Raw genomic sequence first — 56,415 nt, 5'->3', positions numbered from 1 at the left:
GGTGTGGATCGGGCGCCGCCGGGGCAGCACGACCATCGCACTCGACGCCACGCTCGTCCTGACCAGCGTGTGGGCGCTCGGATCCGTCGTGGGGGCGGTCGTGTACGTCGTGAAGGCCTTCACCGTCGACTGGGCTGAACTCGACGGCGCGACCACCGTGTACCTGGACTGGCCCGACGGCATCCCCTGCTCGGTGTACGGCGATGCCGCGACGACCATGCTCACGTGCGGTTCGGAGTCGCTGACCTCGTTCGTCGTGGGCCACGCCTCGCTCGGGCTGCGCCTGCTCGCCGCCACCTCGCACGTCACGGGCCTCGTCTTCCAGACGACGCCGGTCGTCGTGCTGGCCGTCATCTGCTTCAACACGCTGCGCGGACGTGCATTCACTCGGACCCTCACACGTGCCCTCGTCGGCGGAGCCATCGCGATGCTCGTCTTCGGCATCGCATCCGACCTGCTCAGCGGCATCGCCGCCACGGCGGGATTGCGCGAGGCGCTCCCCACCGACAGCGAGTGGTACCCGTGGGGATATCAGGTCACCGTGACGCCCCTGCCGTTCTACGGAGCGCTCCTCCTCGCCGCTCTCGCCGGCGTCTTCCGGCAGGGGATGAAGGTGCAGCAAGAGCGCGATGCGCTGCGGCGCGAGAACGAGACGCTCGCCGACGACACCCGGGGCCTCGTATGAGCCCGGCCGAGAGCGACGACGAGCTCACCGGCATCCACTGCCGTCTGGACGAGCTGCTGGCCGAGCGCGGCATGACACTGACCGAACTGAGCACGCGCGTCGGCGTGAGCATCGTGAACCTGTCGGTCCTGAAGAACGACAGGGCCAGGGCGATCCGGTACTCGACGCTGCGGGCGATCTGCGACGTGCTGCAGTGCGAGGTCGGCGACCTGCTCGTGCTGGCCTGAGACTCGAGTGCTGTGCGAATGTCGATCCGAGAAATCGGTCCAGGCAGATGTCTGCGGTAGGGCGTATGCTGGTCTGTATGCGGACCACGTTGAACCTGTCTGAGGCCCTAGCGGCGGAGGCGAAACGTCGCGCGGCGAGCGAGGGACGAACCCTCACCAGCTTGATCGAGGAGGCGCTGCGAGATCGTCTCGCGCGAAGTGAGACGCCCGCAGCAGCTCAGCCGCTTCCGACCTTCGGCGACCCGAGCACCTCGCGTTTCCTCGTCGACATCGATGACCGCGATGCCCTGTGGGAGGCGCTCGACGAGGGTCACGGCCGGTGATCGTTCCCGACGTGAACATCCTCGTCTACGCGTTCCGCGCGGATGCGGACGAGCATCACATCTACGCGCCATGGCTCAACGAGACACTGGCGCGGGAGCCTCTCGGCGTCTCCGACACGATCCTCAGCGGATTCCTCCGGATCGTGACCCATCCGCGCATCACCACGTCACCCGCGCCCATCGCGGCGGCGATGGCATTCACCCGCAGCCTGATCGCAGGTCCCCGCACGCAGTGGCTCACCGCCGGAGCGCCGGCGTGGGAGCGGCTCGATGCGTTGACTTCGACGGATGCCGGCATCCGCGGCAACCTCGTCCCCGATGCGTACATCGCCGCGCTGTGTCTCGCGAACGGCGCCCGCCTCGCGACCCGGGATCGCGGTTTCGGGCGCTTCCCGCAGCTGAAGTGGTTCGATCCGGCGACCGACGCCTGAGGTTCAGGCGACGGGCGGCTGTGGTGGCTGCGGCGCGGGCGGCGTGAGGGGTTCGACGACGACGGCGGTGCCGTAGGCGCAGATCTCGGTGAAGTTCGCGATCGATCCCGCGTCGAACCGCATGGCGACGATCGCGTTGCCGCCGCGCTGCTGCGCCTCGGTCCACATGCGCCCCATCACCACCTGGCGGGCCTCGTACATGACCTGCGTGTACTCGGGGATCTCGCCGCCGCCGAGGGAGCGGAACCCCGCGGCGAACCCCTGCCCGAAGTCGGTCGAGCGCACTGTGAGGCCCATGACCTCGCCGAGCACCTGGGTGATGCGGTAGCCGGGGATATCGTTCGTCGTCACCATGAACATGACGCCATGGTGACAGAGCGCGAAGTGCGGGAACAGATCATGGCGTGGTGATTTCTCCCCATGCAACCCCCTCTATGAATTCGCTGTGCACCAATATTCTGATGAGCATGAAGCTCAACGACCGGAACCTGCGCCCCGCCACCCGCCTCCTCATGGCCCTGCCCGTCGCGGCACTCGCCTTCTCGCTCGCCGCCTGCGGCGGCCCCTCCCGCCCGTCCGCTGACGACGTCGCCGACGGCATCCAGAAGGTCTACACCGACATGGGCATGGGAGACGCGATGACGGATGACGTCGCGCAGTGCTTCGCCGAGAAGCTCGTCGACTCCGACCTGAGCAACGAGACCCTGAACTACATCGCCAACGGCGAGGACAAGCAGTCCAGCGAGGAGGACAAGGATCTGACCACGAAGATCCTCACCGACAACATCCAGGAGTGCGCGGCCTGACCCTCGCGAGTTCTCTTCGAAGGATGACGGATGCTCGGCATCCGTCATCCTTCGTCATATCGGCCCGGGGAATGTCAGCGCACTCCTAGCGTTGAGCGATATGGCGTGCATTCGCGCGCATCGTTCTGTTCTCGCGCGCACCCCAGGCGCGCATCGATCCTGGAGTTCCCCACCCCATGAGCACCACTGCGCGCACCACAGCGCCTGACACTCGCGGGCCGGTCCGGAAGCTGCTGACCTCGTTCGGCTTCCAGATCCTCGCCGCCCTCGTCCTCGGCATCGCCGCGGGCCTCATCGCCCGCCAGCTCGGCGCGACCGCCACCGAGCCGAACGGCCTCTCCGCCACGCTCGACACGATCGGCAGCTCGTACGTGACGCTGCTGCGCGCCGCCGTCGTGCCGCTCATCTTCACCGCGATCGTCGCCAGCATCTCGAACCTGCGTCGTGTGCAGAACGCCGCCCGCCTCGCCGGACAGACCCTGCTCTGGTTCGCGATCACCGCCTTCATCGCGGTGACCATCGGCATCGTCCTCGGCCTCGTCATCCAGCCCGGCTCGCGCGCCGGCGACGGACTCGAGCCCAGCGACCCGTACACGGTCGGCACCTGGTGGAACTTCCTCCTCGGACTGATCCCGCAGAACTTCCTCGGTCTCGGCGTGAGCACGAACCAGGGCGCCACCGACGGCACCTTCACCTCGAGCGTGAACTTCAACATCCTGCAGGTCATCGTCGTCGCCGTCGCCGTGGGCATCGCCGCGCTGAAGGCCGGTAAGAAGGCCGAGCCGTTCCTCGCGTTCACCGAGTCGCTGCTCAAGGTCATCCAGCGCGTGCTGTGGTGGATCATCCGCATCGCCCCGATCGGCACGTTCGGCCTGATCGGCGCCGCCGTCGTCAAGTACGGCTGGGAGAAGCTCGCCGCACTCGGCTGGTTCGCGATCGCCGTGTACATCGGCCTCGCGATCGTGCTGTTCGTCGTCTACCCCGTGCTCGTGAAGACGCACGGCCTGTCGATCAAGCAGTACTTCTCGGGCGTGTGGCCCGCCGTGCAGCTCGGCTTCGTCAGCCGCTCGTCGATCGGCACGCTGCCCCTCACCGAGCGCGTGACCGAGCGCAACCTCGGCGTGCCCCGCTCGTACGCGTCGTTCGCCGTGCCGTTCGGCGCGACCACGAAGATGGACGGCTGCGCCGCGATCTACCCCGCCATCGCCGCGATCTTCGTCGCCCAGTTCTTCGGCATCGAGCTGAACGTCGTGCAGTACCTGCTGATCGTGCTCGTCTCGGTCGTCGGATCCGCCGCCACGGCCGGCACCACCGGGGCGACCGTCATGCTCACGCTCACGCTGTCGACCCTGGGGCTGCCGCTCGAGGGCGTCGGCCTGCTGCTCGCGATCGACCCGATCCTCGACATGGGCCGCACCGCGGTGAACGTCGCCGGGCAGGCGCTCGTCCCGGCGATCGTCGCCAAGCGCGAGGGCATCCTGAACGAGGAGCTCTACAACGCGCCGCGCGAGGGCCTTCCCTTCGCCGACGACAGCGACGACGACGCGGACGAGGCGGATGCCGCGGCATCCACCACCGCGCCTGCCGGAGCCCGCTGACCCGCGGTCCGCTGCTCGAAGCGCCTCGCCCCTCCGGGGCGGGGCGCTTCTGCGTGCGCTTCCCCTCTCTCGCGCCCGTCCGGGCGCCGAGCCCCATCACCCGCGCCGGAACCCATCCCCGGCGACGTCTCGCGAGGTGGGTATCGACGCCCGTGGTGGGTTTCGGCGTACGGCGGGGACGGGGAGGATGCCGCGGGGCGGGGTCAGGCGCGACCCTGCTGCCGTGTGGCGCCGCGGGTGTCGAGCGCCAGCTCCTCGGCATCCATCGCGGCGAGCAGCTCGCGCATGACCTCCTCGTCGAGGTTGCCGGCGTCGCGCTCCTCCAGCAGGATCTCCCGCCGCACCTGCAGCCACCCCCGCGAGAGCGCGGCGAGGTCGTCGAACGAGGGGCGGCGCTGCACGGCATCCTCCACCTCCTGCGCCTCGTCGGTGTCGCGCTCGACCCGCGTCATGCGGCGTGTGAAGGCGTCGAACATCTCCAGATCGACGTGGCCGTGCGTGGCCTCCCATTCGGCGCGCTTCTCGGCGAGATACTTCTTGCCCGCCTCGCGGCTCTTCGCCTTGACGGCCTCGAGCGCCCTCTCGTCGTCCTGCTCGTCGACGTCGCTCGCGATGCCGAGTCCGCGGATCAACACCGGCAGCGTCAGCCCCTGCAACAGCAGCGTGCCGACCGTCACGATGAACGCCACGACGACGATCGCGTGCGAGGGCTCGGTGCCGAGCGTCGCGAGGTCGGCCGCGGCGAGCGCGGTCGCCAGGGTGACGACGCCGCGCATGCCGGCCCACGAGATGATGGCGTTGTGCTTCCAGGTGAGCTGCAGCCCGGCCATGCGGTCGCGCACGATCTTCGACCGCATCTCCTCGGGGTCGTACTCGCGCCAGCGCTTCGACTCCCGGCGCCTGCCGTCGAACGCCCCCGATTCGACCGCGCGATCCCACCGGGCGAGACGTCGCCGGTCCTGGACGTTCGCCCACGCGTTCGTCGGGTACACGTACAGCGGGCGCACCACGAGCACCACGAGCAGGACGACTCCGGAGAGCAGCAGGATGCGGCCGACCTCCTCGCCGCCCAGGTCGCGCAGCACCCGCGGGAACTGCAATCCGATGTACGCGAACACGAAGCTCTCGAGCAGCAGGTCGGCCGACAGCCACAGGGGCTTCTCCTGCTGTCGGGTCGTGTAGTCGGTGCGCGGCGAGTTGTAGCCGACGAAGAGCCCCATCGCGACGACCGCCAGCACACCGGACCCGAGCAGGTGCTCGGCGATCGCGTAGGCGCCGAACGGGGCGAGCAGACCGAACGTGCCGATCACCACGGCATCGTTGATGCGCATGCGCAGCTGGTGCAGCACCGCGCCGAAGACGAGTCCCACCGCGACGCCCACGCCCACCGCGAGGAGGAACTGCCAGATGCCGTCCCACACCGTGAGCGTCGCGCCCGCGAGGATGGCCGCGAACACCCGGTACAGCGTCAGCGAGGTCGCGTCGTTGATGAGGCTCTCGCCCGACAGCACCGTCATGATGCGGCGAGGCAGCCCGAGCTTGCGGCCGATCGCCGCGGCGGACACGGCATCGGGCGGGGCGACGATCGCACCGAGCAGCAGCGCGCCGGGGAGGGTGAGCGACGGAAGGATCCACCACGCCACGAAACCCACCGCGAGCGCCGTCAGCAGCACGAGGCTCACGCCCAGACGCCGGATCTGCGGGAGGCTGCGCTTGAACCCCACGAACGACACGTCGAGAGCGGCCGAGTACAGCAACGGCGGCAGCACGAGATTCAGCAGCAGGTGCCCGTCGATCTCGACGTCGGGCACGAACGGGAGGAAGGATGCCGCGAGCGCGACGACCGTCACCAGCAGCGGCGCAGGCCACCCCCGCCATCGGGCGATCGCCGCCACGACGACCGCCCCGACGAGCACGTAGAAGATCTCGGCATCCATGCCCTTAAGGTACTGCGCCGACTCGGCGGGCCGTACGCTCCTCAGTCCGTGGTCGCGGCCTGGCGCAGGGCGGCGCGGAGTCCGACGTTCTCGTCCTGCAGCGCGAGCACGCGCGCGATGCCGACGATGTTGAGGCCGTCCTCGCGCAGTTCCGCGGCCCGACGCAGGCGGTCGATGTCGTCGTCGCTGTAGCGGCGGGTCCCGCCGTCGCTGCGGGCGGGAGTCAGCAGACCCTTGCTCTCGAAGAGCCGGAGCGTGGCCTCGGGAAGATCGACGAGCTGCGCGGCGACGGCGATGCCGTACAGGGGTGTGCGGGGGTCGCGCTGGGCCATTCTGAGAGTTCCCTCGGATCGACTTGCGAACTGTGCTACAGGTGTTCTATAACAAATCTACAGCAAAAGATGCAGATTACCTGCATCGACTCATCGCCCTCTGGGCCGCACGAAAGGAGAACCTCATGGCACTGACCTTCGACCCCTTCAGCCAGCTCGATCGCTTCGCCGCGAGCGTGCTGGACTCCGTTCGCGCACCCCGGCTGATGCCGGTGGACCTCTATCGCGACGGCGACCGCTACATCCTGCACGCCGACCTGCCGGGGGCCGACCCCGGCTCGATCGATGTCGATCTCGACGGCGGACAGCTCACGATCCGCGCCCAGCGCACCGCAGACACCCGCGAGGGCGTGCGCTGGCTGGCCCGTGAGCGCGGCGCCGGATCGTTCCTGCGCCAGTTCACGCTCGGCGACGGCGTCGACCTCGACGGCATCAGCGCGTCGTACGAGAGCGGCGTGCTGTCTGTCATCATCCCGGTGAGCGAGCGCGCCAAGCCGCGCAAGATCACGGTCGAGTCGACGGAGCAGCGTCAGGCGATCGACGCCTGATCGACCGGTGCGGGGTGGGACGGCGGCGTCCCGCCCCGCACCGCGCCGCGCCGCGCCTGCTTCGGCATCCGCTTGCTCGGGAATGCCTGCGCCCGGCTCGGCGTTGGGGTCGGGGTGACTGCTCTCTCCGTTCTCGACCTCGTCCCGGTGCGCACCGGGCAGACCAGCGCCGAGGCCATCGCGGCCTCCCTGTCCCTCGCCGAGACGGCCGACCGGCTGGGTTATCGCCGGTTCTGGTTCGCCGAGCACCACAACATGCCCGCCGTGGCGTCGACGACTCCCCCGGTGCTGATCGCCGCCGCCGCGACGCGCACCTCGACCATCCGCCTCGGATCGGGCGGAGTCATGCTGCCGAACCACGCGCCGCTCATCGTGGCGGAGCAGTTCGCCGCGCTCGAGGCCATCGCCCCCGGCCGTATCGATCTGGGTCTCGGCCGCGCACCGGGCAGCGACCCCGTGATCACGCAGCTGCTCCGCGAATCGGGCACGACCAGCGACGTCGAACAGTTCCCCCGCCACGTGCAGGACATCGGCGCGCTCGTCTCGGGCGACGGCGCGACCGTGCGATTCACATCGGGTGGCGAGTACACCGTGCGAGCCACCCCTGCCGCGACCGGCGCCCCCGAGGTGTGGCTGCTCGGGTCGAGCGACTACTCCGCACAGCTCGCCGCCGCGCACGGCCTGCCCTACGTGTTCGCGAACCACTTCTCCGGACAGGGCCTCGAACGGGCGCTCGACCTCTACCGCAGCGGCTACCAGCCCAGCGAGGAGCACCCCGAACCGCGCACGTTCCTCACCGTGAACGCGGTCGCGTCGCCCACGCAGGAAGAAGCAGAGGCTCGCGCCCTGCCGCAGCTGCGCATGATGGCGCGGCTGCGGTTGAACAAGCCGCTCGTCGCCCTCGAAACCGTGGAGGAGGCGCTCGCCGCCGAGACGGACGCCGCGACCGACCAGGTCGTCGAGGCCGCGCGTTCCCGGTGGTTCGTCGGCACCGGTGAGTCTGTGGCCGCCGAGGTGCGCTCGTTCGCGTCGACGTACGGCGTCGACGAGGTCATGCTGTCGCCCGTCGCCGGCGCGTACGAGGCCGAGCCGCGCGACAGCGCAGCCGGTCGCGCGCAGACGCTCGAGCTCGTCGCCGCGGCGATGCGCTAGCGCACGGCATCCTGCGACACCCGGCAAGGGCTGGTTTTCGCCCGCGGCAGGGCGTAGCGTCGGCCGCAACGGAAGGGGTTCGACGATGAGCACCAAGACTCTGGCACTCTGGGTGGCCTACGGGACGAACGGCGTGGTCGGCAGCATCCGCCATGACGACGAGGGATACACCGTCGTGATGGCGGGTTCGGATGCCGCGGCCGGCACCTTCCCGAGCCTCGCCTCCGCGAAGGGGGCTCTGCACTCGAAGATGCGGCCGGGCAGCGCTTGGCCGATGTTCGTCGAGCACTGAGCCGCGCCGGGACGCGGGAACGGACGGCCGCAGCGGTCGCTACGCCTCCGGCTCGCCGGAGAGGATGCCGCGCAGCCAGTCCCGCGCCTCGACGAACACGTCGTCGGCGTAGCGGTCGGGGTACTGCACGATCTGGCGGTCGGCGCGCGGGTACGACCCGAGGAACACGACGCGGGGACTGAACCGGCGGATGCCGAGCAGCGCGTCGGCCATGCGCTCGTGCGAGATGTGCCCGTCGGCATCGATGACGAATCGGTAGCGTCCCAGCTCGTCGCCGATCGGCCGCGACTCGATGAGCGACAGGTTGATGCCGCGGGTCGAGAATTGCTCCAGCATCTCGAGCAGCGAACCGGGGTGGTCGTGCGGCAGCTCGACGATGAGCGAGGTCTTGTCGGCGCCGGTGGGCGCGGGAGCGGTGGTCGTCCGCGTGACGAGCACGAACCGGGTGACGGCCTGCGCGTTGTCGCCGATGCCCTCCGCGAGCACGTCGACGTCGAGGTGCTTCACGATGCCGGGCGCGGCGATCGCCGCCTGCGCGGGCAGCGATCCGTCGAGCACGCCGATCGCCGACGCGACGTTGCTCGCCGCCGGCACGTGCGAGTGCGACGGCACGTTCGCGCCGAGCCAGCCGTGGCACTGCGCGTAGGCGACGGGATGCGCGGCGATCACCTGCACATCCGACAGCGTCGTGCCTCGCGGTGCGACGAGCACGAAGTTCACCGGCACGAGGTACTCGCCGATGATGCGGAGCCCGGGGAGCGTCGCAAGGGCATCCTGCGTCGTGGAGACACCGCCCTCGATCGAGTTCTCGATCGCGATCATCGCTGCGTAGCTGCGACCCTCGAGGACGTCGGCGAGCGCCTCGCCGACGTTGTGCACGGCACGCCAGTCCTGACCCCGCGCCTCGGCGACCTGGTCGAGCGCCGCCTCCGTGAACGTTCCGGCAGGGCCCAGATAGCTGTAGGTGCGGCGTTCAGTCACGCGTTTCACCTTAGCCCGCGGCAGACCGGGTCGAGAATCGCTTTCGAATCGCGCGAATGGCTGCTTTCGAAGCGGAAAAGCGACCACGTGCGCGATTCGAAGATCGAGACGTGGTCGCACCGGGTCGACGGGCGTGTCAACGGGGATGCACTCCGGCCGAGTTGAGGGCAGACTGTCTGCATGACGAGCCGTGCCGGCCTCCCCGCGGAGGACACTGACCTGATCGACGTCGACGAGCTGATCGCCGCTTACTACGATCGGACGCCGAATCCCGATGTCACCGCCGAGCGGGTGGTCTTCGGCACGAGCGGTCACCGCGGCTCCTCCCTGTCGAACAGCTTCAACGAGAACCACATCCTCGCGACCACGCAGGCGATCGTCGACTACCGCGCCGCACAGGGCATCACCGGCCCCCTGTTCCTCGGCCGCGACACGCACGCCCTGTCGCTCCCGGCCGAGCGCAGCGCCATCGAGGTGCTCGTCGCGAACGGCGTCGACGTGCGCGTCGACGCCCGCGACTCCTGGGTGCCGACGCCCGCACTCAGCCACGCCATCCTCACCTACAACCGCGACCTGGCACCGGATGCCGCGGGTCGCGCAGACGGCATCGTCGTCACCCCCTCGCACAACCCTCCGCGCGACGGCGGCTTCAAGTACAACCCGCCGCACGGCGGACCCGCCGACACCGACGCGACCGGGTGGATCGCCGATCGAGCGAACGAGCTCATCGCCAACGGCCTCGACGGAGTGAAGCGCGAGAGCTTCGCCGACATCGACTGGGATGCCCTGCCGAGCTACGACTTCCGCGACGTGTACGTGCGCGATCTCGCGTCGATCATCGACGTCGACGCGATCCGCCGCGCGGGTGTGCGGATCGGCGCCGACCCCCTCGGCGGCGCGTCGGTCGACTACTGGGCGCACATCAAGGAGGTCCACGACCTCGACCTCACCGTCGTGAACCCCGAGGTCGACCCGACGTGGCGCTTCATGACGCTCGACTGGGACGAGAAGATCCGCATGGATCCGTCTTCTCCCTCGGCCATGGCCTCGCTCGTCGCCAAGAAAGGCGACTTCGACGTGCTCACCGGCAACGACGCGGATGCCGATCGCCACGGCATCGTGACCCCCGACGCGGGGCTCATGAACCCCAACCACTACCTCGCGGTCGCGATCGACTACCTGTTCTCGCACCGCGCCGAGTGGCCCCGCGACGCCGCGGTCGGCAAGACGCTCGTGTCGTCGATGATCATCGACCGCGTCGCGGAGTCGCTCGGCCGCCGCCTGCTCGAGGTGCCGGTGGGCTTCAAGTGGTTCGTCCCCGGCCTGCTCGACGGCACCGTCGCGTTCGGCGGTGAGGAGTCCGCCGGCGCGTCGTTCCTCCGCAAGGACGGCAGCGTCTGGTCGACCGACAAGGACGGCATCCTGCTCTGCCTGCTCGCCGCCGAGATCATCGCCGTCACGGGCAAGACGCCCTCGGAGCGGTACCGCGAGCTCGAAGAGGCCTTCGGCTCGTCGGCGTACCAGCGGGTCGACGCCCCGGCCACCCCCGAGCAGAAGGCGACGCTCGGCAGGCTCGCACCGGATGCCGTCGCCGCCACGACCCTCGCGGGTGAGGAGATCACGGCCAGGCTGTCGCACGCGCCGGGCAACGGCGCCGCCATCGGCGGGCTCAAGGTGCAGACCGAGCACGCGTGGTTCGCGGCCCGCCCGTCGGGCACCGAGGACGTCTACAAGCTGTACGCGGAGAGCCTGCGCGGCCCCGAGCACCTCGCCGAGGTGCAGGAGGAGGCACGAGCCGTCGTCTCCGCCGCGCTCGGAGGCTGAGTCGGCGCGTTTCGTCTCGCTCCGCTCGCTCAACGACCGAAAGGGGCCCCTCGCTCAGCGCGAGCGGGCGAGGAGTGCGCCGGCCTCGCGCAGCCAGTGCGCGGGCTCGGCGAGCGCGGCAGCCGACGATCCGGCGAGCGCGGTGAGCGAGACGGACGCCGTGAACAGCGTCGTGTCGGAGTCGTCGGTGATGCGACCGGCGGCGAGCAGTGCGGTCGATCCGGCGGATGCTGCGAGCCCGGCGATGAAGGACGGGACCTTGCCGTCCCCCGACTGCCCGTCGTAGGAGCCCTCCCCCGTGATGACGACGTCCGCTCCGCGGATCGCCGACTCGATTCCGACCAGGTCAGCGACCTCGGCGGCCCCGGGCGCGAGAGCGGCGCCCCAGGCGACGAGCGCCGCACCGGTCCCGCCGGCCGCGCCGCTGCCCGGCAGCGAGGAGTCGAGGCAGAGCAGGCCCGCGAGTCGCGCGAGCGCGGCATCCACCCGCTCGATGTCGTCAGGCAGCAGCCCCTTCTGTGGACCGAAGACCGCCGCGGCGCCCCGCGGGCCGACGAGCGGATTGGTCACGTCGGTGAGCACGCGCACCTCGGGCGCCACGCGCAGCCCGTCGAGGTCGACGGACGCGAGGTCGAGCAGTCCGCGGGCTCCCCGGGCGACGGGTGCCCCGGCGGCATCGAGGAACCGCGCGCCGAGGGCGGTCAGCATCCCCGTCCCGCCGTCCGTCGACGCACTCGATCCGATGCCGACGATGACGCGCGAGACGCCGTGGTCGAGCGCCGCGGCGATCGCCTGACCGAATCCGGTCGTGTCGGCGTCTGCAGGGCGCAGCTCGTCGAGCAGTTCGATCCCCGAGGTCGAGGCGAGGTCGACGACGGCGGTGCCGCCGGGTGTCTCCGCGTCGGCCGGGAGCAGCAGCCACGCGGTGTCGATCGGTGCTCCCGCGGGGCCGTCGACCGTGACGGGCATGCGCTCCGCGCCGGGCACCGCCGCCGCGAACGCCGCCACCGTGCCCTCGCCGCCGTCGGCCATGGGCCGGTGCACGAACTCGGCATCCGGTTCGACGGTCGCCCACCCGTCGGCGAGCGCCGCCACCGCATCCGCCGCCGTGATCGTGCCCTTGAAACTGTCGGGAGCCAGCACCACCCTGGTCATGCGCCCACCCCCGGGGTGCTCGCCCGCACGATGACCTCGAGCGGCAGCGGCGTCTGCTGCCAGTCGGCGTCGACCGTCGCACGGAAGGCCTGATATCCGATATCGCTGAGCGGCATGCGCACGGTCGTGAGCGCAGGGGTGACGTCGTTGCTCGACGGCACGTCGTCGAAGCCGCAGACCGCGATGTCGGCCCCGACCTCGCGTCCGGCGGCGCGGATCGCCGACATCGCCCCGATCGCGATCACGTCGCTCATGCCGAACACGAGGGTTCCCGGCTCGACACCCTCGGCCAGCGCCGCCGCCATCGCCTCGGCACCGGACTCGCGCTGGAAGTCTCCGCGGAGCACGCGATCGACGTGTCCGCCTGCCCTCTCGAACCCGCCCCTGAAGCCGGCGACGCGTTCGTCGGAGGTGAGCACGCCCGGTGCCGCGCCGACGACGATCGCCGACCGGTACCCGAGGGCGCCCATCCGCAGGCCCAGCTCTTCGGCGCCCGCGCGGTTGTCGATCTCGACGTGGCGGTTGTCGCCGACACGGGCGCCGAACGTGACGACCCTGCTGCCGAAGCCTCCGAACCCGTCGAGCTCGGCCTCGGTCGCGGAGTAGTCCTCGCCGCTCGTGCGCGAGGCCGCGATGATGAGCCCCTGCGGGCGCTGTCCGCGAAGGGCTCGCACGATGCGGGCCTCGCGGGCCGGGTCGCGCTCCGTGATCGAGATCGTGACGACGAGGCCGTGCTCGTCCGCGCCCTTCGCGACGCCCGCGGCGATGAGTCCGAAGTAGGGGTCGGCGATATCGGCGACGAGCAGCGCGATCACGGGCGACGTGCCTCGCGCGGTGGCCTGCGCCGAGACGTTGGCCGTGTAGCCGAGGGCCGCGGCCGCCTGTTCGACGCGTTCGCGGAACGACTCGGCGACCTTGCGCTCCGAGCCGTTCAGCACCCGGGATGCCGTGGCCAACGACACCCCTGCCTCCCGCGCCACGTCGTGCAGCGTCGGGGCCGCGCCTCGCGGCGTGCGCGGCTGGCGCACGCGGGAAGGGCTTTCCGGCAGGGTCATGCCCCGAGCCTAGTGGTCGGTGCGGCCGTGACGTCCGGCCCGTTCGGCTGACGTGTCCCCGGATGGCGGGCCGGGCCGCTCGGCCGCCGCCCGGTCACGGCAGGTGCGGCGACACCGCGGCCCCGAATGCCTCCGCCGTGCGCCGCACGACTCGCGCGGGGTCGTCGGCCCACACGTCGGCGTGAAAGATCTCGACCTCGATGTCGCGGTCGTACCCGGTCTCGACGACCGCGCGCGTGAGCGACCCGAAGTCGATGACGCCGTCGCCGGGGTAGTGCCGCGACAGCAGTACGTCGGCCGGCAGCGGCGTCTTCCAGTCGCACACCTGATATGTCGCGATGCGACCCTCGCGTCCGGCGCGAGCGATCTGATCGAGCACCTGCGGGTCCCACCAGATGTGGAACGTGTCGACCGCGGCCCCGACGACGTGGGGTGCGAAGTCGGCGGCGAGGTCGAGCGCCTGGCCGAGGGTCGAGACGACCGCACGGTCGGCCGCGTACATCGGATGCAGCGGCTCGATCGCCAGCGTGACACCGGCCGCCTCGGCATCCGGCGCCAGCGCGTCCAGGGCGTCGCGCACGCGCTCGCGGGCCCCGACGAGGTCTCGGGAATCGGCCGGTAGGCCTCCCGCGACGAGCACGAGCACGGCCGTCGACCCGTCGGCGCCCGCCGCCGCGAGCGTCGCGGTCTCCTCGATCGCGCGCCGGTTGTCGTCGAGGGCCGCGATCCGCTCCGGTCCATCGGGGAGCGTGAAGAACCCGCCGCGGCAGTGCGTCGTGAAGCGCAGCCCGGAGTCGGCGAGCATGCGCGCGGCGACGTCGAGGCCGACGTCGTTCACGGGCTCGCGCCAGAGGCCGATGGCCTCGATGCCGGCTTCCGCCGTCACGCGCAGGGCCGTCGCGAGGTCGGCGTGCTTGATGGTCGCCTGGTTGATGCTGAGGCGCGGGTCGACGCTCATGCGTGCGCCTTCCCGAGGTCGAGGCCGTTCAGGCGCAGCATCCCGTGCCAGCGCGCCCGCGCGAGCTCCGGGTCCTCCAGGGCGAGCGAGGCGTTGGCGAGCTCGACGATGCGGCTGAGGTGCGGGAGGCTGCGCGCGGAGTGCAGGCCGCCGACCATCTGGAACGCCGACTGGTGTCCGTTCAACCAGGCGAGGAACGCGACGCCGGTCTTGTAGTAGAACGTCGGAGCGGCGAACACCTGGCGGCTGAGCTCCTCGGTCGGGCCGAGGATGTCGAGGTAGCGCTGCGGGTCTCCGGCATCGAGCGCCTGGATCGCGGCCGACGCGACCGGGGTGATCGCGGCGAACGCACCGAGCAGGGCGTCGGAGTGCGTGCGTGTCGCCTCGCTCGGCGCGCTCGACGACGAATGGCCGCCGATGAGGCCGACGTAGTTGAAGTCGTCGCCCGTGAACATGCGCACGCCCTCCGGCAGGCGCTCGCGCACCGAGATCTCGGATTCGGCGTTCAGCAGGCTCATCTTCACCCCCGCGACCCTGTCGGGGTGCTCGCCGATGATGTCGAGCAGCACGGAGGATGCCGTCTGCCAGTCGCTCGCGCCGAAGTAGCCGTCGAGCTCCGGGTCGAAGGCCGGACCGAGCCAGTGCAGCACGACCGGAACGGTCGCGCTCGCCAGCACCTCGCGGTACACGCGGCGGTAGTCGTCGGCATCCGTGGCCGCGCGTGCGAGATGACGGGACGCCATGAGCACAGGACCCGCCCCCTGCTCCTCGGTGAAGTGGAGCTGCTCCTTGTACGCGTCGATCACCTGGTCGAGGGGGATGCGCTGCTCGTCGACGTGATCCGTGTTGACCCCCACGACGACCGACGCCCCGTCCTCGCGGGCGACCTCGGCGCTGCGGGCGATGAGTTCGCGCACGGCGGCGGGGTCGAGACCCATGTTGCGCTGCGCGGTGTCCATGGCGTCGGCGACCCCGAGCCCCCACGAGTACACGTTGCGGCGGAACGCGAGCGTGGCGTCCCAGTCGATGTCGGCCGGGCGGCCCGGCGTGTTGTCGGCGTGCACCTTCGGGACGACGTGGGCCGCGGCGTAGGCGACGCGGCTCCGCAGCGGAGCGGTGGGTCGTGCGTAGCCGGCGCCGTCCTGCAGCGGGGTGTCGGACAGCGACCCGTCCGACGCGAGCAGTCGGAGCGCGCTCATCGCAGCGTCAGCGGCTCGAGCGGCACCTTGCGCCCCTCGGCGGAGGAGGTGAGGCCGGCCTCGGCGAACTGCACGCCGCGCGCGCCGGAGAGCAGGTCGAACGGGTACGGCGTCCCCTCGACGTACGAGACGAGGTACTCCTGCCATTGCTGGCGGAATCCGTTGAGGAACACGTCGTTGGTCGGCACCTGCTGCCAGTCGGCGTCGTAGTCGTGGCCGTCTTCGAGGTCGGGGTTCCACACCGGCTTGGGCGTGGCGTTGCGGGGCTGGATCTTCGCGCCGAACAGTCCGACGACGGCGGAGCCGAGCGTGCCGTCGACCTGGAACTCGACGAGCTCGTCGCGGTTGACCCGCACGGTCCAGCTCGAGTTGATCTCGGCGATGATGCCGCCCTCGATCTCGAAGATGCCGTACGCCGCGTCCTCGGCGGTCGCGGTGTAGTGCTCGCCTTTCTCGTCCCAGCGGTCGGAGATGTGCACGGCGGCCTGCGCGTACACGCTCGTGACCTCGCCGAACAGGTTCTCCAGCACATAGTTCCAGTGCGGGAACATGTCGACGATGATGCCGCCGCCGTCTTCCGTGCGGTAGTTCCAGCTCGGACGCTGGGCCGGCTGCCAGTCGCCCTCGAAAACCCAGTACCCGAACTCGCCGCGCACCGAGAGGATGCGACCGAAGAACCCCGAGTCGATGAGGCGCTTGAGCTTCTGCAGACCGGGCAAGTACAGCTTGTCGTGCACGACGCCGGTCTTCACCCCGGCCTCGTCGGCGAGACGAGCGAGCTCGATGGCCTCGTCGAGCGATTCGGCGGTGGGCTTCTCGGTGTAAATGGCCTTGCCGGCCGCGATCGCCTTGCGCAGCGCCGACGCCCGGGCCTTGGTCACGAGGAAGTCGGCGTAGATCTCCCACTGCGGGTCGGCCAGCGCTGCGTCCAGATCGGTCGTGTAGTCGTCGATGCCGTGCTTCGCGGCGAGCTCGGCGAGCTTCGCCTCGTTGCGGCCGACGAGCAGCGGCTTGACCGTGACGCGGGAGCCGTCGGGCAACTCGATGCCGCCCTCCTCACGGATCGCGAGGATCGACCGCACGAGGTGCTGCCGATAGCCCATGCGCCCCGAGACGCCGTTCATGATGATCCCGATCTCGCGGGTCGTGGCCTGTGCCATGCTGGTCCGTCCTGTCGATGCCGTCGCGACCTCGGCCGCGGTGGGTAAACGCTTTCCGACAGCATGGCATGCGACCGCGGCTCGGGGCAAGGGATCGCGGAAAACGCTCTCCGCCAATTCTGCGCGCTCTCGTCAGCGCGCGGTCGATGGCCCGAGCGTCAGCGCGCGCTGGCCCGCTCGACGAGGGAGGCGGGGACCACGGATGCCGCAGCCACGGCCGATCCCTCGATCTCGCCGACGAGCAGCTCGACCGCCCGCTGCGCGAGCGCCTCGAAGTCCTGCCGGATCGTCGTGAGCGGAGGGCGGTAGTTCGCGGCATCCGGTACGTCGTCGAAGCCGATCACCGCGACGTCGTCCGGCACGCGGCGGCCCGCATCGGCGAGTGCCCGCAGCAGCCCCAGCGCCATCTGGTCGTTGGCGCAGAAGACGGCGGATGCCCCGGCCAGCGCCGCACCCGCCGCATGCCCCGCCTCGGACGACCAGTCCCCTCGCACGACGGCGGGCTGCTCGGCATCCGCCGCGCGCAGCGTCTCGCGCCACCCGCGCTCGCGCTCGGCGGCGGCGAACGACTCGGCGGGGCCGGCGAGGTGGTGCACCGTACGGTGACCGAGGTCGAGCAGGCGCCGCGTGGCGGCAGCCGCTCCCCCGGCGTGGTCGCTGTGCACGACGACGAGGCCGGCTTCCGCCGGAGCGTCGACCACGACCAGTCGCAGCCCGAGGGGGCGCTGCGCCGCGGGCACGAGCGCCGAGGCCTCGTTGAGCACGATGGCGCCGTCGACGCCTTGCTCGGCGAGGCGCTCGAAGGCATCGGCCACACCCGCGGCGGCGGTCACGAGGGTGAGGGCGTAGCCGCGCTCGGCTGCCGCTTCGGCCGTGGCCTGCAGCATGCGGGAGTTGCCGACGGTCGCGAGCGTGGTCACGACGAGGCCGATGGTCTGCGAGCGCCCGGTTCGCAGCGCGCGGGCGGCGCGGTGCGGGCGGTAGCCGAGCTCGGCCATCGCCCGCTCGACGCGCTCCCGCGTCGCCGGGTCGACGCGCGGACTGCCGTTCACGACCCGCGACACCGTCTGGCCGGAGACGCCGGCGCGGCCGGCGACGGCGGCCATCGACACACGGTCGCCCGATGTCCCGCGATGCGGGCGGGCGGGATCGGTCTGCTCGCTCATCGTCCGCCCTCCGTGCTCATCCCGGTCGATCCATGTTGACGTTATCACGGGCGCGACCTACCATGTTGACGTGAACACGCACGATGCCTCCGCGCTGCCGGCCGAGACCCTGACCGCCGGCGTCGTGAAGCGCACGACCACTCTGGCCGACGGTCGCGAGCTGCTCTACTTCGACGATCCGGGCACGACCCTCGGAGCCGAGCGCGCGGTCGACGCGAGGGCCCTCGACCCCCGCGGCGAGACCGCCACCATGCGCCTCGACGTGCTCACCGGCGACTGGATCACCGTCGCGGCGAACCGCCAGAACCGCGTCATGATGCCGAGTGCCGACGCCGACCCTCTCGCCCCGCAGTCGCCGACCAACCCGTCCGAGGTCCCCTCGCGCTACGACGTCGCGGTGTTCGAGAACCGCTCCCCCGCCTTCGGCCCCGCCCTCGCCGAAGCGACCGGCACGGCCCCCGGCGCGAACAACGCACCGCGCGGCCTCGACGACCTGGCCGCCCTCGGTCTCGGCCGCACGCGCACCTCGGTGGGGCGCTGCGAGGTCGTGTGCTTCAGCCCCGAGCACACCGGATCGTTCGGCACGCAGACCGTCACCCGAGCCCGCACCGTGATCGAGGCGTGGGCCGACCGCACCGCGGCGCTGTCGCAGCTGCCGGGCGTCGAGCAGGTGTTCCCCTTCGAGAACCGCGGCGAGGCGATCGGCGTCACCCTGCCGCATCCGCACGGACAGATCTACGCCTACCCCTACGTGACGCCGCGCACCACGCGACTGCTCGACTCCATCGACCGCACCGCGCCCGACCTCTTCCAGCGGATCCTCGACTCGGAGCGCGAGTCCGACCGCGTCGTGCTGCAGGGCGAGCACTGGACCGCGTTCGTGCCGTTCGCCGCACGATGGCCCCTCGAGGTGCACCTCGTGCCGCACGAGCAGGTCGCCGACTTCGCCGCCACGACCGCCGCGCAGCGCGACGAGCTGGCGCCGCTGTACCTGCGGCTGCTGCGCGGCGTCGACGCACTGTACGACACCCCGACGCCGTACATCGCCGCGTGGCACCAGGCCCCCGTGCACGTGGGCCGCGACAGCGTGCGGCTGCACCTGCAGCTCACGAGCCCGCGGCGCGCCGCCGACAAGCTGAAGTTCCTCGCCGGCTCCGAGGCGGCGATGTGGGCCTGGGCCGCCGAGATCACGCCGGAGCAGGGCGCCGCCCGACTGCGCGACGCGGTCGAGAGCGTCGGCGAGGTCACCGCATGAGCACCGCGCTCGAGCAGGCCACGAGGCTGCTGGCTGAACTGACCGACGCGGCGGCGGAGGGCGTCTGGTCGGCGCCGGGTCGCGTCAACCTCATCGGCGAGCACACCGACTACAACGAGGGCTTCGTCCTGCCGTTCGCGATCCCGCACCGCACGGTGGCCGCCGTCGCACGACGCCGCGACGACCGCGTCCGCGTCGCCTCGACCTTCGCCGAGGAGCCGGTCGAGGTCGCGCTCGCCGAGCTCGACGAGCTGTTCCCCACGGCGCCCGGCTCCGCGCCGCGGGTTGCCGAGTGGGCCGCCTACCCCCTCGGCGTCGCATGGGCTCTGCGCCAGGCCGGCATCGAGAGCTCGGGCATCGACATCGCGATCGCCTCCGACGTCCCGGTGGGCGCCGGACTCTCGTCATCCGCCGCGATCGAGGGGGCCACGGCGTCCGCTCTGAACGAGCTGTGGGGCGCGGGGCTCGACCGCACCGCACTCGCCCGCATCGGCCGTCGCGCCGAGAACGAGGCCGTCGGCGCTCCGACCGGGATCATGGACCAGATGGCCGCGATGCTCGGCGAATCCGACGCCGCGATCTTCCTCGACTGCCGCTCGCTGGATGCGGTGACGGTGCCGGTCGGACTCGCCGACGCCGGGCTCGAGATCCTCGTGATCGACACCCGGGTCTCGCACGCCCACTCGACCGGCGGGTTCCGCGAACGGCGGGCGTCGTGCGAACGGGGCGCGGCGCTGCTCGACGTGCGCAGCCTGCGCGACGTCTCGACCTCCGACCTGGCCCGTGCCGGGCGGGTCCTCGACGACGTGACCTTCCGCCGCGTGCGTCACATCGTGACCGAGAACCAGCGGGTGCTCGACACCGTGCGGACCCTCCGCGAGCACGGACCGCGCGCGATCGGCGACCTGCTGATCGCCTCGCACGCGTCGATGCGCGACGACTTCGAGATCTCGGTCCCCGAGCTCGACACCGCCGTCGAGGCGGCCGTCGAGGCGGGGGCGATCGGCGCGCGCATGACGGGCGGCGGCTTCGGCGGGGCGGCCATCGCGCTGATCGAGCGCGACGCCGAGCGGGCGGTGACGGATGCCGTGCGCGCCGCGTTCGCGGCATCCGGGTTCGCGGAGCCGACCGTGTTCACCGTCGTGCCCTCGGCGGGTGCCGGCCGCGACACCTGACCCTTTCGAGTAGCGCGAACGGCAATCCTCAGCCCCTGAGAACTGCAATTCACGCGATTCGAAAGCGCCTGAGAAGATGGGTCGAGCCGCGGACGACGCGGCAGGAGGAGGATCATGTCCTGGATCGTCACCGGCGGAGCCGGCTACATCGGCGCCCACGTCGTCCGAGCACTCGCCGAGGCGGGGCTCTCCCCCGTCATCATCGACGACCTCTCCAGCGGTGTCGCATCGTTCGCACCGGAGGGCGTTCCGTTCGTGCGGGGCACGATCCTCGACCGGGAGCTCGTGGAGCAGACGCTGCGCGAGCACCACGCCGAGGGCGTCATCCACGTGGCAGGGTACAAGTACGCCGGTGTCTCGGTGCAGCGCCCGCTGCACACCTACGCGCAGAACGTCGAGGGCACGAGGGTGATCCTCGAGGCCATGCAGGCGACCGGCGTGCAGAACATCGTGTTCTCGTCATCGGCCGCCGTGTTCGGCACCCCCGACGTCGCGCTCGTCGTCGAGAGCACCGAGAAGAAGCCGGCCAGCCCCTACGGCGAGTCCAAGCTCATCGGCGAGTGGCTGCTGCGCGACCAGGCGGTCGCGACCGCCGACTCCGATGCGCCGCTGCGGCACACCTCGCTGCGCTACTTCAACGTCGTCGGATCGGCCGACCCGACCGTGTACGACGTGAGCCCGCACAACCTCTTCCCCATCGTGTTCGAGAAGCTCATCGCGGGTGAGACGCCGCGCATCAACGGCGACGACTACGACACCCCCGACGGCACGAACGTGCGCGACTACGTGCACGTCGGAGACATCGCCGCCGCGCACGTCGCCGCGGCCCAGCGGCTGGCCGCGGGAGAGTCGATCGAACCGGCGTACAACCTCGGATCCGGTGACGGCCTCAGCGTGAAGCAGATCATGGATGCCGTCGCCCGCGTCACCGGAATCGACTTCACGCCGGAGATCGGTCCCCGCCGCCCCGGCGACCCCGACCGCATCGTCGCCACCGGAGAGCTCGCCGCGCGCGACCTCGACTGGAAGATGCGCTACTCGGTCGACGACATGGTGCGCACGGGCTGGGAGGCGCGCCGCCGGGCGAGCTGAGCGCCCCGCACCCAGCCACCCCTCTGGGCCCGAGCCACCCCGGTGCACACGCGGCACAGAGGGGTGGGTCGGGGAGAGAGGGGTGGGTCGGGGCACGAGCTGACGGCGCGACCCGCTCGGGTCAGACGTCGCGCGTGCGGATCGGATACAGCCAGAAGCACACCCACGCGAGCGCCGTGAACACGAGCGGCACGACGGCGACCATGAGCCGGATGCCGCCGTCCACCGTCTCGGGCTGCGCATCGCCGAGCGAGGCGTCGAAGCCCGACGACGTGAGCACGACCGCCGCGACGACCGCCTGCAACACGACCGAGCCGCGCACGACGAAGCCGTTCACCCCGAAGTAGGCCCCCTCGCGGCGGTGGCCGGTGCGCACGGCATCCTCGTCGATGATCTGCGACAGCACGACCTCGAGCAGCTGCAGCAGGCCGCCGACGCCGACGCCGACGGCGACGCCGATCAGCGCGGCGGCGAGAACGCTCGTCGGCAGCAGGTAGCCGAGCACGGCGACGCCGAACACCGCGACGCTCCACAGCAGGGCCCTGCGCGGCGAGGTGCGGCGCACGACAGCGCTCCACAGCACGATCGACGGGATCGCCGTGACGAAGATCGCGCCGAGCAGCAGGCTCCCATCTCCCTCGGCGGCGCCCAGCGAGTACCGCACGTAGAAGGGGATCGCGGCGAGGATGACGGCGATCGAGGTCTGCACGAACAGCGAGCCGAGCACGTAGGGCACGAAGGCGCGGTTCGCGAACGTGTAGCGCAGCTGCGCACCCCAGCGCATGGCCGCGGACGCCGCTTCAGGAACGCGGCGCTCGACCATCCCGCCCGCGAAGGACCACGCCAGCATCACGAGGCAGACGCCTGCGAGCACGATCGCCATGCCGGCCCAGCCGATCCACCCGTAGAGGGCGGGGGCGCCCGCCGTGCCCAGCACCATGCCCAGGATCGCGAAGATCTGCCGGGGCACGTTCCCCCGCGCGCGCTCCTCCGTCGTGCGGAAGATCTCGGGGAACAGCGCCGAGATGTTCAGCACGACGACCACGAACGCGATGTCGTAGACGGCGACGACGACGAGGAACCAGACGATGAGCCCCGGCACCGGAAGCTCCGGCGGCATCCACACGAGGGCGAATGCGACCACGAGCGGCACGATCCCGAGCCCGATCCACGGGATGCGCCTCCCCCACGGCGTGCGGATGCGGTCGGAGAGCGCCCCCACCACCGGGTTCAGCACGGCGTTGAGCATCCCGTGCGCGATCATCGCGGCGGCCACCCACTCCGGCGGGACGCCGAGGTGCGTGACGTAGAAGTAGACGACGAACGCCGAGAACGTCTGCGTCATCAACTGGGTCGGGAAACCCGACGCTCCGAACGCGATGGTCTGCGCCCTCGTCGGAGCGGCGTCGAGCCTCCGGTCGCGCAGCCGGGTCGTCAGCGAGGTCATGCCCGTCCCTTCCGCTGCAGATCGCGCAGGGCGCGCCAGCCGATCCGCACGAGCCCCTCCTCGACGATCGCCCGATGCACCGCGGGGTCCGACAGCAGCCGCAGCTCGTGTCCGCGCTTCTCGGCCGCGAAGTCCACAGCGGATCGCAGCTCGACGTCGTCGACCATGGGATGCAGGTAGATCTCCGTCACACCCGCGGGGATGGCGCGCAGCAGGGAGATGAAGTCGTCGCGCACCTGCTCGTACGTCTCGCCAGGGGCCTGCTCGAACGGATGCGTCCACAGCCGGTCGACGATCTCGACGCCCCGCGCATCGGCGGCCGCGGCCGTCTCGGCGAGCTTCGCCTGCATCATCGCGTCGTCGTCGGAGCCGGCCATCTCCCGCGGCAGTCGGAACGGCAGCCCGTGCCGCGCGGCCAGGTCGAACACGGGACCGAGGAAGTCGCGCCCCGTGAGCAGCCCGTAGACCGAGCCCATGTGGTTGTCGAGATGCGTGACGTCGACCCCGGCATCCAGCGCGGTCTGCAGCTGCGCCGCGAGCTCGGCGTCGACATCGGCCTCGGCGGCGTGCTGCTCGACCGCCAGCACATCGGCCGGGAAGAACCCCGCCTCATCGACCAGCGTCGTGCCGGTGCCCGTGAGCGGGCGCCAGCGGTACCGCGTCCACTCGCTCGTGAGCACGAGGTGCACGCCCACGTCGAGGTCACGACGGGATGCCGCGAACGCCAGCGCCTCCGGCGCCCACGCGCACGGCACCATCACGGTCGCCGAGTCGATCGCGCCGTCGCCGAGCAGCCGCATGATCGCGGTGTTCGCGGCATGGCACATGCCGAAGTCGTCGGCGTTGAGGATGACGGCTCTCGCCCCCGGCGGGAGGCCCAGGCGGTCGGCGAGGTCGGAGCTCATCTCCCGGCCTTCTCGGCCGAGGGTACGAGACGCGAGAAGACCGTGGCGCGCAGCGCGGCGGCCGACTCCTGCACGGCACCCACGAGGGGCGCCTCGGGGCCGAACGACGAGACGATGAAGCGCATCGGCAGCTGGGCGGCGAACTCGTCGGCGACCAGGGCGACCGCGTCGACGAGCACGGGGTGCGCTGCGGTGCCGCCGAGGATGAACGCCTCGGGGTCGAGGATCAGCGCGACGCTGCCCGCGGCGATCGTGAGGCGGCGCCCCATCTCGGCGGCCATGGCGATCGCGGCCTCGTCACCCGCGGCTGCGGCCTCGAGGTGCTGATCGATCGTCTCGTCCGGGTCGCGGCCGTGCGTCAGAGCGAGATCGCGCACGACGGCATCGCCGAGCACGGGAGCGCCGATCGGCAGCGGCGTCTGCGGCAGGTACATCACCTCGCCTGCGACGCCTGAGAAGCCCCGATGCAGCCGCCCGTCGATGACGATGCCGCCGCCGAGACCGCCGTCGAGCAGGAGCAGGGCGAAGCTCGCGAGCTCAGCGCCGCGGCCGTCGCTGAGCTCGGCGAGCGCGGCGAGGTTCACGTCGTTCTCCACCCGCACGGGGCAGCCGAGTCTCGACGAGAGCGCCGCGCGGAACGCCCCGCCGTCCGGCCCCTGGTCGTCGCGGATCCCGCCGTCGGCCGTCACGATCCCCGGCACCCCGACGACCGCCACGTGCAGCCGACCGTCGACCGACGCGAGGCAGGCGTCGATCAGCTCGGCGATGTGCTCGACCCGGTCGCCCTTGAGCGGGAAGGGGGCGTGGTTCTCGACGCGCACGGCGCCTGTCGCATCGACGAGCGCGATGTGCGCGGCGACCGTGTCGACGTGCACGGCGGCGGCGAAGCCGAGGGTCGGATGCAGTGCGACTCGGCCCGCCGCCGGTCCCCGCGTCTCCCGGTCGACGCCGGCCGGGGCGACGGCATCCGTGCCCTCCAGCATCCGGAGCACCTGGGTCACCGCGGTGCGCGAGAGTCCCGTCTCGGTCATGAGCTCCGCCCGCGTGAGCGGTCCGCGACGGGCGAGCGTCTCGAGGATGGCGCGTCCGTTGAGGGTGCGCAGCAGGGTCTGCGGACCGGCGAGCGGTCGTGCCATGAGGATCCCCCCGGAGTCGACGTGCGACCCAGCATAGACACATCGCGTCCCACCGGTCGAGCGGTCATTCCAGTGCTGTCATCACATGCTTCAGGCGGGTGTAGTCGTCGAAGCCGTACTGTGAGAGATCCTTGCCGTAGCCCGAGTGCTTGAAGCCGCCGTGCGGCATGTCCGACACGAACGGGATGTGGGTGTTGATCCACACGCACCCGAAGTCGAGGTCGCGCGAGAACCGCATCGCCCGCGTGTGGTCGCGCGTCCACACTGAGGAGGCCAGCGCGTACGGCACGTCGTTGGCCATCGCGAGCGCCTCCTCCTCTGTGTCGAAGGCCTGCACGGTGAGCACCGGGCCGAAGATCTCGCTCTGCACGGCCTCGTCGTCCTGGTGCACACCCGTCACGATCGTCGCCTCGTAGAAGTAGCCGCGGTCGCCCTGGCGGCGCCCGCCCGTGGCGATCGTCGCGTGCGCGGGAAGACGGTCGACGATGCCGGACACCTGCGCGAGCTGCGCGGCGCTGCTGAGCGGCCCGTAGAGCACGCCCTCCTCGTGCGGACCGCCCGTGCGGGCGTCCGTCCTCGCCTTCTCCACGAGCGAGGCGACGAACTCGTCGTGCACAGAGGAGTGCACGAGCACGCGGGTGGCGGCCGTGCAGTCCTGCCCGGCGTTGAAGAACGCGCCGGTGACGATGCCCGAGGCCGCCCTGTCGAGGTCGGCGTCGGGGAAGACGATGGCCGGCGCCTTGCCGCCGAGTTCGAGGTGCACGCGCTTCACGTCGGCGGCGGCCGAGCGGGCCACCGCCATGCCCGCCCGCACCGACCCGGTGATCGCGACCATCTGCGGCGTCGGATGCTCGACGAGCGCCACCCCGGTGTCGCGGTCGCCGAGCACGACGTTCAGAGTGCCGGCGGGCGTGTGCACGGCCACGATCTCGGCGAGCAGCAGCGTGGTCAGCGGGGTCGATTCGGCGGGCTTCAGCACCACGGTGTTGCCGGCGGCGAGCGCTGGCGCGATCTTCCACACCGCCATGTTGAGCGGGTAGTTCCACGGCGTGACCTGGCCGATCACGCCGATCGGCTCGCGGCGCACGAACGAGGTGTGACCGGCGAGGTACTCGGCGGCGGCGCGACCCTCGAGGCTGCGGGCGGCGCCGGCGAAGAACCGCAGCTGGTCGATGGACTGCAGGATCTCGTCGGCGACGAGGCTGGCCCGCGGCTTGCCGGTGTCCTTGGACTCCAGGTCGGCGAACTCCTCGGCGCGGGCCTGCATCTCGTCGGCGATGCGGAACAGCGCGAGCTGCCGGTCGGCCGGGGTCGTGTCGCGCCAGATCGGGAACGCGGCAGCGGCCGCCGCGTACGCGGCGTCGACGTCGATCGTGTCGGATACGGGCAGCTCGCCGTAGGTCTCCTCCGTCGCCGGGTCGATCAGCGGCATCCGCCCTGCGCCGTTCACGGGAACGCGTCGACCGCCGATGAAGTTCTGCAGGGGTTCTGTGGCCATGCCCGCCATGCTAGCGAGAGCGTCACGAATACAGAAGGGCAACCTGAGAATGACGATGGAATCAGTTGCCAATCGCCGAGCCTCCTGTCAATATCGACACATGAGCGGTCCTTCCAAGCACCCGATGCTCGATGACATCTCGAAGCGCATCGTCGAACTCCTGCAGGAGGACGGACGCCGGCCCTACGCCGAGATCGGCCGCGAGGTCGGTCTCAGCGAGGCCGCCGCCCGCCAGCGCGTGCAGCGGATGACCGAGGCCGGCATCATCCAGATCGTCGCGGTCACCGACCCGATGCAGCTCGGATTCCACCGGATGTCGATGATCGGCATCCGCGTCACCGGCGACCCGCGCGCGGTCGCGGAGCAGCTGACCGAGATCACCGAACTCGCGTACGTCGTCGTGACCCTCGGCACCTTCGACATCCTCGTCGAGGCCGTGTGCGAGAGCGATGCCGACCTGCTCGACCTCATCGCCACGCGCATCCGCACCATCCCCGGCGTCATCCACACCGAGAGCCTGCTCTACGCCGGGCTCTACAAAGACCTCTACAACTGGGGCACGCGCTGACCGCGCGTCCCTCCCCGCCGTCCGCCCGTCCGTCCGCCAGCCGATCCGCACCGGAGTGATCATGGGAATCACCGTCTTCGAACGCCAGCGCCCCTCGGATGCCGTCATCGACGCGTCCCTGCGGGGCACCGCGCTGAGCGTGTTCTGGCTCGACGACGTCGAGCGCCCCGCGCACCCGCGCCTCACCGGGACCATCGCCGCCGACCTCGTGATCGTCGGCGGCGGGTACGCCGGACTGTGGACCGCGGTGCGCGCCAAGGAGCGCGACCCGCAGCGTCGGGTCGTGCTGCTCGAGGCGTCGCGCATCGCGTGGGCGGCCTCCGGACGCAACGGCGGCTTCTGCGAGGCCAGCCTCACGCACGGCCACGAGAACGGGGCGACCCGGTGGCCGCACGAGATCGACCGGCTCGAAGAGCTCGGCCTCGAGAACCTCGACGGGATCGCCCGGACCGTGGAGCGGTACGGGATGGATGCCGACTTCGAGAGCACCGGCGCGATCACGCTCGCCGTCGAGCCGCACCAGGTCGACTGGCTCCGCGAGGAGGACGGTTTCCTCGATCGCGAGGCCGTGCAGGCCGAAGTGCATTCGCCGACCTTCCTCGCCGGCGCGTGGGACCGCGATGCCACCGCGCTCGTGCATCCCGCGAAGCTCGGCCTCGAGCTCGCGCGCGTCGCCGCCGACCTCGGCGTCGAGATCTTCGAGCGTTCGCTCGTGCGAGGGATCGAGGGCGACGGCACGGGACCGATGACCGTCGTCACCCGCGACGGCGGACGCGTGATCGCCGACGACGTCGCGCTCGCCACGAACGTCTTCCCGTCGCTCCTCAGGCGCAACCGGCTCATGACCGTCCCCGTGTACGACTACGTGCTGATGACCGAACCGCTGAGCGACGAACAGCTCACGTCGATCGGCTGGTCGAACCGCCAGGGCCTCGCCGACAGCGCCAACCAGTTCCACTACTACCGCCTCACCGCCGACAACCGGATCCTCTTCGGCGGCTACGACGCCGTGTACCACTTCGGCGGCAAGGTGCGCCCCGAGTACGAGGACCGGATGGAGAGCCACCGCAGACTCGCCTCCCATTTCTTCACGACGTTCCCGCAGCTCGAAGGGCTGCGCTTCACGCACCGCTGGGCGGGCGCCATCGACTCATCGAGCCGGTTCTGCGCTTTCTTCGGCACCGCCCGCCGGGGCCGGGTCGCCTACGCGACCGGCTTCACGGGGCTCGGCGTCGGCGCCGCCCGGTTCGCCGCCGACGTCATGCTCGACGAACTCTCAGGCGGGAAGACCGAACGCACGGAGCTGGCGATGGTGCGTGAGAAGCCCATCCCGTTCCCGCCGGAGCCCGCCGCCGCGATCGGCATCAACCTCGTGCGCGCCGCGATGGACCGCGCCGATCACAACGAGGGAAAGCGCAACCTGTTCCTGAAGACCCTGGACGCCGTCGGCATGGGATTCGACTCGTGACCGCGCTTTCGGCGGGAACGGGAGTGGATGCCGCGGCGCTGCCGCTCGCGCACGCGCCGCTGCCGGCATCCGATGTCGCGTCGGGGTCTCCGACGACCGCGACCGTCGCCCTCGGGGAGATCCGCGGCGTGGAGATCGGCGTCTGGGCGATGACGCCGGGCACGGTATCCGACACCGAGGCCGACGAGGTCTTCGTCGTTCTGTCGGGCCACGCCCGCATCGCGTTCCTCGACCCGGCCCTGCCTGCGATCGAGGTCGGACCGGGGTCAGTCGTGCGTCTCGCCGAGGGCATGCGCACGGAGTGGACGGTCACCAAGACCCTGCGCAAGATCTACGTCGCCTGACCCGCGAATTCACTGTCCCGGGGTTCGCTCCGCCGACCACCCTTCGTCGGAACGAAGTCGATCTTCGTTCGCGCGAACGAACAGGTCGTCTCGGGGTCGACCGACCGGATCAGCCGCCCGCAGTGGCCGGACGGTCGCGTAGGCGTCGGCGACGTCGCGGGTCTCGCTGTCGTAGACGCGCACGATCCCGGCATCCCCCTCGTGTCGCGGCCAGCCGGGATCGCCGCCGGCGATGAACGAGACGGCCGCCGCGTGCACCTCGTCGGCCAGCCGCTGCGGCGGGTTCGGCCCGGCGAGATTGTCGATGCGCGGGCCGTCGAGGCAGTCGAAGAAGAACGGCACGTCGAGGCAGTGCTCCGCGAAGCCGAAGCGTCCGGACGACCACGAGAACCGGTACACCCAGGTCGGAGCGTCGCCGCGGTCGGACGAGACGCGCAGCACGCCGACTCGGAACATCCGGTCCGTGAGCACTCGACCGGCGAGCCGCGGCTTGCCGAGCCGCACGATGTCGTCGTTCGCGGCCAGGTACTCGGCCCGCACCGCGCGCGGCAGACCGAGCCGATCGAGCACGACGTTCCGGGGCACCCAGCGCAGAGCCTTCGCCACCGCTCCGCCGAACACCATCGTGAACTCGTCGTCGGTCGCGCCGAGTACGAGCGGCTTGTCGGCCCCGACACCGGCGCGCAGCGATTCGCGCGTCGGCCGCGTGATGAGGTCGCCATCGACGGCCGGTCCGAGCGGCAGCCCCTGGTCGACGAGGCTCGCGATCTCGCGGGGGTTCAGGTGCGTGGCCCGCTTCTGCAGCGTCAGCAGGCGCAGCTCGTCGACACCCGACAGCCCCGCGACCGTGGGATCGACGCCGGCCGAGGCGGCGAGCGCCCGGCCGAACGTCTCGGACCGGGACGCCGCGACATCCGTCAGCGCGGCCGACACCGCGTACACGCGCTGGAACAGGTGCTGCGCGCTCTCCATGCCGAGCAGGGTGAGCACGGCCCCGCCGCCCGCCGACTGCCCGGCGATGGTGACGCGCGCGGGGTCTCCGCCGAACGCGGCGATGTTCTGCTGCACCCACTCAAGCGCGAGCAGCCAGTCGCGCACCCCGCGGTTCGACGGGGCGTCCTCGATCCAGCCGAACCCTTCGAAGCCGAGGCGGTACGAGATCGTGACCGTGACGACGCCGTCGCGGTTGAAGTTGCGTCCGTCGTACCACGCGCTCGCGGGGGATCCTGTGGTGAAGCCGCCGCCGTGGATCCACATGAGCACGGGGAGCCCCGCGGCATCCGGGTCGGGAGTGAAGACGTTCACGTTGAGAGTGGAGTCGCCCGCGACGCTGGGCTCGGGGATGAGCGTGTCGCCCTGGTCGCCGCGCTGAGCGGTGGCCCCGAACTCCAGCGCGTCGCGCACGCCCTCCCAGGACGCGTGCGGCACGGGGGCGGCGAAGCGCAGCGACCCGGTCGGCGGCTCGGCGAACGGGATGCCGAGGAACGCGGCGGACCGCGGCTCCCCTCGCCCTCCCGTGGTGGGGCGCCAGCGCCCGCGCACACGACCGGCAGCGGTGTCGACCTCGACGAATTCACTCATCCCCGCAGTCTGCCGGATGCGGCGGCGTCAGCCGTGCACGACGTCGGCGTGCGGCATCCGCTCGGTCATGACGCGCACGGCCTCGGGATTGTCGTCGACGAGCACGGCGTCGCGCCCCAGTGCCGACGCGACGGCGCCGGTCGTGCCGCTTCCGGCGAAGAGATCGAGCACCCGATCTCCCGGCCGGCTCGACGCCCGCACGATGCGCCGCAGGATGCCCTCGGGCTTCTGCGTCGGGTACCCCGTCTTCTCCCGTCCGGTCGTCGGCACGATCGTGTGCCACCAGACATCCGTGGGCAGCTTGCCCCTGGCGGCCTTCTCGGCCGTGACGAGTCCGGGGGCCATGTACGGCTCACGGTCGACGTCGTCGGAGTTGAACACGTACTCGCGCGGGTTCTTCACGTACACGAGGATCGTGTCGTGCTTGGTCGGCCAGCGCCGCCGCGACTTGGCGCCGTAGTCGTACGCCCAGATGAGCTCGTTGAGGAAGCAGTCGCGGCCGAACACGGCATCCAGCATCACCTTGGCGTAGTGCGCCTCGCGGTAGTCGAGATGCAGGTACAGCGTGCCGTCGTCGGCGAGCAGCCGCCACGCCTCTGCGAGGCGCGGCATGAGGAACGCGCCGTAGTCGTCGAAGCGATCGTCGTACGTGCGCAGCATCCCGCGCACGCGCTCGTAGCGGTGGCCGTGGAATCCGTGTCGCACCTCGGTCGGCGAGGCCGGCTCGGCATCCCCGGCATCTCCGGCATCCGCTTCCTGCTCCGCATCCGACGCCGTGCGGCGCGCGGTGACGATCTGCCGCTCCTGCGTCCGGCCCGTGTTGAAGGGCGGGTCGAGGTAGACGAGCGTGAAGGACGCCGAGGGCAGCGTCGCGGCGACGGCGAGGTTGTCGCCCTGGATGACGGTGACGGCGCCGAGCGCGGGCGGCTGCCCGTCGGTCACGGAACCCGGTGCAGCCACGCGTCGGTCGCGAACTTCGACTCGACCAGCGCCTCGGCGTCGGCGTACTCGTCGGCGGTGATCCCACCGTCCTCCGCACCCGTCACGGCACGGAACGTGTCGGTGAAGCGCTCGATGATCTCGGCGCGCGAGAGTCCGGTCTGGCTGCGCAGCGGGTCGACGCGCTTCGCGGCCGAGGTGGTGCCCTTGTCGCTGAGCTTCTCGCGACCGATGCGCAGCACCTCGGTCATGGTCTGTCCGTCGATGTCGTACGACAGCGTTGCGTGGTGCAGCACTCCGCCGTTGGCGAGGCGCTTCTGCGCGGCGCCGCCGATCTTGCCCGAGGAGCTGGCGATGTCGTTGAGCGGCTGGTAGACGGCGTCGATCCCGAGCGAGCGCAGCGCCTGCAGCACCCAGTCGTCGAGGAAGGCGTAGGAGTCGGCGAACGTCATGCCCTGCACGAGGGATGCCGGCACGTACAGCGAGTACGTGATGATCTGTCCTGCGGCCATGAGCATGGCACCGCCGCCGGAGATGCGGCGCACGACGTCGAAGCCGTGGCGCTCCGCGCCCTCCGGGTCGACCTCGTTGCGGTACGACTGGAAGGAGCCGATCACGACGGCCGACTGGTCCCACTCCCAGATGCGCAGGGTCGGGCGGCGTCGTCCTTCTCCGACGCGCGAGGTGAGCACCTCGTCGAGCGCCAGGTTCATGCGGGGCGACACGGCCTTCTCGTGCACGATCTCCCAGTCGAAGTCGCGCCAGCCCGGGGCGGTGACGAGGGCGCGGCGCACGGCCGTGCCGACGGCCTCGGGGGTGAAGCCGAGCAGCTGGGCGCCCTCGGGGAGCGCGGCGCGCACGGCGGCGGCGATGGCCGTGGCGTCGGACTCGACCGGCAGTCCGGTGACGGCGGCGTCGATGTCGGCGAGAGCGGTGTCCGGCTCGAGGAAGAAGTCCCCGGCGAGGCGGAACCGGGCGATCCGGCCGTCCTCCACCTCGAGGTCGACGACGACGAGCTTTCCCCCTGGGACCTTGTATTCACCGTGCACGGTTCCAGCTTAAGGCGCTGGTCGGCCGCTGTCCCGGTTCAGGAGTTCAGCGCCCCAGGACGACGGCGCGCTCGCCCGCGCGGATCGGCAAAGACCAGCGGTTGGCAGCGGGCGGCTGCGGGCACACGTACTGGTCGGAGAACGCACACGGCGGGAGGTAGGCGCGGTTGAAGTCGATCAGGGCCGCGCCGTCGGCATCCGGCTCCTCGATCGGCAGGAAGCGGAACCGGTACGTCTCGGTGCCGTTCGTCCCGTCGGCGAAGACGGCGGTGAGACCACCCTGCGGCGCTCGTGTGGCCGACAGGGTGAGCGGGATGCCGTCGAGCTCGAAGTGCAGCCGGCCGGCGAGCTCCTGCTCGTGCGTGGCGCCGTCGATCGCCGTGATCGAGACGGTCTCGCCGGGCGTCTCCTCGAACCGCGCCGCGACCCGCCAGCCCTCCCGTGGCGGGTACGCGTCGATGCCGCTGAAGCGCTCGCGCTCGGGCCGCCGCGGATTGAACACCCGCAGAGCGAGGATTCCACGACGGTCGAACACCCGCAGCTCGCGGCGCCCGATGCGCAGCGTCTGCGGGCCGTGCAGGGTCACGGTCGACCCGGCCGTGCCGAGGTCGCTGCCGCGGATCCCGCCGTCTCCCGTGAGCGCCCATAGCCCGGGGACTCCCTCCACGGCAGCCGGCTCGGTGATGAGCCAGTTCGTCGACTCCAGCGCGGCAGGACCGTATTCGGCACCGGCATACCGCTCTCGCGACTCATGCCAGCCGCGCCACTCCTCCTCGAAGCCCACCGCGCTCCCTCCTCGCCGATCGACGCCCCTCTCGTCGCGAATCTATGCGGAGGAACGGATGCCTGGCGCGCAAGGCGTCACGCGGATTCACCCGCTGTCACACGGGGTCACGCGGGGTCACGCGGAGACATCTCCCGCGGCATCCCACTCGCCGCCGCGTCCGCATCCGGGCTCAGCACGCGGGGATGCGGGCGTCGAGCCAGGCCAGCACGTCGGCGCGGACCTCGGCCTGGTTCAGCTCGGCGAAGATCTCGTGCCGCGCATCGGGGTAGACGAGGGTGGTGACGTCGGTGAGGCCGGACCTGGTGCGGTACTCCTCGGCGAGCCGGTGCACGCTGCGGGGTCCGCCGACCGGGTCGTCGCGGCCGACGAGCAGCAGCAGCGGGATGTCGTGGCCGAGGTCCCTCCGCGGTCGACCGTAGAGCCGCGCGGCCTCGATCGGGCCGAACAGCTTCAGCAGCGGCACGTCCGTCGTGAGCGGGTCGTCGTGGAAGGCCGCCCATACCTCGGGGTCGCGGCTCAGCCACTCGAGTCCCGTCGCCTCCGGTCCGGCCCAGCGCGCGTTCAGCGGCGCCGCGTTGAGCGAGCCGGGCATGCGCAGCGCCGACCCCGACAGGATCACGGCGGTCCAGGCCTCGGGGTGGTCGTTCACGAGCATCTGGGCGAGGAAGGATCCCCACGAGTGCCCCAGCAGCACGAGCGGCAGGTCGGGGTGCTCGTCGGTGATGATGCCGGTGAGCTGCCAGACCGCGGCGACCGCGGCCCGCAGACCGCCCTTGCCGAGACGGCCGAGCTTCGCCGGCCCCTCGTGCTGACGGATGCCGGTGCGACCGTGGCCTCGATGGTCGTCGGCGTACACGTGGAAGCCGGCCTCGGTGAGCGCCGTGATCAGCGCTCCGTATCGCCCGGCGTGCTCGCCGACGCCGTGCAGCAGCTGCACGACGCCCCGAGCCTCGCCGACAGCCTCGTGCACGTCGTAGACGATGGCGATGCCGTGGGCGTCGGTGAACTCGCGTGTATCCGTCACGCCCCCACCCTACTGACCGCTGCTCAGCGTGACGAGGCGAGCGCTGCGACGACCCCGCGGGCCGTGTCGAGGTCGGTGACCTCGTAGCCGCCGACGCCGTCCGCCGCCGAGCCCATGCGCACACCGCCCTCCTCGCGCACGGTGCGCTTGGCGGAGAAGTGCAGGGCGTCGACGCCGGTTCCGGCGAGGGCGGCCGCGCTCGCGGCATCCACTCCGCTCCCGGCCATGACCTCGATACCGCCGGCTGCCTCCGTGACCATCGCGCGGAGCGTCTCGATCCCGTCGATCGCCGCCGACGCGCCCCCCGAGGTGAGCACCCGGCGGAGTCCGAGAGCGCGCGCCGCGGCGAGGGTCGCGACGGGGTCGGCTGTCACATCGATCGCACGGTGGAGGGTCACGGATGCCGCGCCTGCGGCGTCGCGCAGTCTGGCCATCGCGACGAGGTCGAGGGCGCCTGCGGCATCCAGCGCTCCGACGACGACGCCGTCGGCGCCCGCGTCGACCGCTCGGCGCACGTCGCGCTCGGTGACCGCGATCTCGTCGGCGTCGTAGTGGAACCCGCCGGGACGCGGACGCACGAGCACATGCACCTCGACGCCGAGGTCGCGGGCGGTCTCGATCGCGAGCTCCAGGGTCGCGGGCGACGGCGTGAGTCCGCCGAGCGGGAGGGCCTGGGCGAGCTCGATCCGCGTCGCCCCGACGGCACCAGCGACCCGCACTCCCGCGGTGTCCTGGACGGCGATCTCGACGGCGATGCCGGCAGCCGGATCGGTCGTGCCGACGGAGGGGGCTGAGGTCATCCGTCCATTCTGCCCGAGCGTCGTCAGCGCGCGGGCAGTGTGCGGATCTCGAGCATCGCGGCGAACCGGGCGTCGGCGTCGTCGAGGTCGAGGCGTCCGACCTCGGCGACCCGTCGGAGCCGGTAGCGGAAGGTGTTGGCGTGCACGAAGCATGCGGCGGCGGCCGCGGTGACGTCGCCGAAGTGGTCGAGCCAGGCCCTGAGGGTGTCGACGAGGTGCGCGTCGTGGCGCGTGTCGTAGTCGATGAGCCGAGCGAGCGGACCCGAGGCGAGGTCGCCGCGCGCGCTGCGCAGGTCCCGGAGGTCGAGCAGCAGCGAGTCGGTCTCGACGTCGGCGATGCGGGCGAGGCTGCGCTGCCGAGGGGCGCGCTCGATCACCACGCGCAGCGCGCGGTGGGCCTCGGCGCGGGAGCGCGCAATCTCGGCGACGGTCGCCGCGGGGCGGCCGATGCCGATCACGGCGGGGATGCGGTCGCCGACCCGCTGCAGGAAGTCCTCCGCGAGGCGGACGGAGCGATCCTCGGCCGCGGCGTCCGCGACGGGCAGGATGCCGTAGACGGTGTCGCCGACGAGGGCGACGGCCGCCCCCTGCTGCACGGCGGAGAGGTGCAGCGCGAGGGCGTCGGTGAGGCGCTCGCGCTCGGCGATGGAGTCGTGCTCGGTGCCGTCCTCGCCGGGTGGCGCGAGCGCCGTCGCCATCACCCAGACGCGGCGGCCGGCGAGGCCGAGGCGTCCGAGCGCGTCCTGCGCATCGGGTCCGCCCTCGAGGGCGCGGCTGACGAGCTCGGCGCGCAGACTGCGCTGCGCGTCGGCTCCCGCGCGGATCCGCAGCAGGTGCAGGGCCACGAGCTTGGTCGCGTCCCGCAGGGTCGCCGAGCGCTCCTCGGTGAGCGGCCCGTCCATGGCGGCCCAGATCGAGCCGAGCACCTCGTCGCCCGCCCGCACGGCGATCGCGATGCGCTGGGTCGAGACGCCCTCGCCGAGGCGGACGGGGTCGACGACCACCGGGGCGTCGCCGCGGTACAGGTCGCGGAAGACGCCCATCTCGGTGAGCACGCGCGCATAGCGGTCGGGCACCTGTCGGCCGATGATGGTCTCGACGCGCGAGGGGTCGGCCGCCTCCTGCCCGCCGGAGAACGCGAGCACCCGCGACGAGCGGTCCTCGATCGTCACGGGGGCATCGAGCAGCGCGGCGATCGCGTTCGCCACGGCGAAGAGGTCTCCGGACGACACCCCGCCCAGCGATTCCGCGGGCGTCTGCCCCACGTCGTCCTCCGCGAGCAGCGAGCGCAGGAGGGCGGCCAGCTGGGTCCACGTCGCGCCGCGGGCGAGGCCGAGGATCGCGATGCGTGCATCGTCGGCGGCATCCCGCACGACCTGCGGCAGCTCGGTCGAGGCGCGGACGACCACGGCCACCGCTCCCCGCTCCCCCGCCTCGCGCACGAGTGCCGCGAGCTCGTCGGCGTCGCGCAGCGCGACCGCGAGCACGACGGCGCCCTGCGGATAGACCGGCTCGTCGAGCGGATCATGGATGACGATGCCGCCGATCTGCCGGTCGACGTCGATGCGGCCGTACGCCACGTCGAGCAGCGTCACGCCGAGATCGTCGATCACGCGACCCCAGCTCGACCGTGACAGCGCGCTCATATCGGCGAGCATAACCTCACATCGGAAGCCACTCGGTCCAGGTCGTGAGCTCGTCGAGGATCTCCGGGATCGGGGTCACTCCGAGCCCCGGACCCTGCGGCACCGAGAGGCTCCCGTCGCGCATCACGAACGGTTCGGTGAGGTCGACGCGGTAGAAGCGGTCGCTCGCGGAGACGTCGCCGGGCAGCACGAATCCGGGCAGGGCGGCGAGTGCGACGTTCGCCGCCCTGCCGATGCCGCTCTCGACCATGCCGCCGCACCAGACCGGCACGCCTTGGGCGACCGCGAGGTCGTGGATGCGGCGCGCTTCGAGGTATCCGCCGACACGGCCCGGCTTGATGTTGATGACGCTCGTGGCGCCGAGGCGGATCGCGGCGGCAGCGGTCTGCGCCGAGGTGATCGACTCGTCCAGGCAGATCGGCGTCTTCAGCATCCGCGCGAGATCGGCGTGCCCCACGATGTCCTCCTCCTCAAGCGGCTGCTCGATCAGGAGGAGGCCGAAGTCGTCGAGGCGGGCGAGGTGCTGCGCGTCCCGCAGGGTGTAGGCGGTGTTCGCGTCGACCTGCAGCAGCACGTCGTCGCCGAAGCGCTCTCGCACCGCGCGGACGACGTCGACGTCCCACCCCGGCTCGATCTTGAGCTTGATGCGCACGTATCCCTCGGCGAGATACCCGTCGACCGCGTCGAGCAGCCGCGGGATCTCGTCCATGATGCCCACCGATACGCCGCACGGCACGGTGTCGTGCACAGCGCCCAGCTCGCGGGCGAACGACCGCCCCTCGGAGCGCAGCTCGGCGTCGAGCACGGCGGTCTCGACGGCGGCCTTCGCCATCCGGTGGCCCTTGAAGGGCGCGAGCCGCTCGCCGATCATGTGCGCGCCCGAGATCTCGGCTCCGGTCAGCGCCGGCACGATGTAGCGGCGGATCATGTCGACCGCGCCCTCCGTGTACTCGGGCGAGTAGACGGGGTCGGGCAGCGTCACGCACTCGCCCCACCCGTCGACGCCGTCCACGACGGCCCGCACGAGCAGGATGTCCTTCGCTGTCTGCGTGCCGAACGATGTGCGGAACGGGGAGACGAGCGGCATCGCCACCCGTCGCAGCTCGATCCCGTCGATCCTCATGCCGTGATCCTCTCCGGTCGGATGATGTACCCCTCGATGCGGTCGAATCCGACGATCCGTCCGCCGGCGTCCAGCGCGCGGGTGAGCTGCTCGCGCACGCGCAGACGCCAGACCTGCGCCTCCGCCCTGTCCTCCCGCCGTGTCCGTTCGATGTCGGGCGGCACCGCGACGGTGCGGTCGCCAGGCATCCGCGACTCCGGCTGCGGGGAGCTGCCGTGCGCGCGCAGCGCGACGCCCGCGTCGCGGAGCTCCCACCGCATGAGCAGCCGGTCGGTCTCGTCGTCGCTGTTGACGCCGTCGGTCATCGCGCCGTAGAAGTCCGAGAGGTACTCCTGCGGCCTCGCGCCGAGCTTGGTGATGTTGAAGTGGGCGTTGCGGGCGACGAGCGGGTCGAACGTCCACTCGATCGCGTCGATGCCGCGGCCGAGGGCCCAGGCGCGCTGGTGCTGCTTGAGCGCGAATCCGATCGAACGCCCGGCGCTCTCCGCGGAGATCCCGGCGATGTGGCTGTACAGCGCGTGGCGCTCCGGGTCGGCGTGGAAGGCGATCGCGACCCCGACGAGGCGGTCGTCGGCGAACGCGCCGCCGATGTAGTTGCCCGCCTTGCTCAGCGCCCGCATGAGCTCGGGCGGCACGACGGGGTTCTCGGGCGAGCGCCGCCAGATGCGTGACAGCAGGGCGATGGCCTCGGCATGCTCGCCGACCGCCCCGAGCTCTCTGATCGAGACGCCGGATGCTGCGGCGGCGCGATCCGCATCGCGCTGCGCGGACGACACGACCGCGTCGTCGTGCATCAGTTCTGCCATGATCCGTCCGTTCTCGAGATCTCTGCGACCATGTCGGCCAGCAGTCGCGTTCGGGGCAGGATCTCCGCCACGATCGCGTGTTCGTCATCGGCGTGCGCACCGCCCCCGACGGCCCCCATGCCGTCGAGGGTCGGCACCCCCGCACCCGCGGTGAAGTTGCCGTCGCTGCCGCCGCCGACGGCGACCGCCCGCACCTCACCCAGTCCGTGCGCCGGGCCGAGCCTCGCCGCGAGGTCGGCGAGCGCCTGCGACAGCTCCCGCGCGAGCGGCGGGCGGTTGATGCCGCCGTGCACGGTGATCGACGCGCCAGGGACGGGCGAGGCGTAAGCGCGGAGCGCCGCATCCACCCGCTCGAGTTCGGCCGCCGACCACGCCCGCACATCGATGCGCAGCAGCGCCTCGGCGGGGACGGTGTTGCCCGTCGTCCCCGAATCAGCGCGGGTGGGCGTCACCGTCGTCCCGGCATCCGCGTCGGCGAGGTCACCGACCGCCAGCACCAGGTGCGCGAGTACGACCGTCGCGTTGACGCCCTTATCCGGCTCGAGTCCCGCGTGCGCAGCCCTGCCCCGCACGGCGATCTCGTACATCCCGACGCCCTTGCGGGCGCCCTTCCAGTCGCCGTTCTCCGAGGCCTCGGTGACGAGCACCGCTGCGGCGCCGCGCGCCGTGTCCTCGATGAGCGCGCGCGAGCGCACCGATCCCGTCTCCTCGTCGCCCGTGACGAGCACGGTCACGCCGTCGCGGTCGTCGAGCGCGGCGACCGCGTGCAGCACCATGGCGAGCCCCGTCTTCATGTCGAAGGATCCCGGCCCCCGCAGCACTCCGTCGACGATGCCGAACGGCATCCGGTCGAGGGTGCCGTGCGGCCACACGGTGTCGTGGTGGGTCAGCAGCAGCACCCGCGTCGCGGCGCCGAAGCGCCACCGCAGGTGCGTGCAGCCGTCGATCACGAGGCGCTCGGGCTCGACGCCCAGCAGCTCGGTGCCGACCTGGGCGACGACGTCGGCCGACCGAGCGACGGCCGCGTCGTCGCCGGAGGGCGACTCGCACTCGATCAACCGGCGGATCGAGGAGACGAGGGCCGCCTCCGTGAGTGCGCCGGTGACGAGCGGGGACGGGATGCTCATGCGCCGCTCGACACCTTCGGGGTCGCCCGCGCGCCGAAGTGCAGGTACTCCTCGCCCGTCGGCAGCGTGTAGAACGTCGCCGTCATCCACGTCTGCGTCCCGGGGGCGCGGAGCGCGAAGACGCCGTCGCTGTACGGCGTGAGCGCGTACTCGTCCACCGGGTCGGGCTCGAGCTCGGCGAGCGGTCCCAGAACGGTGGTGCGGAGCATCGGTCCGTCGTCGCCGACGAACACCTCCGCCCGCACCGAGGCGCGCTCGTACGTGCCGACGAACGGCGCGATGTCGACCTCGACCGGCTCGGCGGGCGGCTGGACGGTGGCCTGCATCGTCACGCCGGAGAGCTCGGCGAAGATCTCGCGGTAGAGGTCCTCGTAGAGGTCACGCGTATGGCCGCCGTTCGTCAGCAGCGTCACGGCGACACCCGACTCGGCGTGCACGCGCAGGAACGCGGCCTGGCCGATCGTGTTGCCGTCGTGCCCGTACAGGCGCTCGCCGTTCCAGTCGAAGCGGATCCAGCCGAGACCCCACGAGTCGCCGAGGATGTGCTTGTCCGGCACCTCGGCCTGGAACGCCTGCATCTCGGCGACCGTCGACTCCTCGAGCAGACGGGCGCCGTCCGCCGCGACGCCGCCGGCCAGGTGCAGCCGCGCGAACGCGAGCACGTCGGCCGCCCGCGCGGTGATGAGTCCGGCCGGGCCGAGCGAGCGCGGCAGCGCCCACACCGGTGCGATGACGGGGTTCTCCCCGCTCTCGACGTGTCCGACGGCGGCGGAGTGCAGGATCGCCTCCTCGGGCAGAGTCACGGTGTGCGTGAGCCCGAGCGGCGTGAAGAGCAGGTCGCGCATCGCGGCATCCCACACGCTGCCCGTTGCGCTCTCGATCACGCGCCCCAGCAGCGAGAAGCCCGAGTTGCAGTACGACCAGGTCGCGCCGAGCGGGTGGTTCACGCCGATCTCGGGGAACAGCTCCGTGTACTTCTCCAGGCAGTCGTCGCCCCGGCCGGTGTCGGTGAACACGTCGCCGTCGATGCCACTCGTGTGGGTGAGCAGGTGACGCACCGTGACACCCCTGGTGAACTCCTCGGTCGCGAGCTGCAGGTCGGGCACGATCTCGACCACCGGGGTGTCGAGCGTGAAGGCCCCCTGCTCGATCAGCCGCATCACGGCCGTGGCCGTCCACACCTTCGAGATCGAGCCGATCTGGAAGACCGAGTCGGGCAGCACGGTCGCCGACGCCGGGGGCAGGTCGGCGTTGAGCGTGCCGGTGGCCGCCGTCACGACCTCGTCACGCCCCTCGGGGTCGTAGCGCAGGATGCCGAGCTGCGCACCCGGCACGTCGTGCAGCCGCGCGAGCTCGTCGAGCCGGTGCTGCCAGTGCGCGGCGTCGATCGCCGCCGGGCGCGCACCGCGGGTGCTCCCGGCGAAGCGCTCGACCCAGTCGACGATGCGGCGCGCGTAGTCGACCCGGTGGCTCGGTGCGCCGAGCAGAGGGAAGGCGTGACTGCCGCCCGGGTAGATGACGAGCTCGGTGGGGACCCCGCGCTCGCGCAGCGCGTAGTGCCACTGCTGCGCCTGGTGCACGGGGCACCGCAGGTCCTTCTCTCCGTGCAGGACGAGCGTCGGCGTCGTCACGTTCTCGACGGCCGAGTACGGCGACATCGCGGTGAGCGCGTCGCGGTCGGCGGAGGCCCAGGGCATGACGCCCAGCTCGAGCACGCTGAGCATGTGGGCGTCGTCGCTCGTGCCGCCCATGCTGAACAGGTCGGCGACGATGCCTCCGGCGACCGCAGCGGCGAACCGGTCGTCGTGACCCGTGAGGTAGGCCGTCATGTAACCGCCGTAGCTGTAACCGGCGACCGCGAGGCGAGCGGCATCCGCCGTCCCCTCCGCGACGAGCTCGTCGATCGGCTCGAGGAAGTCCTTGGCGTCGGAGACGCCCCAGGCGCCGTTCACGCCGCGCCAGAAGTCCTCGCCGTACCCGTCGCTGCCGCGCGGGTTGATCATGAGGATCGTCCATCCGTCCGCCGCGAGCTGCTGGTGGTAGAGGTGCATCTCGTCGACGGCGCCGTTCCAGGCGTTGTGCGGCCCGCCGTGGATGTCGACGAGCAGCGACGTCGCGCCCGTGACGGCGGGGTCGCGCACGATCCAGCCCTGCACGACGGTGCCGTCGCTGATCGTGAACTCACGGCTCTCGCGCACGAACAGCTCGGCGCCGTCCGGCGCGTCGCCGTGCGCGGTGAGCACGGTGCTCGTGCCCGCCGCGAGGTCGAGGCGCAGGATCTCGCCGAACGACGTCGGCGTCGTGAGCGCGATCGCCGCGGTGTCGCCCGCGACCGACAGACCGCTCACGACCTCGTCGGTGCCGCCGTGCACGAGTCGGGGCGCACCGCCCGCGACGGGCACGGCGTAGAGGTGCGTCGCGCCGCGGTCGCGGATCGCGAAGAGGATGTCGCCGGAGGCCGTGACCTGCGGGAGCGCGCCGGGGTAGGCGGGGGCGCCGGGCATGACATTGCGGTCGAGGTCGCCGGCCGCGTCGACGACGTCGCCGGATCCGAGGTCGACGACGAAGAGCCCGGCGTGCCCCTCCGGCTCGCCATTCCAGCCGATGACGACGAGGCGGCCGCCGTCGGGCGTGAACGAGACTGTGCCCGCGCAGCCGTCGGCGAACGCGAGGGTGCGGGGGCGGGCGGCGGGGTCCGCGGGGTCGACCGCCTGCACCGACGAGCGGAAGGCGAGGTCGTCGGCACCGTCGGGACGCGCGACGTAGGCGAGGACGCTGCCGTCGGGCGACCATGCGGGACTCCCGACGCCGGAGACGCCGTCGGTGAGGCGTCGCACGCGGCCCTCGGCCACGTCGAGCACGTGCAGCTGGTCGGTCACGCCGCGCGTGAACCACGCGCCGTCGACGAGGTAGTCGATCCCGCTCGTGACGATCGGGGCCTTCTCGCGCTCCGCGCGCTGCTCGTCGCTCTCCCCGGCATCGGGGGCGGAGCGCGGCACGACCGCCGCCGTGAAGGCGATGCGCGTGCTGTCGGGGCTCCACACGGGCACACCGGCGCCGAGCGGGAGGGTCGTGCGCTGCTGGGGCTCACCGCCGCCGAGCGGCAGGGTCCACAGCTGGCCGTCGCGGAGGAAGGCGACGTGGGCGCCGTCGGGCGAGAAGACCGGGCTCGAGTCGGAGGGACCGCGCGTGAGCGCCCTGGTGCCGCTCTCGTCGGCGATCCACAGCGAACTCGTGCTGCGGTCCTCGTCGACGTCTGTCGCGCCGAGCACGTACACGACGCGGTCTCCGGCGGGCGACAGCGTCGGCTGACTCGGCACGGTCAGAGCGAGAGCGTCGTCGATACTCATTCTGCGGGTCACGGGGACTCCTTCGGTTGCGGCGCTCGTGGCACCGGCTGGCGTGTGGGTCTGGCGGTCAGGGGGTGTACTGGATCGGTCGGGGGATCGCGGCGAGCAGCTGCCGCGTGTACGCGTCGTGTGGATCATCGAGCACGGCGGCCGTCGGCCCCTGCTCCACCACGCGGCCGTCGCGCATGACGGCCATGTGCGAGGCGACGTACCGCACGACCGCGAGGTTGTGCGAGATGAAGAGCATCGAGAACCCGAGCTCGTCCTGCAGCTCCCGGAGCAGGTTGAGGATCGCGCCCTGGATGAGCACGTCGAGCGCGGACGTGATCTCATCGGCGATGAGCACGCGCGGCCTGCCGGCCAGCGCACGGGCGATCGCGATGCGCTGCCGCTGACCGCCCGAGAACCGCGAGGGACGCGCATCGGCCTTGTCGGGGTCGAGCTGCACGAGCTCGAGCAGTCGCGCGGCCTCGGCGGCCCGCTCCCGTCTGGTCATGCCGGACGGCATCATCTCGGCGATGCTCGCCCCGACCGGCATCCGCGGGTCGAGCGAGGAGTACGGGTCCTGGAAGACCATCTGCAGCGGGCGAGGCCCTCGCCTCGGGATCGGTGCGCCGTCGAGCAGGATGTGCCCCGAGTGCAGGGGCACGAGCCCGACGGCCGCCCTGGCCAGGGTCGACTTGCCCGACCCCGACTCGCCGACGACGCCGGTCACGCCGCCCTCGGGCACCGTGAGCGAGACACGGTCCACCGCGGTCATGGCGCCGCGGCCGACGCCGTAGCGCACCGAGACCTGATCGAACACGAGCTCGCTCATCGGGTGCCCACCTCCTCGTGATCGCCGCCGACGGCATCCACCGGTTCCGGCCCGCCCGTGGCATCCGCCGCTGCGTCCGCCGTGCTGTCGACGTCCGCCGCCCGCCCCTCCTCCGCCGCGAGCGTCGCGAGGGTCGCGAGCGGGCGGCCGAGGTCGGTCGCCATGTGCGGCACGGCGGCGAGCAGCGCCCGCGTGTAGGGGTGCCGCGCCGACGACAGGTCGGTCGCGGGCAGCGACTCGACGATCTCTCCGGAGCGCATCACGAGCACGCGGTCGCACAGCTCGGCCACCACGGAGATGTCGTGGCTGATGAAGAGGATCGACGCGCCGTCCTCGTCGCGGATCGCGCGCAGCAGATCGAGCACCTGGCTCTGCACCGTCACGTCGAGGGCCGTCGTCGGCTCGTCCGCGATGATGAGGCGCGGCGACACCATGAGGCCCATACCGATCATCGCGCGCTGTCGCATGCCGCCGGAGAACTCGTACGGGTACTGCCGCACGCGGCGCTTCGGCGCGGTGATGCGCACGGCGGCGAGCCGGTCGGCCGCCCGATCGAGCGCCTCCCGTCGGCTCAGGCCGGCGTGCTCGGTGGCGACCTCGGCGAGCTGGGCGCCCATCCGCATGGTCGGGTTGAACGACGACATGGGGTCCTGGAACACCATCGCCATCGAGGTGCCGAGCAGTCGGCGCAGAGCCGGACCCTCGGCCGCCTGCAGATCGACGCCGAGGAAGCGCAGAGAGGATGCCGTGACCCGTCCCGGCGGGTTCACGAGCCGCGCGACGGCGAGCGCGGTCATCGACTTGCCCGACCCGGACTCGCCGACGATCCCGACGATCTCCCCGGCGCCGACCCGGAAGTCGATCCCCCGCACGGCGTTCACCACGGTGCCGTCGGCGGCCTCGAAGTCGACGCGCAGGTCCTCGACCTCCAGCACCGCCCCGTCCTCCGCCGCGGGCGCCACGGCCTGCGCGGCGGAGCGGCCGAAGGGCGTGCGGCGGCGGATGCGGGTCGCGGTGCGCAGCAGCGCGTCGTCGGCGAGGCCGAGGCTGCGGGCGGCCGACTCGCCGGTGAGGTTGAAGGCGAGTCCGGCGATCACGACCGCCAGACCGGGGGCGAGCGCGGCGAGCGGATTCGCGTAGATGCCGCGCAGGCCGTCCATCATCAGGCGTCCCCAGTCGTACTCCGGGGGCTGCACGCCGAGACCGAGGAACGACAGTCCGGCGAACGCGAGCAGGGTGCCGCCGGCGCCGATGGTCGAGTTGACGATGAGCGGCTCGCCGATGTTCGGGAGGATGTGCCGGAACAGCACGCGCACGCGGCCGATTCCGCCGACGCGGGCGGCCGCCACGAAGTCGCGCGCCTCGATGCCGGCGATGAGGTTCTGGCAGAGGCGGGCGAACGACGGGGCGCCGGCGAGCCCGAGTGCGAAGACCGCGGCCGTGGCCGTGCTGCCGAAGATCGCCGCGAAGAACAGGGCGAGCAGCAGTCCGGGGAACGCGACCGCGATTCCCGTGAACCAGGTCATCGCGCGGCCGAGCACCGGCCCGAGCAGCAGCGGGGCCACTCCGAGGATGAGGCCGGCGACGACGGCGACGAGCGTCGCGAGCAGCGCGAGCACGATCGACAGACGCGTCGCCACGATCGTGCGGAGCAGCAGGTCCCTGCCCAGGTTGTCGGTGCCGATGAGGTGCTCGGCCGAGGGGCCGGCCAGCAGGTCGCCGGTGTCGGTGACATCGGCCTGCTCGCCCCAGATGAGCGGGGCGACGACGGCGGTGAGCACGACGATCGCGAGCAGCGCCAGCGCCAGCGCCCCGAGCGGGGTGCGCATCATGTTCGCGAGTGTGCGCCTCATGCCTCGGCCGCCGTCGACTGGGGGTCGAGCACCGCGAGCGCGGCGTCGACGAGGGTGTTCACGAGCAGCACGCCCACGCCGTAGACGAGCACGGTGCCCTGCACGAGCGGGTAGTCCTTGGTCTGGATCGAGCTGACGATCGTGCTGCCGAGCCCCGGCCACGCGAACACCGTCTCGACGAGCACGGTGCCGGCGACGAGGCCGCTCAGCAGCAGCCCGCCGAGCGTGAGCGTCGCGGTCACGGCGTTCGGCAGCACGTGTCGCAGGGTGATGCGCGGCGCCCGCAGCCGCTTGGCGTGCGCGGTGCGCACGAAGTCGGCATCGAGCACGGAGAGCGCCTCGATGCGGAGGATGCGGGCGAGGATCGCCGCCGGCCCCAGCGCGAGCGCGAGCACGGGGAGGATGTACGACAGCGGCCCCTCGCGCCCGGCGACCGGCAGCCATCCGAGCTGGACGCCGAACACCGCCACGAGGGCCACAGCCAGGAGGAAGTCCGGGATCGATCCGATCACGACGCTCGTCGAGCTGAAGCCCACCTCGAGGCCCCGGGCCCTGCCCCGCTGCGTCGCCACGGCGACGGCCATGCCCAGCGGGATGGCGATGAGCACGGCGAGCACGAAGGCCAGCAGGGCGAGGGTGAGCGTGGCGGGCAGCCGCTGCGCGATCGTGTCGGCGACGGGCAGCTGCGACCCGATCGACACCCCGAGGTCTCCCGTGAACACCCCGCGGATGTAGTCGAGGTACTGCTGCCAGATCGGGTCGTTGAGCCCCAGCGATTCGCGCCGCGCCTCGACGACCGCGGCCGGGGCCGTCGGCCCCAGCGCCGCGCGGATCGGATCCCCGGGCACCAGGTGGATCATCAGGAAGGATGCCGTGATCAGGATCCACAGCGAGACGAGCAGCCGACCGGTGCGGCGGAGGGCGAACCTCAGCCAGCGGTGGTCGCCGACGCGCTTGTCGTCTTCGGCGATGCGGGTGGTCAGTGTCGTCATGTCGTCGATTCGATCCGAGGGTCGAGGGCGGCGCGGGGCTCTCAGCCGACCAGACGGATGCTGGTCGGCTCGATCACGCCCGTCCAGTCGAACTCGGCGCCGTTGCCGAACATGTACACGGTGGCGTTGGCGAACGGCACGAGGTCGGCGGCGGCGAACAGCGCGCTCTCGGCCTCCTGCCAGACGTCGCAGCCCTCGCTGCCGTTCAGCTCGGACGCGCGCGTCACGGCATCCGTGTACTCGGCGTTCTCGATCGCCGAGAAGTTCGAGCCCTCCGGCGGCACGGTGCCGCTCACGAAGCCGATGGCCTGGTCGGGGCTGTTGACGCTGAGCGTGAGCCAGCCGATGTCCCAGGCTCCGGTGCTGAACGTCGCCTCCAGCAGCGCGGTCTCGTCCTGCTGCTTGCCGTCGACCTCGGCGCCGATCTCCTCCCATGCCGAGAGCGCGAGCTCGGCGGCCGCCGCGGCGGCGGCACCCAGGCTGTTCTCGTAGAGGAACGTCAGGCTCAGGCGCTGTCCGTCCTTGGCGCGCACGCCGTCCGACCCGCGCACCCATCCTGCCTCGTCGAGAGTCGCGTTCGCGGCGTCGACGTCGAACTCCGGGCGCGACTCGGAGATCGCGTCGTACGTGCAGACGGTCGGCTCGACGACGGCGAGGGCCGTGGCCGGTCCGCCCTTGCCCGCGGTCATGACGTTCGCGAGCTCGTCGAAGTCGACGGCCTGGGTGAGCGCCAGGCGCACGGCCGGGTCGCTCGTCGGGTGCCCCTCGGCGTGGTTGTACCACTGCTCGCCGGCGATCGCGGTCCCCTCGCGCTGGAAGAGGTTCGCGCTGATCGCGCGGTCGGCGTCGGGGCCGGTGAGCTGGGCCGCGTTCGCCTCGCCCGAGAGCAGCAGGTTCGCCGCGGTGGTGCCGTCGGAGACGACCCGCACGTTCACCTTCGCCGGGATGCCCTCCTCGTCGACCGTGGCACCGCCGGGACCCCACGCGTAGTCCTCGCGCAGCTCGTACGTGTAGTGGTCGTTCGGCACGGCCTCGGTGAGCACGTACGGGCCGGTGCCGTCGGTGCCGGCCGCGAGCCCGTCGCGGTCGTTCAGCGAGGTGTCGCACACCATGGGCAGGCCGGAGAGTCCGAGCAGCAGGAACGGCGACGGGCTCGACAGGGTCATCGTGACCGTGTCGCCCTCGGCGGTGCTGGTCACCCCGACGGGTAGGAAGGCCCCGAGGAAGCCGCTCTGGTTCGCGGGGTCGGAGATCCAGTTCAGGTTGTCGGCCGCGCTCTGGGCGGTGAACGGCGTGCCGTCGCCGCAGGTGATGCCGTCCTGGATCTTCAGGGTCGCCGTGAGTCCGTCGACCTCCCACTCGGTGGCGAGCTGGCTGCGCACCTCGCCGTCGGCGTCGACGCTCACGAGCGTGTCGTAGGCGAGCTTGCTGATGTCGAACAGCGCGCTCCCCGCGGAGAGCTGGGGGTCGAGGCTGCCCGGATCGGAGCCGAGGATCTCGGTGAAGGTGCCTCCCTTCACCGGCTCACCCCCTCCTCCGTCCGAGCCGCACCCGGTGAGCACGGTGGCGAGAGCGGTCACGGCGACGACGGCGGTGACGGCGGTGCGATTCGGTGTCATGACGTTCCTCCAGGCAGTGGGTTCGTGCTTATCGGGGTGCACGCCGCGTGGCGACGAGGGTTCGGATGGTCAGCGCGACCGCGGCACAGCGCGGCCGAAGTGGATGTACGAGGCGCGGCCGTCGTCGGCCGGTTCGAGGAACGCGAGCACGAGGTGCAGGCCGTCCTTGCGTTCGCGGGCGATCAGCGAGGCATCGCCGAAGGGCACGAACTCGTCGGTCGAGGGCTCGGCGCCGAGTGCGCGCAGCTCGGGCGTGGGGCGCTGTTCGAGCCAGAGTCGACCATCCGCGTCCTGCGAGACCTCCATCTCGACGGTGGAGTTCGCGTACACGCCGAGGTAGCCGCTCACGTCCGGGGCGGACGACTCGGATGCCGCGGCGGGCGCCGCGTCTGCAGACGGCACGGGCGCCTCGGGAAGACCTGCTCCGGTGAGCTCGCGCAGCAGCGGATCCACGAGGTCGTGAAAGAGGCCGGCACCGTCGCCGCCGTTCGTGAGCAGCACGACGGCGACACCCGCCTCGGGGGCGATCCGCAGGAACGACGACTGGCCCACCGTGTTGCCGTCGTGTCCGAACAGCACGGAGTCCTCGTCGCGATCGATCTCCCACCCGAGGCCCCACGCCGCTCCCATACCGGCGACGCGCGGCAGGCGCACCTCGGTCGTGCGCATCGCGGTCGCGGCGGCCTGCGAGACGACCACCTGCTCCTCATCCGACGCAGGCGAACCAGCCGCGGCACGGAGGTGCGCACGGGCGAACACGGCCAGGTCCTCGGCGGTCATCGCGAGCATCGACCCCGCCGGCTCGTTCGAGCGCGCCATCGCCCAGAACGGCGCGGGCTGCGGTTCGCGGCCGTCCCCGGCATCCACGTGCCCGACCGCGACGCGGTGCAGGATCGCCTCGTACGGGCTGGGCGAGACGCTGCGCAGGCCGAGCGGTGTCGCGAGGTGCGTGAGCAGCGCCTGCTCCCAGCTCGTGTCGCGCAGCCGCTCGATGAGCCGGCCCAGCACCACGTAGCCCGCGTTGCTGTACGAGAACAGCGCGCCCGGTTCGAAGATCTGCGCCGCCTCGGCGAGCAGCTCGACGTACTTCTCGACCGCGTCGTCGCCGCGACCGGTGTCGGTGAAGATGTCGCCCTCGATGCCCGAGCGGTGGCTGAGCAGGTGCCGCACGGTGATCGCCGCGGCGGCGGCCTCGTCGGCGAGCGCGAACTCCGGCAGGTACGTCCGGACGGGTGCGTCGAGGTCGACGAGCCCTTCGTCCACCAGCTGCATCACGAGCGTCGCGGTCCAGACCTTCGTGATCGATCCGATCTGGAACACGGCGTCCGTCGTCGCCTCGATCCGCGTCGCCGTGCTGAGGAGTCCGGCGGCGTGGGTGACGATCTCGCCGTCGACGAGGACCGCTACGGATGCCGCGGGCACTCCGCGAGCCTCGACCAGGGATCCGAGAATGGACCGCAGGTGTTCACCGACCGCGTGGGGGCTCTGCATGGCCTCACTCTAGGCACCGCGTCGCCGATCGACGTTGGTCCGCTCCGACGGAACAGAATGCGGCGCTTCGTCTGATCCGACGAACCCGTGGGCGGAGCAAGCCCTTGTCCGGGCGCGGAGATTAGATAGACTATCTAAGTAATGTCTGCGTCCGATGAATCCCTCCACCTCACCGCGACAGACCTGCGCCTCGCCACCTTCCGGCTCGCCCGCCGCCTTCGGTGCGCCCGAGCCGTCGACGCGATGAGCGACGCGCAGCTCGCCGTGCTCGCGACCCTGCGCCTGCACGGACGACGCACCATCACCGCCCTCGCGGATGCCGAGCGCGTCACCGCCCCGTCGATGACGAGCATGATCAACGGCCTCGCCGAGCAGGGCTACGTCGTGCGCATCCCCGACGAGGAGGACCGCCGACGCGTGCAGGTCGACATCACCGAGACCGGGTCGGCGATCGTCGCCGAGACCATCCACCGGCGCGACGAGCTGCTCGCCGGCATGCTCGCCGAGCTCGACTTCACCGAGGACGAGCTCTCGACGCTGCGCGAGGCCAGCGCCCTGATGCGGCGGGTGGTCGACCGATGAGCGCCATGTTCCGCTCGTTCGCGAACGTCAACTACCGCATCTGGTTCGCGGGCGCCCTCGTCTCGAACGTCGGCGGATGGATGCAGGCGACCGCCCAGGACTGGGTCGTGCTCACCGAGCTCACCGACAACGACGCCGCGGCCATGGGCGTCACGATGGCCCTGCAGTTCGGCCCGCCGCTCGTGCTCGTGAGCCTCACCGGATGGGTGGCCGACCGCTTCGAGCGGCGCCGCATCCTGCTCGCGACGCAGACGTCGCTGCTGCTGCTCGCGATCGCCGTCGGCGTCCTGCTGCTGAACGGGCTCATGACGCTGCCGATGATGTTCGGCTTCGCGGCGGCCTTCGGCGTCGTGAACGCGTTCGACGCCCCTGCGCGTCAGGCGTTCGTCTCCGACATGGTGTCGGTCGGCGACACCTCGAACGCGGTCGCCCTGAACTCGGCATCCTTCAACCTCGCCCGTATGATCGGGCCGGCCGTCGGCGGCCTGCTGATCGTCGCGATCGGGTCGGGCTGGGTGTTCATCGCGAACGCCGCGACGTTCCTCGCGATGCTCGTCGCCCTGCTCCTGCTCCGCACCGGCCAGCTCGCACCGCGCCTCAAGGGCCGCAGTCGCGGAGGCCTCGCCGCCGGATTCCGCTACGTATGGGGGCGCAGCGATCTGCGCGTCGTGTTCGTGACCGTGTTCCTCATCGGCGCATTCGGCATGAACTTCCCCATCTTCGCCTCGACCATGGCGCTCGAGTTCGGTGCCGGCGCAGACGGGTACGGCGTCCTCAGCTCGATCCTCGCGATCGGCTCGCTCGCCGGAGCACTGCTCGCCGCCCGCCGTGACCGCGCCAGGGTGCGCGTCGTGATCTTCGCGGCCGGCGGCTTCGGCGTCGCCGCGTTCGTCTCCTCCGCGATGCCCACCTACCTCACGTACGCCATCACCCTCACGTTCACGGGCTTCATGATCGTGACCCTGCTCACCACGGCGAACGGCTACGTGCAGATGACGACCGACCCGGCGCTGCGCGGACGGGTGCTCGCGCTCTACATGGCCGTCATCATGGGATCGACCCCGGTCGGAGCGCCCATCGCGGGTTGGGTGGCCGACACGTTCGGCCCCCGCAGCGCGATCATGCTCGGCGGCACGGCCGGTCTCGTCGCCTGTGCGATCGGCACGATCTGGGTCATCACGTCCGGACGCCTCCGTCGCGCCGAGGATCGCCGCTTCCTGCTGACCCTCGACGAGACCCGTCCGCTGAGCGTCGTCGACGAGCCCGAACTGGCCGAGCCCGCGGCATCCGCGGAGCCCGTCGACTACAGCGAGAAGGCCACCGCGACCACCCCGATCCGCATCGCGAAGCAGGACTGAGGCGGATCGCCCGGCGCGGGTTTGTCAACCCCTCGCCGCCCCGCGCCCAGCGGCGTAACGTCGCGCACATGGACGACAACACAGGACGCACTCCGCACCCCGAGCAGCCCGCAGAGGGCTCCCCCGACATCAACCCCGAGCACAACACCGCCCCCGACGGCCGCGACGCCGACGACCTCGACGGCGGCGCGCAGGGCGCAGCCCAGGGCGGCGCGATCCAGGGCGACAACGCGCACGGCGAGTCGCCGCGCGGCGCGATCCAGGGCGAGGCCGCAGACGGCGACCCGCAGGGCGCGTCGCAGGGCGGGGCGATCCAGGGCGACAGCTCGCACGGAGAGTCGCCGCACGGCGCGATCCAGGGCGACGCGAACCCCGACCGCGACGTGCCCCTGGGCGGCGACGACACGACCGCCGCGCAGCTCGACGCCGACAACGACGTGGAACGCGACACCCTGCGCACCCTCGACCCCGAGGACCCGCCGGCCTGAGTCGAGGCCGGGGTCGGCGCGACCGGGCGCGGTGACGGCTCGGGCTAGGCGCCCAGCACGTGCTTGAGCTGCTCCACCGCCCAGTCGAGCTCGGTGGCGCGGATGACGATGGGCGGCGCGATGCGGATGGTCTGCCCGTGCGTGTCCTTGACGAGCACGCCGCGATCGAGCAGGCGCTCGGCGATCTCTCGGCCGGTCCCCTTCGCGGGGTCGATGTCGACGCCGGCCCAGAGCCCGGCGATCCGCACCGCGGTCACGCCGTGCTCCTTCAGCGGCTCCAGCGCCGCCGCGAGGTGCTCGCCGAGCGCGCGGGCGCGCTCCTGGAACTCGCCGCTCTCGAGCATCTCCACCACGCGCAGCCCCACGGCAGCCGCGAGCGGGTTTCCGCCGAACGTCGAGCCGTGCTCCCCGGGCTGGATGACCCCGAGCACGTCGCTGTCGCCGACCACCGCCGAGACGGGCAGGATGCCGCCGCCCAGCGCCTTGCCGAGCAGGTACAGGTCGGGCACGACGCCCTCGCGGTCGCACGCGAACGTCTCGCCGACGCGCCCGAGCCCCGACTGGATCTCGTCGGCGATGAACAGCACGTTCTTCTCGTCGCAGATCTCGCGGATGCGGCGCAGGTACCCCTCCGGCGGGATGATCACACCGCCCTCGCCCTGGATGGGCTCGATGAGCACCGCGGCGGTGTCGGCGGTGATGGCCGCGGCGACGGCATCCGCGTCCCCATAGGGCACCACGTCGAAACCGGGCGTATACGGCCCGAAGCCCTCGCGCGCCTGCTCGTCGTCGCTGAAGCTCACGATCGTCGTCGTGCGCCCGTGGAAGTTGCCCGCGGCGACGATGAGGCGCGCGGCGCCGTCGGCGATGCCCTTGACCCGGTAGCCCCAGGCACGAGCGACCTTGATCCCGGTCTCGACCGCCTCGGCGCCCGTGTTCATCGGCAGCACCATGTCCTTGCCCGCGAGCTCGGCGAGCGCGGCCGCGAACGGCTCGAGGCGATCGCTGCGGAACGCGCGGCTCGTCAACGTGACGCGACCGAGCTGCTCGGTGAGCGCGGCGACGAGGGCCGGATGCCGGTGGCCGAAGTTCACGGCCGAGTACGCCGCGAGCAGGTCGAGGTAGCGCTTGCCCTCGACGTCGGTGACCCATGCGCCCTCACCCCGCGCGATCGTGACCGGCAGCGGGTGGTAGTTGTGCGCGACGTGCGGCTCCGTGCCCTGCTCGGCCTCGGCGCTCGCGTCGACCGCGGTCACTTCGCGCCCCGCAGCTCGAGCGTGCAGCACTTGATGCCGCCGCCGCCGAGCAGCAGCTCCGACAGGTCGACCATGATCGGGTTGTAGCCGCGCTCGCGCAGCTGCTTCTCGAAGCCCACCGCCCGCGGCGAGATGACGACGTTGTATCCGTCGCTCGCGGAGTTCAGGCCGAACACGGCGCCGTCTTCGTCCGACACGAGGATCGCGTCGGGGAAGCGCTTCTCGAGCTCGGCGCGGCTCGCGTCGTCGAAGGCGCCGGGCAGGTAGGCGATGTTGGCGTGCTCGGGTCCGCCGTTCTCGACGCCCTGCACGGGGTCGAGCACCGCGATGGCCGTGTCGAGGTGGTAGAAGCGCGGATCGATGAGGTTCAGAGACACGACCTCGCGGCCGAAGACCTCGCCCACCTCGCGGTGGCTGTCGCCGGTGGAGCGGAAACCGGTGCCGGCGAGGATCACGTCGCCGACGAGCAGGAAGTCGCCCTCTCCCTCATTGACCTCGCGCGGCATGACGGTGTCGAAGCCGGCCGCGCGGAACCAGTCCGCGAACGCGGGCGCCTCGCCCTGGCGCTCGACGAAGCGGAACTCCGGCACGTACGCGCGGCCGTCGATCACGAAGCCGCCGTTCGCGGTGTAGACCATGTCGGGGTAGCCGGCGAGCGGCTCGATGAGCTCGACCTCGTGACCCAGTTCGAGGTACAGATCGTGCAGCTTTTGCCACTGCGCGACGGCCTTCTCGGTGTCGGTGGGCTTCGCGGGCTCCATCCACGGGTTGATGGAGTAGTTCACCGTGAAGTGCGACGGCTTGCACATCAGGTAGCGGCGGTGGTGAGCGGTGCGTGCGTGCGCCTCGGTGGCGGTGGACTCGGACGCGGTGGTCTCGACAGACATGGAGCTCCTCGAACGGATGCGGCGGACGCTGTCCAGGGGCCCGGCGGTCCTTCGACCCGTGCCGCTCCGAGGGAGTCGGCGCTCGGGGAAGATGCGACTCGAGCACGCCGACACCCATTGTGTCACCCGTCGCCTGACCGGGGCCAGAGCGCTGAGCGGTTTCGAATCGCGCACCTGGCAACTTCCGACCCCCGAGTTCTGCGATTCGGGCGATTCGAATCGGCCGGCATCCGCGAGTCGACGCCGACTACTCCGCGCCGCGCACGACCACCTTGCCGACCGTGTGCCCTGCCTCGACGTGGGCGAGCGCCGACGAGGCGCGCGCGAAGCCGTATTCGCGCTCGATCACCGGCGTGATGCGCCCCTCGGCGGTGAGGTCGAGGAGTGCGGTCAGCACCTCCGCCCGCGGCGTCGCCATGAGCGAGCGGATGCGGCGACGCGACCCGATCGAGCGCAGGGCGGCGGCGAGGATGCGGGGCATCGGCCCCAGCACGTGTCCGCCGTTTCCGGCGGTGAGCACGACCCGCCCGCCGTCGCTGACGAGACGCTGCAGGTCGCGCAGCGGGATGCCGCCGGCGATGTCGACCACGGCATCGAAGTGTCCGCCGGGCAGCGTCGACAGGGGTGTGCGACGGTGGTCGATCGTGCGCACGGCGCCGAGGTGCTCGACGAGAGGCGCGTTGCGCTCCCCGCACGTCGCCCACACCTCGGCCCCGCGCAGGGCGGCGAGCTGCACGGCGAATGTGCCGACTCCGCCCGAGGCGCCGATCACGAGGACGCGCCCCGGCGCGGCATCCGGGTTCCCGCCGATCGAGCGGATGCCGACGCCGGCGAGGTCGAGCGCCTGCCAGGCCGTGCCGGCGGCCACCGGGAGGGTGGCGGCGATCCCGGAGGCCACATCGGCGGGCACGGGCACGAGGCGGGATGCCGGGACGGCGACGTGCGAGGCCAGCCCGCCCCCGCCGACCAGTTCGCCCACGACCCGGGTGCCGAGATCGATGCCGATCACGTCGGGGCCGAGCTCGACGACGGTGCCGGCGACCTCCATGCCGCGGACGGGGTGCTTCGGCTTCGTGAGGCCGAACACCGGGCGCACGAGCAGCGGGTCGCCGAGCAGCAGGCGCACGTCGCCGGCGTTGAGCGAGGTCGCCTCGACCCGCACGACGACCTCGCCGCGGCGCGGTACGGGCATCGGGATCTCGGTGAGTCGGACCCCGTCGGCGGGGCCGTAGGTCTCGCGGCTCCACGCGGGGATGGTGCTGTGAGTGGCGGACGGAGCATCGCGGTGAGTGGGGTTCGCAGCGGACATGTCAGCCCTCCTTCGGGGTGGTGTCGGGGTACTGGAAGAGATCGTCGAGGCCGACGCCGAACGCGCGGGCGATCTGGAAGGCGAGCTCAAGGGTCGGCGAGTACTTCTCCTGCTCGATCGCGATGAGGGTCTGACGCGTCACCCCGATCGAGCGCGCGAGCTCGGCCTGGGTCAGCCCCGCGGCCTCGCGGTGCGTGCGGATGCTGTTGGAGACGAGGGTGGGCTTGACCATCAGACGAGACCCCGACGGTAGGCGATGGCGCGGGCCACGCCGCCGACCACCGCTGACACCGCGAAGCCCGCGAACATGGCGTTCGCGATCCAGAACACGTCGGCGCCGATCGCGCACAGGGCGATCACGGCGAGCCCGGCGATCACGAGGAATCCCTGCTCCACCCGGCCGCCCATACGGCTGATGTCGCGGTCGCGGATGTCGGATCTGCCGACGCCGTCGGGGTCGCGCGCGCCGGCGACGATCCCCCAGACGACGCTGACGACGATGGTGGCGACGATGCCGACGCCGACGGTCCACAGCATCGGCGGCAGCCAGTCGATCTCGGCGACCGGGGTACTCGCGGCCTGCTGCAGCACGATGACGATGTACGCGGGGATGACGAGCACGCTGACGATCAGCCCCGCCCAGACGTTGCGCTCCTCGTAGACCATGACCGCTCCTCATGTAAAAGATTGTTTACATGAGGGACGGTACGCCGCCCCCGCGCAGGTGTCAAGAATCTTTTACACGCCGGCATTTCGAATCGCCTGCTTTGCAGTCCCGAGGGTCGTCGGGTGGTAATTCGCGCGATTCGAATCG

General features: G+C 71.6%; 54 protein-coding genes (1 of these 54 cut by a window edge). 19 read left to right on the top strand and 35 right to left on the bottom strand.

Features of this window, described 5'->3' with window-relative positions:
* From RAC69_RS13095 to RAC69_RS13080, 4 genes are all read left to right on the top strand, one after another.
* Positions 1–685, top strand: partial view of a hypothetical protein gene (locus tag RAC69_RS13095; RefSeq protein ID WP_375087190.1) — the 3' portion only. Its footprint begins 89 nt before the window's first position; only the last 685 of its 774 coding nucleotides appear in the window; the start codon falls outside the window, past its left edge; the stop codon is at positions 683–685.
* Positions 682–912: a helix-turn-helix domain-containing protein gene (locus RAC69_RS13090; RefSeq protein ID WP_375087189.1), complete on the top strand. Its 231-nt coding sequence runs from the start codon at positions 682–684 to the stop codon at positions 910–912. The genes RAC69_RS13095 and RAC69_RS13090 overlap by 4 nt, the downstream gene beginning before the upstream one ends.
* A gap of 77 nt (positions 913–989) precedes the next feature.
* Positions 990–1,235 carry a type II toxin-antitoxin system VapB family antitoxin gene (locus RAC69_RS13085; protein ID WP_375087188.1) on the top strand — a complete coding sequence of 82 codons (246 nt, stop codon included), beginning with the start codon at positions 990–992 and terminating at the stop codon, positions 1,233–1,235.
* Positions 1,232–1,666 (top strand): TA system VapC family ribonuclease toxin, encoded by a 435-nt coding sequence (locus RAC69_RS13080; RefSeq protein WP_375087187.1) that lies wholly within the window; start codon positions 1,232–1,234, stop codon positions 1,664–1,666. Before RAC69_RS13085 ends, RAC69_RS13080 begins: the two co-directional genes overlap by 4 nt.
* 3 nt (positions 1,667–1,669) lie before the next feature.
* Here RAC69_RS13080 and RAC69_RS13075 read toward each other — a convergent pair whose 3' ends face one another.
* Positions 1,670–2,026, bottom strand: coding sequence for a YbjQ family protein (locus RAC69_RS13075; RefSeq protein ID WP_341933353.1), 357 nt, complete (start codon positions 2,024–2,026; stop codon positions 1,670–1,672).
* A 107-nt stretch (positions 2,027–2,133) separates the two neighbouring features.
* Here RAC69_RS13075 and RAC69_RS13070 point away from each other — a divergent pair, with 107 nt between their 5' ends.
* Together RAC69_RS13070 and RAC69_RS13065 are read left to right on the top strand one after the other, a co-directional pair.
* Positions 2,134–2,472, top strand: coding sequence for a hypothetical protein (locus RAC69_RS13070; RefSeq protein WP_375087186.1), 339 nt, complete (start codon positions 2,134–2,136; stop codon positions 2,470–2,472).
* Positions 2,473–2,648: 176 nt separating this feature from the next.
* On the top strand, positions 2,649–4,070 hold the full coding sequence (locus tag RAC69_RS13065; protein ID WP_375087185.1) for a dicarboxylate/amino acid:cation symporter: 1,422 nt from the start codon (positions 2,649–2,651) through the stop codon (positions 4,068–4,070).
* A 203-nt stretch (positions 4,071–4,273) separates the two neighbouring features.
* Here RAC69_RS13065 and RAC69_RS13060 read toward each other — a convergent pair whose 3' ends face one another.
* Together RAC69_RS13060 and RAC69_RS13055 are read right to left on the bottom strand one after the other, a co-directional pair.
* Complete coding sequence (locus RAC69_RS13060) at positions 4,274–6,007, bottom strand: cation:proton antiporter (RefSeq protein WP_375087184.1); 1,734 nt, start codon at positions 6,005–6,007, stop codon at positions 4,274–4,276.
* Positions 6,008–6,048: 41 nt separating this feature from the next.
* Entirely contained in the window at positions 6,049–6,339 is a 291-nt protein-coding gene (locus RAC69_RS13055) for a MerR family transcriptional regulator (protein ID WP_375087183.1), read from the bottom strand.
* A gap of 125 nt (positions 6,340–6,464) precedes the next feature.
* Here RAC69_RS13055 and RAC69_RS13050 point away from each other — a divergent pair, with 125 nt between their 5' ends.
* The 3 genes from RAC69_RS13050 to RAC69_RS13040 all read left to right on the top strand — a co-directional run bounded on the left by RAC69_RS13050 (position 6,465) and on the right by RAC69_RS13040 (position 8,331).
* On the top strand, positions 6,465–6,887 hold the full coding sequence (locus RAC69_RS13050) for an Hsp20/alpha crystallin family protein (RefSeq protein WP_251589176.1): 423 nt from the start codon (positions 6,465–6,467) through the stop codon (positions 6,885–6,887).
* 114 nt (positions 6,888–7,001) lie between these two features.
* Complete coding sequence (locus tag RAC69_RS13045) at positions 7,002–8,039, top strand: LLM class flavin-dependent oxidoreductase (RefSeq protein WP_375087182.1); 1,038 nt, start codon at positions 7,002–7,004, stop codon at positions 8,037–8,039.
* Between the two features lie 85 nt (positions 8,040–8,124).
* Positions 8,125–8,331 carry a methyltransferase gene (locus RAC69_RS13040; RefSeq protein ID WP_341933347.1) on the top strand — a complete coding sequence of 69 codons (207 nt, stop codon included), beginning with the start codon at positions 8,125–8,127 and terminating at the stop codon, positions 8,329–8,331.
* 39 nt (positions 8,332–8,370) lie between these two features.
* On the opposite strand, the gene pheA is transcribed toward RAC69_RS13040, so the two are convergent.
* A complete protein-coding gene (gene pheA, locus RAC69_RS13035) occupies positions 8,371–9,321 on the bottom strand; it encodes a prephenate dehydratase (RefSeq protein ID WP_375087181.1) in 951 nt (316 codons plus the stop codon).
* A gap of 171 nt (positions 9,322–9,492) precedes the next feature.
* Between pheA and pgm the strand changes: the two genes are divergently transcribed.
* Entirely contained in the window at positions 9,493–11,136 is a 1,644-nt protein-coding gene (pgm, locus tag RAC69_RS13030) for a phosphoglucomutase (alpha-D-glucose-1,6-bisphosphate-dependent) (protein WP_375087180.1), read from the top strand.
* A 54-nt stretch (positions 11,137–11,190) separates the two neighbouring features.
* Here the strand turns inward: pgm and RAC69_RS13025 are convergent, their stop codons facing one another.
* The 6 genes from RAC69_RS13025 to RAC69_RS13000 all read right to left on the bottom strand — a co-directional run bounded on the left by RAC69_RS13025 (position 11,191) and on the right by RAC69_RS13000 (position 17,829).
* On the bottom strand, positions 11,191–12,291 hold the full coding sequence (locus RAC69_RS13025; protein WP_375087179.1) for a glycerate kinase: 1,101 nt from the start codon (positions 12,289–12,291) through the stop codon (positions 11,191–11,193).
* Complete coding sequence (locus tag RAC69_RS13020; protein WP_375087178.1) at positions 12,288–13,346, bottom strand: LacI family DNA-binding transcriptional regulator; 1,059 nt, start codon at positions 13,344–13,346, stop codon at positions 12,288–12,290. The genes RAC69_RS13025 and RAC69_RS13020 overlap by 4 nt, the downstream gene beginning before the upstream one ends.
* A gap of 94 nt (positions 13,347–13,440) precedes the next feature.
* The gene (locus RAC69_RS13015; protein ID WP_375087177.1) at positions 13,441–14,304 is read right to left on the bottom strand and encodes a sugar phosphate isomerase/epimerase family protein; all 864 of its coding nucleotides are present in this window, start codon (positions 14,302–14,304) and stop codon (positions 13,441–13,443) included.
* Complete coding sequence (locus RAC69_RS13010) at positions 14,301–15,503, bottom strand: dihydrodipicolinate synthase family protein (protein ID WP_375087176.1); 1,203 nt, start codon at positions 15,501–15,503, stop codon at positions 14,301–14,303. The genes RAC69_RS13015 and RAC69_RS13010 overlap by 4 nt, the downstream gene beginning before the upstream one ends.
* Positions 15,500–16,663, bottom strand: coding sequence for a Gfo/Idh/MocA family protein (locus tag RAC69_RS13005; RefSeq protein WP_375087175.1), 1,164 nt, complete (start codon positions 16,661–16,663; stop codon positions 15,500–15,502). The genes RAC69_RS13010 and RAC69_RS13005 overlap by 4 nt, the downstream gene beginning before the upstream one ends.
* A 158-nt stretch (positions 16,664–16,821) precedes the next feature.
* Positions 16,822–17,829, bottom strand: coding sequence for a LacI family DNA-binding transcriptional regulator (locus tag RAC69_RS13000; protein ID WP_375087174.1), 1,008 nt, complete (start codon positions 17,827–17,829; stop codon positions 16,822–16,824).
* 70 nt (positions 17,830–17,899) lie between these two features.
* On the opposite strand from RAC69_RS13000, the gene galT reads away from it, so the two are divergent.
* The 3 genes from galT (at position 17,900) to galE (ending at position 21,351) form a co-directional block, all read left to right on the top strand.
* Positions 17,900–19,084, top strand: coding sequence for a galactose-1-phosphate uridylyltransferase (galT, locus tag RAC69_RS12995; RefSeq protein WP_375087173.1), 1,185 nt, complete (start codon positions 17,900–17,902; stop codon positions 19,082–19,084).
* The gene (gene galK / locus RAC69_RS12990; RefSeq protein WP_375087172.1) at positions 19,081–20,259 is read left to right on the top strand and encodes a galactokinase; all 1,179 of its coding nucleotides are present in this window, start codon (positions 19,081–19,083) and stop codon (positions 20,257–20,259) included. Before galT ends, galK begins: the two co-directional genes overlap by 4 nt.
* 114 nt (positions 20,260–20,373) lie before the next feature.
* Positions 20,374–21,351 (top strand): UDP-glucose 4-epimerase GalE, encoded by a 978-nt coding sequence (gene galE, locus RAC69_RS12985; protein ID WP_375087171.1) that lies wholly within the window; start codon positions 20,374–20,376, stop codon positions 21,349–21,351.
* A gap of 121 nt (positions 21,352–21,472) precedes the next feature.
* Here the strand turns inward: galE and RAC69_RS12980 are convergent, their stop codons facing one another.
* The 4 genes from RAC69_RS12980 to RAC69_RS12965 all read right to left on the bottom strand — a co-directional run bounded on the left by RAC69_RS12980 (position 21,473) and on the right by RAC69_RS12965 (position 26,337).
* Entirely contained in the window at positions 21,473–22,798 is a 1,326-nt protein-coding gene (locus RAC69_RS12980; protein WP_375087170.1) for an MFS transporter, read from the bottom strand.
* Positions 22,795–23,703 (bottom strand): polysaccharide deacetylase family protein, encoded by a 909-nt coding sequence (locus tag RAC69_RS12975; RefSeq protein ID WP_375087169.1) that lies wholly within the window; start codon positions 23,701–23,703, stop codon positions 22,795–22,797. Before RAC69_RS12975 ends, RAC69_RS12980 begins: the two co-directional genes overlap by 4 nt.
* A complete protein-coding gene (locus RAC69_RS12970; RefSeq protein ID WP_375087168.1) occupies positions 23,700–24,839 on the bottom strand; it encodes an ROK family transcriptional regulator in 1,140 nt (379 codons plus the stop codon). The genes RAC69_RS12975 and RAC69_RS12970 overlap by 4 nt, the downstream gene beginning before the upstream one ends.
* Before the next feature lie 64 nt (positions 24,840–24,903).
* Complete coding sequence (locus RAC69_RS12965; protein WP_375087167.1) at positions 24,904–26,337, bottom strand: gamma-aminobutyraldehyde dehydrogenase; 1,434 nt, start codon at positions 26,335–26,337, stop codon at positions 24,904–24,906.
* Positions 26,338–26,437: 100 nt separating this feature from the next.
* On the opposite strand from RAC69_RS12965, the gene RAC69_RS12960 reads away from it, so the two are divergent.
* The 3 genes from RAC69_RS12960 (at position 26,438) to RAC69_RS12950 (ending at position 28,717) form a co-directional block, all read left to right on the top strand.
* Entirely contained in the window at positions 26,438–26,905 is a 468-nt protein-coding gene (locus RAC69_RS12960; protein ID WP_375087166.1) for an Lrp/AsnC family transcriptional regulator, read from the top strand.
* Positions 26,906–26,966: 61 nt separating this feature from the next.
* A complete protein-coding gene (locus RAC69_RS12955) occupies positions 26,967–28,373 on the top strand; it encodes an NAD(P)/FAD-dependent oxidoreductase (RefSeq protein ID WP_375087165.1) in 1,407 nt (468 codons plus the stop codon).
* Complete coding sequence (locus RAC69_RS12950) at positions 28,370–28,717, top strand: cupin domain-containing protein (RefSeq protein ID WP_375087164.1); 348 nt, start codon at positions 28,370–28,372, stop codon at positions 28,715–28,717. Before RAC69_RS12955 ends, RAC69_RS12950 begins: the two co-directional genes overlap by 4 nt.
* Positions 28,718–28,726: 9 nt before the next feature.
* Here the strand turns inward: RAC69_RS12950 and RAC69_RS12945 are convergent, their stop codons facing one another.
* From RAC69_RS12945 to RAC69_RS12870, 16 genes are all read right to left on the bottom strand, one after another.
* The gene (locus RAC69_RS12945) at positions 28,727–30,298 is read right to left on the bottom strand and encodes a carboxylesterase/lipase family protein (RefSeq protein WP_375087163.1); all 1,572 of its coding nucleotides are present in this window, start codon (positions 30,296–30,298) and stop codon (positions 28,727–28,729) included.
* Positions 30,299–30,325: 27 nt separating this feature from the next.
* On the bottom strand, positions 30,326–31,240 hold the full coding sequence (locus RAC69_RS12940; protein WP_375087162.1) for a DNA-methyltransferase: 915 nt from the start codon (positions 31,238–31,240) through the stop codon (positions 30,326–30,328).
* Positions 31,237–32,286: a biotin/lipoate A/B protein ligase family protein gene (locus tag RAC69_RS12935; RefSeq protein ID WP_375087161.1), complete on the bottom strand. Its 1,050-nt coding sequence runs from the start codon at positions 32,284–32,286 to the stop codon at positions 31,237–31,239. The genes RAC69_RS12940 and RAC69_RS12935 overlap by 4 nt, the downstream gene beginning before the upstream one ends.
* 46 nt (positions 32,287–32,332) lie before the next feature.
* Positions 32,333–33,070 (bottom strand): DUF1684 domain-containing protein, encoded by a 738-nt coding sequence (locus tag RAC69_RS12930; protein WP_375087160.1) that lies wholly within the window; start codon positions 33,068–33,070, stop codon positions 32,333–32,335.
* Positions 33,071–33,242: 172 nt separating this feature from the next.
* A complete protein-coding gene (locus RAC69_RS12925; RefSeq protein WP_375087159.1) occupies positions 33,243–34,097 on the bottom strand; it encodes an alpha/beta fold hydrolase in 855 nt (284 codons plus the stop codon).
* 23 nt (positions 34,098–34,120) lie between these two features.
* Complete coding sequence (locus RAC69_RS12920; protein ID WP_375087158.1) at positions 34,121–34,897, bottom strand: copper homeostasis protein CutC; 777 nt, start codon at positions 34,895–34,897, stop codon at positions 34,121–34,123.
* Between the two features lie 23 nt (positions 34,898–34,920).
* Positions 34,921–36,543, bottom strand: coding sequence for a PucR family transcriptional regulator (locus tag RAC69_RS12915; RefSeq protein ID WP_375087157.1), 1,623 nt, complete (start codon positions 36,541–36,543; stop codon positions 34,921–34,923).
* 16 nt (positions 36,544–36,559) lie between these two features.
* Positions 36,560–37,666: an o-succinylbenzoate synthase gene (menC, locus tag RAC69_RS12910; RefSeq protein ID WP_375087156.1), complete on the bottom strand. Its 1,107-nt coding sequence runs from the start codon at positions 37,664–37,666 to the stop codon at positions 36,560–36,562.
* Entirely contained in the window at positions 37,663–38,472 is an 810-nt protein-coding gene (locus RAC69_RS12905) for a GNAT family N-acetyltransferase (RefSeq protein WP_375087155.1), read from the bottom strand. Before RAC69_RS12905 ends, menC begins: the two co-directional genes overlap by 4 nt.
* Entirely contained in the window at positions 38,460–39,599 is a 1,140-nt protein-coding gene (locus tag RAC69_RS12900) for a M20 family metallopeptidase (protein ID WP_375087154.1), read from the bottom strand. The genes RAC69_RS12905 and RAC69_RS12900 overlap by 13 nt, the downstream gene beginning before the upstream one ends.
* Positions 39,596–42,961, bottom strand: coding sequence for a serine hydrolase (locus RAC69_RS12895; RefSeq protein WP_375087153.1), 3,366 nt, complete (start codon positions 42,959–42,961; stop codon positions 39,596–39,598). Before RAC69_RS12895 ends, RAC69_RS12900 begins: the two co-directional genes overlap by 4 nt.
* A gap of 55 nt (positions 42,962–43,016) precedes the next feature.
* A complete protein-coding gene (locus tag RAC69_RS12890) occupies positions 43,017–43,766 on the bottom strand; it encodes an ABC transporter ATP-binding protein (RefSeq protein WP_375087152.1) in 750 nt (249 codons plus the stop codon).
* The gene (locus tag RAC69_RS12885; protein ID WP_375087151.1) at positions 43,763–45,598 is read right to left on the bottom strand and encodes a dipeptide/oligopeptide/nickel ABC transporter permease/ATP-binding protein; all 1,836 of its coding nucleotides are present in this window, start codon (positions 45,596–45,598) and stop codon (positions 43,763–43,765) included. Before RAC69_RS12885 ends, RAC69_RS12890 begins: the two co-directional genes overlap by 4 nt.
* 17 nt (positions 45,599–45,615) lie before the next feature.
* Complete coding sequence (locus RAC69_RS12880) at positions 45,616–46,611, bottom strand: ABC transporter permease (protein ID WP_341933315.1); 996 nt, start codon at positions 46,609–46,611, stop codon at positions 45,616–45,618.
* Between the two features lie 41 nt (positions 46,612–46,652).
* Positions 46,653–48,230: an ABC transporter substrate-binding protein gene (locus tag RAC69_RS12875; RefSeq protein WP_341933314.1), complete on the bottom strand. Its 1,578-nt coding sequence runs from the start codon at positions 48,228–48,230 to the stop codon at positions 46,653–46,655.
* Positions 48,231–48,299: 69 nt separating this feature from the next.
* Entirely contained in the window at positions 48,300–49,721 is a 1,422-nt protein-coding gene (locus RAC69_RS12870) for a serine hydrolase domain-containing protein (RefSeq protein ID WP_375087150.1), read from the bottom strand.
* A 141-nt stretch (positions 49,722–49,862) separates the two neighbouring features.
* On the opposite strand from RAC69_RS12870, the gene RAC69_RS12865 reads away from it, so the two are divergent.
* The 3 genes from RAC69_RS12865 (at position 49,863) to RAC69_RS12855 (ending at position 52,149) form a co-directional block, all read left to right on the top strand.
* Positions 49,863–50,303 (top strand): MarR family winged helix-turn-helix transcriptional regulator, encoded by a 441-nt coding sequence (locus RAC69_RS12865; protein WP_375082697.1) that lies wholly within the window; start codon positions 49,863–49,865, stop codon positions 50,301–50,303.
* A gap of 5 nt (positions 50,304–50,308) precedes the next feature.
* Entirely contained in the window at positions 50,309–51,661 is a 1,353-nt protein-coding gene (locus RAC69_RS12860) for an MFS transporter (RefSeq protein WP_375087195.1), read from the top strand.
* A gap of 68 nt (positions 51,662–51,729) precedes the next feature.
* Positions 51,730–52,149, top strand: coding sequence for a hypothetical protein (locus tag RAC69_RS12855; protein ID WP_341933311.1), 420 nt, complete (start codon positions 51,730–51,732; stop codon positions 52,147–52,149).
* 44 nt (positions 52,150–52,193) lie between these two features.
* Here the strand turns inward: RAC69_RS12855 and rocD are convergent, their stop codons facing one another.
* From rocD to RAC69_RS12830, 5 genes are all read right to left on the bottom strand, one after another.
* Positions 52,194–53,405: an ornithine--oxo-acid transaminase gene (rocD, locus tag RAC69_RS12850; RefSeq protein ID WP_375087149.1), complete on the bottom strand. Its 1,212-nt coding sequence runs from the start codon at positions 53,403–53,405 to the stop codon at positions 52,194–52,196.
* The gene (gene ddaH, locus RAC69_RS12845; RefSeq protein WP_375087148.1) at positions 53,402–54,292 is read right to left on the bottom strand and encodes a dimethylargininase; all 891 of its coding nucleotides are present in this window, start codon (positions 54,290–54,292) and stop codon (positions 53,402–53,404) included. Before ddaH ends, rocD begins: the two co-directional genes overlap by 4 nt.
* 247 nt (positions 54,293–54,539) lie before the next feature.
* Complete coding sequence (locus RAC69_RS12840) at positions 54,540–55,601, bottom strand: NAD(P)-dependent alcohol dehydrogenase (RefSeq protein WP_375087147.1); 1,062 nt, start codon at positions 55,599–55,601, stop codon at positions 54,540–54,542.
* 1 nt (position 55,602) lies between these two features.
* Complete coding sequence (locus RAC69_RS12835; protein WP_341933307.1) at positions 55,603–55,833, bottom strand: helix-turn-helix transcriptional regulator; 231 nt, start codon at positions 55,831–55,833, stop codon at positions 55,603–55,605.
* Positions 55,833–56,267: a hypothetical protein gene (locus RAC69_RS12830; protein WP_375087146.1), complete on the bottom strand. Its 435-nt coding sequence runs from the start codon at positions 56,265–56,267 to the stop codon at positions 55,833–55,835. Before RAC69_RS12830 ends, RAC69_RS12835 begins: the two co-directional genes overlap by 1 nt.
* Between the last annotated feature and the right edge of the window lie 148 nt (positions 56,268–56,415).

The organism is Microbacterium sp. LS_15, assembly GCF_041954735.1.
Lineage (GTDB): Bacteria > Actinomycetota > Actinomycetes > Actinomycetales > Microbacteriaceae > Microbacterium.
The sequence above is the reverse complement of the archived record's forward strand: the minus strand, read 5'-3'. Positions and strand labels throughout refer to the sequence as shown.

Coding starts and splice junctions, on each gene's coding strand:
- RAC69_RS13090 (WP_375087189.1), top strand. CDS start 682: ATGAGCCCGGCCGAGAGCGACGACGAGCTCACCGGCATCCACTGCCGT.
- RAC69_RS13085 (WP_375087188.1), top strand. CDS start 990: ATGCGGACCACGTTGAACCTGTCTGAGGCCCTAGCGGCGGAGGCGAAA.
- RAC69_RS13075 (WP_341933353.1), bottom strand. CDS start 2,026: ATGTTCATGGTGACGACGAACGATATCCCCGGCTACCGCATCACCCAG.
- RAC69_RS13070 (WP_375087186.1), top strand. CDS start 2,134: ATGAAGCTCAACGACCGGAACCTGCGCCCCGCCACCCGCCTCCTCATG.
- RAC69_RS13065 (WP_375087185.1), top strand. CDS start 2,649: ATGAGCACCACTGCGCGCACCACAGCGCCTGACACTCGCGGGCCGGTC.
- RAC69_RS13060 (WP_375087184.1), bottom strand. CDS start 6,007: ATGGATGCCGAGATCTTCTACGTGCTCGTCGGGGCGGTCGTCGTGGCG.
- RAC69_RS13055 (WP_375087183.1), bottom strand. CDS start 6,339: ATGGCCCAGCGCGACCCCCGCACACCCCTGTACGGCATCGCCGTCGCC.
- RAC69_RS13050 (WP_251589176.1), top strand. CDS start 6,465: ATGGCACTGACCTTCGACCCCTTCAGCCAGCTCGATCGCTTCGCCGCG.
- RAC69_RS13040 (WP_341933347.1), top strand. CDS start 8,125: ATGAGCACCAAGACTCTGGCACTCTGGGTGGCCTACGGGACGAACGGC.
- pgm (WP_375087180.1), top strand. CDS start 9,493: ATGACGAGCCGTGCCGGCCTCCCCGCGGAGGACACTGACCTGATCGAC.
- RAC69_RS13025 (WP_375087179.1), bottom strand. CDS start 12,291: ATGACCAGGGTGGTGCTGGCTCCCGACAGTTTCAAGGGCACGATCACG.
- RAC69_RS13020 (WP_375087178.1), bottom strand. CDS start 13,346: ATGACCCTGCCGGAAAGCCCTTCCCGCGTGCGCCAGCCGCGCACGCCG.
- RAC69_RS13015 (WP_375087177.1), bottom strand. CDS start 14,304: ATGAGCGTCGACCCGCGCCTCAGCATCAACCAGGCGACCATCAAGCAC.
- RAC69_RS13010 (WP_375087176.1), bottom strand. CDS start 15,503: ATGAGCGCGCTCCGACTGCTCGCGTCGGACGGGTCGCTGTCCGACACC.
- RAC69_RS13005 (WP_375087175.1), bottom strand. CDS start 16,663: ATGGCACAGGCCACGACCCGCGAGATCGGGATCATCATGAACGGCGTC.
- RAC69_RS13000 (WP_375087174.1), bottom strand. CDS start 17,829: ATGAGCGAGCAGACCGATCCCGCCCGCCCGCATCGCGGGACATCGGGC.
- galK (WP_375087172.1), top strand. CDS start 19,081: ATGAGCACCGCGCTCGAGCAGGCCACGAGGCTGCTGGCTGAACTGACC.
- galE (WP_375087171.1), top strand. CDS start 20,374: ATGTCCTGGATCGTCACCGGCGGAGCCGGCTACATCGGCGCCCACGTC.
- RAC69_RS12980 (WP_375087170.1), bottom strand. CDS start 22,798: ATGACCTCGCTGACGACCCGGCTGCGCGACCGGAGGCTCGACGCCGCT.
- RAC69_RS12975 (WP_375087169.1), bottom strand. CDS start 23,703: ATGAGCTCCGACCTCGCCGACCGCCTGGGCCTCCCGCCGGGGGCGAGA.
- RAC69_RS12970 (WP_375087168.1), bottom strand. CDS start 24,839: ATGGCACGACCGCTCGCCGGTCCGCAGACCCTGCTGCGCACCCTCAAC.
- RAC69_RS12965 (WP_375087167.1), bottom strand. CDS start 26,337: ATGGCCACAGAACCCCTGCAGAACTTCATCGGCGGTCGACGCGTTCCC.
- RAC69_RS12960 (WP_375087166.1), top strand. CDS start 26,438: ATGAGCGGTCCTTCCAAGCACCCGATGCTCGATGACATCTCGAAGCGC.
- RAC69_RS12955 (WP_375087165.1), top strand. CDS start 26,967: ATGGGAATCACCGTCTTCGAACGCCAGCGCCCCTCGGATGCCGTCATC.
- RAC69_RS12945 (WP_375087163.1), bottom strand. CDS start 30,298: ATGAGTGAATTCGTCGAGGTCGACACCGCTGCCGGTCGTGTGCGCGGG.
- RAC69_RS12920 (WP_375087158.1), bottom strand. CDS start 34,897: ATGACCTCAGCCCCCTCCGTCGGCACGACCGATCCGGCTGCCGGCATC.
- RAC69_RS12915 (WP_375087157.1), bottom strand. CDS start 36,543: ATGAGCGCGCTGTCACGGTCGAGCTGGGGTCGCGTGATCGACGATCTC.
- menC (WP_375087156.1), bottom strand. CDS start 37,666: ATGAGGATCGACGGGATCGAGCTGCGACGGGTGGCGATGCCGCTCGTC.
- RAC69_RS12905 (WP_375087155.1), bottom strand. CDS start 38,472: ATGGCAGAACTGATGCACGACGACGCGGTCGTGTCGTCCGCGCAGCGC.
- RAC69_RS12900 (WP_375087154.1), bottom strand. CDS start 39,599: ATGAGCATCCCGTCCCCGCTCGTCACCGGCGCACTCACGGAGGCGGCC.
- RAC69_RS12890 (WP_375087152.1), bottom strand. CDS start 43,766: ATGAGCGAGCTCGTGTTCGATCAGGTCTCGGTGCGCTACGGCGTCGGC.
- RAC69_RS12885 (WP_375087151.1), bottom strand. CDS start 45,598: ATGATGCGCACCCCGCTCGGGGCGCTGGCGCTGGCGCTGCTCGCGATC.
- RAC69_RS12880 (WP_341933315.1), bottom strand. CDS start 46,611: ATGACGACACTGACCACCCGCATCGCCGAAGACGACAAGCGCGTCGGC.
- RAC69_RS12875 (WP_341933314.1), bottom strand. CDS start 48,230: ATGACACCGAATCGCACCGCCGTCACCGCCGTCGTCGCCGTGACCGCT.
- RAC69_RS12870 (WP_375087150.1), bottom strand. CDS start 49,721: ATGCAGAGCCCCCACGCGGTCGGTGAACACCTGCGGTCCATTCTCGGA.
- RAC69_RS12865 (WP_375082697.1), top strand. CDS start 49,863: ATGTCTGCGTCCGATGAATCCCTCCACCTCACCGCGACAGACCTGCGC.
- RAC69_RS12860 (WP_375087195.1), top strand. CDS start 50,309: ATGTTCCGCTCGTTCGCGAACGTCAACTACCGCATCTGGTTCGCGGGC.
- RAC69_RS12855 (WP_341933311.1), top strand. CDS start 51,730: ATGGACGACAACACAGGACGCACTCCGCACCCCGAGCAGCCCGCAGAG.
- ddaH (WP_375087148.1), bottom strand. CDS start 54,292: ATGTCTGTCGAGACCACCGCGTCCGAGTCCACCGCCACCGAGGCGCAC.
- RAC69_RS12840 (WP_375087147.1), bottom strand. CDS start 55,601: ATGTCCGCTGCGAACCCCACTCACCGCGATGCTCCGTCCGCCACTCAC.
- RAC69_RS12835 (WP_341933307.1), bottom strand. CDS start 55,833: ATGGTCAAGCCCACCCTCGTCTCCAACAGCATCCGCACGCACCGCGAG.
- RAC69_RS12830 (WP_375087146.1), bottom strand. CDS start 56,267: ATGGTCTACGAGGAGCGCAACGTCTGGGCGGGGCTGATCGTCAGCGTG.